Here is a 56,084-nt window from a genome sequence, read left to right on the forward strand (position 1 = left end):
AGCTGGCGACGGCCGTTGTTGGCGTGAATTTCACCGGCATCGACTCGAGTCCGCTGACGAAGTTCGCTGGGCGCAGCGGCAACTCGTCATCGGAGGCCAGCCGCATATCCGGCAGGCGCTTCAGCAGCTTCGACTGCATGATCGACAGTTCGAGCCGCGCGAGCTGGTTGCCCAGGCAGAAATGCGTGCCGAAGCCGAACGCGAGGTGGTTGTTGGGATAGCGCTCGATATGAAATTCGTCAGGGCTCTCGAAAACCGCCTCGTCGAAGTTGGCCGACTCGAACAGCAGGATCATCTTCTCGCCCTCTTTGAGATGCGCGCCGTGAAACTCGGTGTCGGCGGTGATCGTTCGAGCCATGTTCTTGACCGGCGCCGTCCAACGCAGCATCTCTTCAATTGCGTTGGGCAACAGGCTGACATCATCGACGAGGCGCCGGTGCTGGTCGGGGTGCAGCAGTAGCTGTCTAGTTCCACCGGACAGTGTGTGCCGAGTGGTCTCGTCGCCACCGATCAACAGCAGGAGAACCTCGGTGACGATTTGGTGGTCCTCGAGCTTCGAGCCCTCGACCTCGGCGTGCACCAGGACGCTCACCAGATCGTCGGTCGGCTGCTCTTTGCGCGCTGCGATCATGCCCATCATGTACTCGCTGTACGCCGCGAAGGCATCCATCGTCACCTGAACGTCGGCTTCGGCCGCCGTGCTGCTCAACGAGCTCACGAGGTCGTCGGACCACTTGAGGAACATCTCGCGTTCCTGCGGACGGACCCCGAGCATGTCGCCGATGACGGCCATCGGCAGCGGAGCCGCGATGTCCCAGACGAAATCGCACTCGCCGCGTTCGCAGACGGCGTCGATCAGGGTGTCGCACAGGGACGTGATCGAGCCCTCCAGATCCTTCACCCGTTTGCGGGTGAAGCCCGAGTTGACGAGCTTGCGCCGCAACAGATGCTGCGGGTCGTCCATCTCGATCATCATCTCGACGCCCGGCTGGTCCGGCCGGATGCCGCCGGCGTTGGAGAACAGCTCAGGCCGGCGCTCGGCCTCGATCACGGCCGCGTATGTCGCCGCGGCGGCCAGACCGTTGCGGTCCCGGAACACCGGTTCGTTCTCGCGCATCCACTTGTAGATCGACCGCGAATCGCCCGCGTAGAACGCGCCGTCGGTCAGGTCGACGTCTGGCCTCGTCATCGTCATGAGATCTCCTGAGCGTCGCCGAATGTCATTTCCACGTTCGCGGCGGAACTCGACACCAGCGCCCGCTTCGGAAGTCCGAGCGCCGCCAGTTCCTTGGCGTACGGGTGATCGCCCAGCCAGACGCGCGCACCGCCCAGCCGGTAGCGCACACCGGTCAGCGTCATCTCCCCCGGTGTCTCACGAGTGACCCCGTCGAGATGCGAGTACGTGTTGTGCACCTGCGTTCGCGACGTGAACGCCGCCGGCACCGGCCACCCCGGTTGGAATTCCATGCCGACGGCAAGCTGGCCGTCGATGCTGACATCGAAGCCGTACTGGCGTCCCTGGCGAATCGTGAAGTCCGCCATCACCTTTGGATAACCCCAGATCGTCCGGCCCGCCTCCAACGTGAACGCCTGGTCGACGGGGAGGTGATGGATGAAGGCACCCGCCGACTGGAGGGCGCGTACGCCGCTCGCATGCGACCCGGGCGGGTTGACCATTACGTTCGTGCCGTACTCGTAGTACGGGCCCAGGTCGCCGTCGACGTATTGCATCAGCATCAGGATCACCAGCGCGCGGCCTGGCAGGTAACGGCAGACCTGCAATCCGCTGTAGTCGATCATCTGCTGTGCGGCGTCAGCGTCCACGGAGAACATCGCCATGTGTTGATTCGCTGTGCGAATCTGCACCGGCATGGTGACGACGGTCCCGGCGATGGTGTGCTGCGAAGCAGTCATCCGGTCAATCTAGAACGCGTTCTAGTGGCGCGTCTAGTGTGCTTGCAGCAGATCAGACGAGCGTCGCCAGCTCCCTGATCTGCTCGGGTGAACGGCCGGCGACGACCATCATCGTCACGCCGACGGCCTCCCAGGCCGCGACCTGCTTACGGACGTAGTCGATGTCGCCGACGATCGCCGCGTCATCGACCAGTTCGTCGGGAATGACTTTGGCCGCCTCGTCCTTGCGGTCGCTGCGGAACAGCTTGGTGACGTCGTCGACCACCTCGGCGTATCCCATCCGGCGGTACACATCGGCGTGGAAGTTGGTGTCTTCGGCGCCCATGCCGCCCATGTACAGCGCCAGGTAGGGCTTCATCGCCGCCAACGCCGCGCTGCGGTCCTCGGTGATGACGATGTTGGCCGTCGCGCAGATCTCGAAGTCCTCACGACTGCGGCGCGCGCCCGGCCGGGCGAACCCCTCGTCGAGCCACTCGTTGTACATCTCACCCAGCCGCGGCGAGTAGAAGATCGGCAGCCAGCCGTCGCAGATCTCGGCGGCCAGCGCGACGTTCTTCGGCCCTTCCGCGCCCAGCATGATCGGGATGTCCGCGCGCAATGGATGGGTGATCGGCTTGAGGCTCTTGCCCAGCCCGGTGGTGCCCTCGCCGGTCAGCGGCAGGGGGTAATGCGGGCCGTCGCTGGCGACCGGTCCTTCGCGGCGAAGCACCTGGCGCACGATGTCGATGTATTCGCGGGTGCGGGCCAGCGGCTTGGGAAACTTCTGCCCGTACCAACCCTCGACGACCTGCGGCCCCGATACGCCGAGCCCCAGGATGTGGCGCCCGCCCGACAGGTGGTCCAGCGTCAGTGCCGCCATCGCGGCCGCGGTCGGGGTGCGTGCGGACAGTTGCACCACCGACGTGCCCAGCCGCAGCCGCTTGGTCTGCGACCCCCACCAGGCCAGCGGCGTGTACGCGTCGCTGCCCCACGCCTCGGCGGTGAACACGGCATCGAAGCCGGCCTCCTCCGCGGCGGCGACCAGTTCAGGCGCGTTCTCGGGCGGCTGCGCGCCCCAATAACCCAGCTGGAGTCCGAGCTTCATATCGACAGCCTTTCCTGGAGGTCCTGACCGTACCTTGAAACCAAACTTAGAACCTGTTCTACTCGATGCCGTGACCACCAGCCAAAGCAGCCCGGTGCAGATCGATCAGCATGAGCCGCCGCTTTCGGCGCCGCTGAAGCTGTCCTTCGACTACACCCGTTCAGTCGGACCACTCCTGTCCCAATTCTTCACCGCTCTGCGTGAGCGGCGCATCGTCGGCGTGCGCGGTTCAGACGGGCGAGTGCATGTGCCGCCGGCCGAATTCGACCCCGTCACCTATGAACGATTGACCGAAATCGTACCGGTGGCCAGCGTCGGTACCGTCGTGTCCTGGACCTGGCAGCCGCAGCCGTTGGAGGGCCAACCGCTGGACCGCCCGTTCGCATTCGCGTTGATCAAGCTCGACGGCGCGGACACTCCAATGCTCCACGCAGTAGATACCGGAGCCGCCGGTCCTTCGGGGATCAGCGCCGGAACACGGGTGCATGCGCATTGGGTCGACGAGCCGGTCGGGGCGATCACGGATATCGCGTACTTCGTGCTCGGTGAGGATGCCGAACCGGAAGGGCCGAAGGACGACCGCGACCCGGTGACCGTGCAGGTCGCACCGTCGATGATCGAGATCCAGCACACCGCGTCGCTGCCGGAGAGCACGTTCCTGCGCGGCCTCGAGGAGGGCAAGCTGCTCGGCGCGCGGACCGGCAAGAACGGGAAGGTCTATTTCCCTGCGCGTGAGGCGGATCCCGCCACCGGCAAGCAGCTCGACCAGTTCATCGAGCTGCCGGACAAGGGCACGGTGACGACGTTCGCGATCATCAACATCCCGTTCGCCGGCCAGCGCATCAAACCCCCGTACGTCGCGGCATACGTGCTTTTGGATGGTGCTGATATCCCGTTCCTGCATCTCATTCTCGAGATCGAGGCCGCCGACGTGCGGATGGGCATGCGGGTCGAGGCGGTGTGGAAGCCCCGCGAGGAGTGGGGCCTTGGCATCGACAACATCGACTACTTCCGTCCCACCGGTGAACCCGACGCGGACTACGACACCTACAAGCACCACCTGTAAAGGGTTTGAAATGACTGGCTCGAATGATGTTGCAGTTGTGGGCTTCGCGCACGCACCCCACGTCCGCCGCACCGAGGGCACCACCAACGGCGTGGAAATGCTGATGCCGTGCTTCGCCTCGATCTACGAAGAACTCGGGCTCAAGCAGACCGACATCGGTTTCTGGTGCTCGGGATCCTCGGATTACCTTGCGGGTCGAGCGTTTTCATTCATCTCGGCGATCGACTCGATCGGTGCAGTCCCGCCGATCAACGAGTCGCATGTCGAGATGGACGCGGCGTGGGCGCTCTACGAGGCCTACATCAAGCTGCTGACGGGCGAAGTGGACACCGCGCTGGTGTACGGCTTCGGCAAGTCGTCGGCGGGCACGCTGCGCCGTGTGCTGGCGCTGCAGACCGACCCGTATTCCGTGGCGCCGCTGTGGCCCGACGCGGTGTCGATCGCCGGCCTGCAGGCTCGGTTCGGCCTTGACGCCGGCAAGTGGACGGCCGAACAGATGGCTCAGGTCGCACTGGATACGTTCGCCGTCGCTTCGCGCACAGATTCCGAGAAACCCGCCAAGAGCATCGATGAACTGCTGGCTCGGCCGTACTTCGCCGATCCATTGCGCCGCCACGACATTGCGCCGATCACCGACGGTGCGTCCGCGATCGTGCTCGCGTCGGGCGACAAGGCGCGCGAGCTCCGTGAGAACCCGGCCTGGATAACCGGTTTCGAGCACCGCATCGAGACGCCTGTGTTGGGCGCGCGCGACCTCACGACTTCACCGTCGACCGAGGCGTCGGCCAAGGCGGCGACCGGTGGTGACACCGGATCGATCGACGTGGCGGAGATCTACGCGCCGTTCACCCATCAGCACCTCATCCTGAAGGAGGCCATCGGACTCGGGGGGTCGACGAAGGTCAACCCGTCCGGTGGCGCGCTGGCAGCCAACCCGATGTTCTCGGCGGGCCTGGAGCGCATCGGCTTTGCCGCGCAGCACATCTTCAACGGCTCAGCGCAGCGGGTGCTGGCGCACGCCACCAGCGGGCCTGCGCTGCAACAAAATCTCGTCGCCGTCCTGGAAGGGAAATAAACATGGCGGGACAGCTAGCGGCGGTGCTCGGCACCGGGCAGACGAAGTATGTCGCCAAGCGGCAAGACGTTTCGATGAGCGGCCTGGTGCGCGAGGCCATCGATCGGGCGCTGGAAGACGCGGGTGCCACCATGGCCGACATCGACGCCGTAGTGGTCGGCAAGGCACCCGACTTCTTCGAGGGCGTGATGATGCCCGAGCTGTTCCTGGCCGACGCGGTCGGCGCGACGGGTAAACCGCTGATCCGCGTGCACACCGCCGGTTCGGTGGGCGGGTCGACCGGTGTGGTGGCCGCCAGCCTCGTGCAGTCGGGCAAGTACAAGCGCGTGCTTGCGATGGCGTGGGAAAAGCAGTCCGAATCAAACGCCATGTGGGCGTTGAGCATTCCGGTTCCCTTCACCAAGCCGGTAGGCGCAGGCGCGGGTGGCTATTTCGCGCCGCACGTGCGCGCCTACATCCGGCGTTCGGGCGCGCCGACGCATATCGGCGCGATGGTAGCGGTCAAGGACCGGCTCAACGGGGCCAAGAACCCGCTCGCGCATCTGCACCAGCCCGACATCACGCTGGAGAAGGTGCTGAGCTCCCAGATGCTGTGGGATCCCATCCGTTTCGACGAGACATGTCCGTCGTCCGACGGCGCCTGCGCCCTGGTAATCGGCAATGAAGAGATCGCCGACAAGCGCGTCGCCGAAGAGCATCCCGTCGCCTGGATCCACGCCACCGCGTTGCGCACCGAGCCGCTGGCGTACTCCGGCCGCGACCAGGTCAACCCGCAGGCGGGTCGTGACGCGGCCAAGGCGTTGTGGAAGGCTGCCGGAATCACCAGCCCGATCGACGAGATCGACGTGGCCGAGATCTATGTGCCGTTCTCGTGGTTCGAGCCGATGTGGCTGGAGAACCTGGGGTTCATGCCGGAAGGCGAAGGCTGGAAACTGACCGAGGCCGGCGAAACCGCGATCGGCGGTCGACTGCCGGTGAATCCGTCCGGCGGCGTGCTGTCGTCGAATCCCATTGGCGCCTCAGGCATGATCCGGTTCGCCGAGGCGGCGATCCAGGTGATGGGCAAGGCCGGCGATCACCAGGTCGAGGGTGCCCGCAAGGCGCTGGGCCACGCCTACGGCGGCGGGTCGCAGTATTACTCCATGTGGGTCGTCAGCTCCGACAAGCCGGCGGACAAGCCGTGAAGTACACCTGCAGCGTGGCGATGAGCCCGATCGACGACCTGATCGAAATCGCCAAGACCGCCGAGGAAGTCGGCTTCGACTCGATTGCGCTGCCGGATTCGATCTTCTACATGGAGAAGCAATCGGCGGACTATCCGTACACCGCCGACGGCTCGCGCATGTGGAACGCCGATACTCCGTGGGCCGATCCGCTGATCGTCGCGGGTGCGATGGGCGCGGTGACGTCGACGCTGCAGTTCTACACCAACGTGATGAAGCTCGGCTCCCGGAATCCACTGCTGCTGGCGCGGCAGGTGGGGTCCGTTGCAAACCTGACGAAGAACCGGTTCGGGTTCGGGGTGGGAATCGGCTGGGCGCCAGAGGAATTCGAGTGGTGCGGTGTGCCGTATGCGAAGCGCGGTAAGCGCGTCGACGAGATGATCGAAGTGATCAAGCTCGTGCTTGCCGGCGGGATGGTCGAATTCCACGGCGAGTTCTACGACTTCGACAAACTGCAGATGAGCCCCGCGCCGTCGAAGCCGGTGCCGTTCTACGTCGGCGGGCACACCGAAGTCGCTCTGAAACGTGCGGCCCGGATTGGCGACGGCTGGACCAGCGCGATGATGACGGGCGATCAGCTGGCCGAAACCATCGCCAAACTCAACGAGCTGCGGGCCGAATACGGCCGCGCCGACCAGCCGTTCGAGTTCCAGGCGGTCTGCATCGACAAGTTCGGCGTCGACGGGCACCGCGAACTCGCCGAGGCCGGTGTCACGGACAACATCGTCATTCCGTGGATCTTCGACGGACTGAGCTTCGACGCGCCGCTCGAGAAGAAGAAGGATTCGCTGAAACGGTTTGCGGACACCTACATCCACTCGGGTTGGCAGCGATGACAGTCACCGATGCCGATCATCCCGCACACGTGGCCGGCAAGCGGTCGCGTGAAGCGGCGATGGCTCATGACAAGCAGGGGTGGCTCGCCAACTTCGCCGACGACGCGATCGTCGAGGACCCGATCGGACCGTCCCACTTCGACCCCGAGGGCAAGGGCCATCGCGGCATCGAGGCCATCGCGGCGTTCTACGACAAGGCAATTGCGCCGAGCGAGCTCGAGTTCAACTTCGTCGAGACGTACCAGTGCGGAAACGAGGAAGCCAACGTCGGCAGCATCGTGATCAACGCTGCCGGATACCAAGTCGTCGCTGAAGGCGTGTTCACCTACCGGGTCAACGACGAAGGCAAGATCACCGCGCTGCGGGCCTACTGGGAGCTGGACCGCGCGACCGCGAGCGCACGCAAGCTTTAGCGCGAGAACCTATCCGCCGCCGCGGTTGCCAGACCGAAGGCCAACCGCTTTGTGCGTCGCGCAGCGTCCGCGAGCGGGCCGTGCTTCGGTAGCCGAATAGCAACGGCATCACCGATATTGACCGTGCCGGCACTTCGGACATCGCAATAGACGCCGAGGCATCGCTGCGCCTTCGCGGCCACCGCCCGGGTAATGCGGCGGTCGACCTCGAATCCCGGTTGAGCCCGGCTCGGGACGACGCATCGAATCGTTGGCATCAGGACGTCGAGCGTCACGTCGCCAAGCGTGAGACGAGCGCCCGTCCAATGCGACTCCGGTAAGTCCTCATCTGGGTTTTCAAGTGCCAGAAGGACATTGGGCCGAAATCGTCGGACCTCCACGTCGCCGCCAACCTCTGCACCAATGGTCGCCAGGCTGGTTTGACTCAGCACGTGGACAGGCGCCAGGTCGACGAACATGCCGGGCGGGGTGGAGTAGCGAGCGAAGGTCGCCAGATCGGACACCCGCAACATCGAGATGTCTGGGAATTTCTCCTCGTCCGTCACCCCGAAGTCGGTGCGGAGCGATGCGATCGAGGTGTTGTCGCGCTCTTGACGGCTCAGTCGATGAAGGCTGGTGTCCTCGGCAGGCGGCAGCGCGGTCAGCTTCACGTCGCGGCCGGCGAGTTCTGACAGCTTCGCGTGCACTTCGTCGTCGCCGCTGGACAGGACCGTCCCATCCGGGAAGGTGATCTCGACATCGGGCACGTTGCCCGGACCCGCATCCGGCGGGACAGGGTCGGGGTACCGCGCGGTGGCGGTCAGCAGCTTCGATATCCGACGAGCCGAGGCGGTGACATCGCGCTCGAGATCGCGAACGGCCCACAGCCGGTCGCCATGCACCCCGCGCGCGCTGAACTCTGACTGCTCGATGCGCTCGCCGCCTAAAGACTTGACGGGATAGCGCCATAGTTCGGCGACCTGACCGATGGCCATAGCGCCACGGTACGGCGCTTCGCTACATGATCGGTCCCAAACCCGCGACGTAGCGGCGGGCGAGGTCCTGGTACGCGCCAGGGTTGGTGTTCACCCACATCTCGGCGCCGGTGCCTGCGATCGGACCTCTGACTTTGGCCGGGGCGCCGGTCACCAGCACCTCGTCGGGAATCTTCGTGCCGCCGACCACCAGTGAATGCGCGGCGATCAGGCTGCGCGCCCCGATCACCGCGCCGTCGAGCACCGTGCAGTGGTTGGCGAGCACGGCCTGGGCGCCGATGTGTACCCCGTGCACCACACAGCCGTGCGCGATTGTGGCGCCCGGCCCGACGTCCACCGGGATGCCCGGTGGTGCGTGCAGCACGCAGCAGTCCTGCACGTTCGCGCCCTCGCGAACGATGATGGGCGCGAAGTCGGCCCTGATGACCGCGTTGAACCACACCGATGCCCCAGCCTCGACGTGGACGTCCCCGACCAGCGTGGCTGTAGGGGCGATGAACGCGCCGGGGTCGATCGTCGGTGAACGGCCCTCAAATGAGTACAACGGCATCGTCTAGATATACCGCAGGTAAAACCGTTTAGATTGCGCGCGGGGAGGCAAAAACTGTAACGTGTTCTAGTTAGAGAGCACAGATTGGGAGGCTCGACGTGAGCACCGAAACCGCAGGCATTCGAGAGATCGACACCGGCGCGCTGCCGGACAGGTACGCGCGTGGCTGGCACTGCCTTGGCCCGGTGAAGGACTACCAGGACGGCAAGCCGCACGGCGTCGAGATTTTCGGCACCATGTTGGTCGTCTTCGCCGACTCCCATGGAGACATCAAGATCCTCGACGGCTACTGCCGGCACATGGGCGGCAACCTCGCGCAGGGCACCATCAAGGGTGACGAAGTCGCCTGCCCGTTCCACGACTGGCGCTGGGGCGGCGACGGCAAGTGCAAGCTGGTGCCCTACGCCAAGCGCACACCGCGGCTGGCACGCACCCGCGCCTGGCACACCGACGTCCGCGGTGGGCTGCTGTTCGTCTGGCACGACCACGAAGGCAACCCGCCGCAGCCTGAGGTGCAGGTGCCGGACATTCCCGAAGCGGCCAGCGATGAGTGGACCGAGTGGCGGTGGAACTCGATCCTGATCGAGGGCTCCAACTGCCGCGACATCATCGACAACGTGACCGACATGGCGCACTTCTTTTACATCCATTTCGGTCTGCCGACGTACTTCAAGAATGTTTTCGAGGGCCACATCGCCTCGCAGTACCTGCACAACGTCGGCAGACCCGACATCGACGACATGGGAACCACTTACGGCGAAGCGCATTTGGATTCCGAGGCGTCGTACTTCGGCCCGTCCTTCATGATCAACTGGCTGCACAACAGCTACGGCGGCTTCAAGGCCGAGTCGATCCTGATCAACTGCCACTACCCCGTGACCCAGAACTCGTTCATGCTGCAGTGGGGTGTCATCGTCGAAAAGCCAAAGGGGCTCGACGAGGAGACCACCGACAAGCTGGCGCGGGTGTTCACCGAAGGTGTCAGCAAGGGCTTCCAGCAGGACGTCGAGATCTGGAAACACAAGACGCGCATCGACAATCCGCTGCTCGTCGAGGAAGACGGCGCCGTCTATCAGATGCGCCGGTGGTATCAGCAGTTCTACGTCGACGCCGCCGACGTCACGCCAGATATGACCGACCGCTTCGAGATCGAGATCGACACCACGGCGGCCAACGAGAAATGGCACGTCGAGGTCGAGGAGAATCTCAAGCGGCAGGCCGAAGAGAAATCCGAAGGACAGTCGACTCAGGTCTCTTAAATGAGCCGGAGCGAGGAAGCACCAGACGTCGACCAGCTTGCGCGGTCGATGCTGAGGCTCTACGGCGCGCACGACGACGACCATGACCACGACGGCGACGACGCTGGATTTCGTTCGAAGGCACCGAACTTCGCCTCGGATCCAGTTCGGTTGGCCGCGGTGCGTGAAGCTACACAGCGCGACCGCGAGCGGTATCTGACGTCAGGACTGGTATCGGTCGACTGCCGGTTCTGCCATGTCGCGGTACAGGTCAAGAAACTGGGTCCTGCGCACACCTCGGTGCAATGGAACGCCGAGGCGTCGCAGCGCTGCGCATATTTCAACGAGATCCGGCAGTCGGGCGGCGATTCGGCACGCATACGCGCCTGCCCGAAGTTGGCCGACAGCATCAAACACGCTGTGGCCGAAGGGTGTTTAGAGGAAGAGTCGTCCGCCCCGCGGCCCGGCGACGGCTAGCAAGATCCGGCGATCACTGCCCTGGCGGTGGAGGTGCGTCGATCGGTGTGAGATTGAACGGCAGCCAGTACGTGCCTGCGCCATCGCCCGGGCATCCGGGGTCGGCCACGGTGAATGTCCGCTCGCCGGAGAAGCTCCCGTCAGGATTGGGAGCCAGGAAGTCCGACCGGAAGGCCGTCACGGCACCGCCGTCGTCGCAGTGGAATGGATAGTCCCCACTCGACTCCCACCGGCCGTCGGTCCAGTGATAGTCGAATAGCGCAGGGGCGTTGGGGTTTTCCGCGAGATCGGTCAGCCGCATCCAGTGGGCCACGCATCCCTTCGCGTCACACGACGTGGTGAAGCTGGCCGCTTGAACCGACGGGTCGGAGGTCTCCGGGCGTCCATTGAAGGTCTGCTGCGAATGGTCGAGGAAGGTGTTGTAGAGCCCGTAGATCGGCACAGGTTCGACACGGTCCGCGTGCGCCGCAGGCGCAGCCATGGCGGCGACACACGCCGCGAGGGTCGCCACGGACGATACCTTGATCATCATGACGGGTCCTTCCTTGGGGAATCGGCATGCCCGTTCGTCAGCCGATATTGCATAGCACACCCCGCGACCACGTTGCTGGAAAATCGCAATCTGCATCCCTTGGATGTGGCCAGTCGCCGAAAAGCGTTGTCTGGCATCCGTTATGCGGCCGTGGCTGCCATACCGGCTGCGTCACCATCCCACATCGGCGTTGAATCAGAGCACCGGACAGCTTGGAACTGCGTCCTCCAGCCGCGCGGGACCGGTGCCCTTGGTGGGGTCCGTCTTCCACGGCCAGTCGTTGGAACGGAACGGCGCCAGGCTGGGAAGCACTGCGGTCTTTCCTCGTTTGGCCATCTCGCGTTCGATGACCGCCCGGCCGCCGCCGCCGAGCAGCTCGACGTCCATCGCATAGAAGTCGCGGAAGAACACCATCCCGAGGGACCGATCGGCGACGATGCGGGCCAGCACGTCGAGCATCTTCTCTGGGGTCGTCTCGAACTCCGCCGTCTCGACGAGCAACAGCCGCTCACCCATCGTCTCTGTACCCATGAACTGAACGAGAATGCTGTAGAGGATGTTGTTCTGCCGCGTCACATACATCGTGTTGTTCACGGCGTATGTGTGCTCCCAGGCCGCGCCGAGTTCGTCTTTCCAGCCCTCGACGACGTTCATCCAGTGGCCCACCTGCGCACCTGCGGCGATTCCAATGGCCTTGACCGACAAGGGCGTTGTGCCGCGGATGAACTCCTCGAGTTGGTCGTAGGTGTAGCTTCCATTTGCCAGACAGTCGTCCATGAAGGCCAGATTGCGTTCCAGAATCGTGCGCAACACGGTTCGGTCGTCATCGGGGATATCGAGCGCGCCAATGCCTTCGAGGGCCACCTGGTTCTGTGCCCGGTACATCGCCAGCGGCGCACGCCACAGCAGATTCGCGCAGGGATCGTCCAAATAGGGTGAGACGACCTCGTAAATCGCCATGGTGCTGTGACCGATCGACTTGGCGATCTGATAGACGATCGGCACCGGGGCCGCCACTTTGGCCGGCTGTCCGGGTGGGTACAGAATCATCTGACCGCCCTGACCGCTGAACAGTGCCACGATGATGGGCACTTGCTTGCGCATGTTCTGCTTGAACGTCGCCAGGGATTCGTCGTACAAACCCATCATCGACGAGTTCAGCGCCAGGACAGCGTGCTCAGCCACCTCTCGCGCGCTGGCGGGCGGTCTCGCGTCCAGGACCGGACTCATAAACTCGGGTACGACATTGTTGGTTACTGACATGGTGATCACTTGATCCTTTCGAATGGGCAAGGAAATTGCGTCAGGGGACGTGCCAGAACTTCCAGAGGAGGCTGAATACCACCGCCCAGAACAACAGGGACGCAACGACGATGACGGCGCCTCGCATGGCTGTGCGTGATATCGGTTCACCAGGCGACGGCCACAAGAAGCGTTTGAGCAGTCGGTTGGCGTAGTACGGCATCGTCACGAAGGTGAGGATGAAGCTGGAGCACAGGTTTCCGATCAGCGTGCCCGCCCAGACCGGTAGGTGGAACGGAGACAGCACGAGCATGATCGTCATCGCCGTGGGGTAGATGCCGACCCAGACCGCGAAGGACGTCTTGATATCCGATGGCGGCGGCACCTGGTTGCCTTTGTCGTCGAACGCGAACCAGCTGCCGAACGAGTTCTCCACTGTCCGCAGCTGGAAATCGCGGAACTTCTTGCCTTCCTCGAGCAACTGCTTGCGCTCGTCTGAGGTCATCCACGCTTCCAGGTCGGCGACGTTGTCGTAGCGGTACATCGCCGTCCACTCGTCCTGCACACCCTCGACGGGCCTGAACAGTTCGGTGCCGCGGTAGCCGTCAAACTTGCTTTCGGCCAATCGAAGTCGTTCCTGCCAGGCGAGGAATTCGTCGACGTCCTTCGTCTCGACGCGGTGGGTGGCGACGACCGTTACCAGTTGGTCCGCAGGTTTGGCTGCACCACCGACAATCTGCTGGGTGGGGGGACCGTCGAAGTACTGCGCGCCGGTCGCCAACCCTTCCTGCCGAGTAGAGCTGTTCAGCCAGGCTCGCAAGTTGGCCATCGAATCGAAGCGGTAGATCACCACCCAATCAGGTTGTGTCTCCGTAGGCGCGGTGACTTCGGCGCCGACGAATCCCGGGTAGCGTGACGAGGCTTCGTTGAGCTCGTGTTGCCATGCCAGGAACTGTTTCTCGGCGCCGTGCCGTACGCGCTGACCGATGATGACCGTGACGGCGCTTTCGGTGATGTTGTCGGTATGCATGCCGGTCATCGACGGCTAGGTCGCCGGCACCAGTCGGCTGGCCGCGAGCCGACTGTAGATGCGTTCTGGAGAAAGCGGGAGCGATCGGTAGCGCACGCCGGTCGCGTTCGCGATGGCGTTGGCCAGTGCCGGCGCGACCGGGTTGATACAGCATTCCGCCATGCCTTTGGCGCGCATCGGGCCGACCGAGTCACTCGAATCGACCAAGAGCACCTCGGTGCGTGGAGCGTCGGCGTAGGTGGGAATCTTGTAGTTGCGCAGATTCGGGTTCATCATCACCCCGTTTTCGCCGACGTGGAAGTTCTCCGTCAGCGCGAAGCCGATGCCTTGCGCGACACCACCTTCCACCTGTCCCCGCACCTGCACTGGGTTGATGACGACACCGGCGTCTGTGGCCTGGACGCTGTAGAGAATGCGGACCTCGCCGGTGATCTGGTGCACGGCGATCCTGAATCCGTGGGTGTTCGACGTGACGCTGCGCGGTGATCCGTACGCCTTGCGCGCCACGGTGAATCGGTTGCCGCGTGTCTTGGCGATCTCGACGAGTTCGGACAGCGAAAGCCGCTTGTCGCCGCACACCACGCCGTCGTCATCCATCGCGCAATCGGTGACGGCGACGTTCGTATGCGCCGCCGCGACTTCCAGTATCCAGTCGCGCAGCGCGGTGGACGCTCGCTGCACGGCGTTCCCGGCCACGAACAGTCCCGCGCTGGCGAAGGCTCCGGTGTCGAACCCGGTGCGGTCAGTATCGGACTGCACAAGATGTATGCGCGCCGGCGTGGTGCCGAGCCGGGTGGCCGCGATCTGCACGTGAGCGGTGGATGTGCCTTCACCGAATTCCACTGTCCCTAAGGCGATCTCGTAAATACCGTCGTCGCGCAGTGTCGCCCAGCATTCCGAGATGTGTTCGGTCGGCGGCGCCGTCTCGTGCAGTGAACTCGCGACACCTGTGCCGACCATCCAGTCCTCGCCGAGGTCGTGGTCCCCATCATCGCGATGCAGCGCCGCGTCGACCAGATCGATGCACTTACCGAGACCGTCTTCGGTGAAGGCGACGTCGTCGGGGCGGTCGTCGATTGCGAGCAACGCGTCGCCAGGCCGGACGATGTTGCGGCGCCGCAACTCGAGCGGATCGATGTCGAGCGCGATGGCAAGCTCATCCATCGCCGACTCCACCGCGAACGCGGGCTGGGTCATGCCGTACCCGCGCAGCGCCCCGCTGGGCACGTTGTTGGTGTACACGGCGTAGCCGTCGAATTTCTTGTTGGGGCAGCGGTATATCGCGATTGCGGCACCACCGGCGAACAGGGTCTCACCGCCGTGATTCCCGTAGGCCCCGGTGTTGGAGATGTTGCGGAACTGGAAGGCGGTTAGCGTGCCGTCGGCGCGCGCACCGAGCTTTACGGTGATCTTCATCGGATGGCGTGGCGACGCCGTGGTGAATTCGTCTTCCCTGGTGAATTCCAGGCACACCGGGCGTCCGGTGTCCAGGGTGGCCAGTGCCGCGAGATCCTCGGAGATCACCTCTTGTTTGCCGCCGAACCCTCCACCGACACGCTTACAGAACACCCGCAGCTGGTCAGGTCGAAGGTCGAAGAGGTAGGCCAGTTTTACCTTGGCGATCGACGGCGATTGAGAACTGGTGCGTACGTTGAGCCTGCCGTCCTCCATCCAGGCGATCGATCCATGCGTTTCGAGATGTGCGTGCTGCACGCGAGGCGAGAAGTAGGTGCCTTCGTGGATCACGTCGGCCTCGGCGAATCCTCGTTCCACGTCGCCGATGTCGCCATGGAGCTCGAGCAGGATATTGCGGACGGGGTCGTGGACGAACGGGTCGTCGTATCCATGCAGTTGCGGAGCTCCATCGGCCATGGCCTCTTCGGGATCGAAGACGGCGCGCAACGGCTCGTATTCGACGACGACCTGGCGACAGCCCTCTTCGGCGGCACCGACCGAATCGGCGAGGACGGCAACCACCCGCTGACCGGCGAATCGCACGACGTTGTCGAGGATGTAGGTGTCGTCGGGATCGACCAGATGGTCGGTGTGGATGGCGGTGGTGTACAGCTTGCGCGGCACGTCTTCCCACGTGTAGACGCGACGAACGCCGGGCACCGCAAGAGCGGCCGACTTGTCGATGGAGACGATGCGCGCGTGCGCATGGGGTGAGTGCAGCACCTTCAGGTGCAGCATTCCGTCCATCTCGGTGTCCATGGTGAACTCCGCGCGACCAGTCACCACGTCGGTCGCCGCCGGCGCTCCCACGCTGGTGCCGACGGCTTGACCTGGAAGCGCCTCCTCGACGGCCGCGACGCCGTTGATCGCATCCTCGATGGCGCGATAACCCGTGCAGCGGCATAGGTTTCCCTTGAGCGCACGCGGCAAGTCCTGCTTCTGGTCGTCAGTGAAGGTCGCGGCGGTCATGATCATCCCCGCGGTGCAGAAGCCGCATTGGAAGCCGGGCGCATCGCGGAATTGCTGCTGCAGTGGGTGCAAGTCGTCGGGCGTGCCGAGCCCCTCGATCGTGGTGACCTCCCGGCCGTCGGCACGGAACGCCGGCGTGATGCAGCTGTGCACGGGCCGACCGTCGAGCCAAACGGTGCAGGCGCCGCAATCGCCTGCGTCGCAACCCTTTTTGACGCCATGCCAGCCAAGTGAGCGCACGAAGGTGCGCAAGCACTGCCCGGCACGCGGCTCCTCTTCGAACGCTTTCCCGTTGACGGTGTATGTCATCGCCACTCCCCCAGTTCCCGGCGGATCTCTTCGGCGTAGTGCTTCGCCAGATGACGGCGATGATCGGGCGACCCGTTGGCGTCGTCGAACCAGACCTCGTCGGGCAATGCGTCGATGCGCTGCTGCAGCTGATCGGCGTCGGGCAGTGAATCGAACGCCAGCCGGATCGGATGCGCAGTCGCTGCGGTGATCGTCAGCAGCATGTCGGCTGCGTCCGGTGATTGGGTGGCGATCATGAAGATCGTCGACCGCCCGAGTTTGGTCAGCGTGAAGCGGCGGTGGGCGTGTCGCTTACGCAGAGCGCTGACGGGAATGTGGATGCTTCGCAACACCTCGCCCGGTCCCAGGATGTTCTGGTGATTTCCCGTCACGAAATCGGTTGCGTCGACGGTGCGATCGGTTCCATCGGATGACCACAGTGTGTACTGGGCTTCGAGCGCGACGGCCATGGTGATCATCGGTCCCGCAGGCAACGACATGCAGATGTTGCCGCCGACCGTCGCCGAGTTCCACACCTTGAACGATGCCAGGAAAGCCTCGCAGCTCGTCTTGAGCACCGAGCCTGCGAGCCAGTCGCGAGGCGGGTCGAATGCGTAAAGTTCCGCCACCGTGCAGGTCGCCCCGATCGTCAGGCCGGTATCGGTGGCGCTCAGTGACGGCCAGCCAAGCGAGACGAGGTCGACCAATCGGCGGACTTGAGGTTGCTGTTCAGAGAACAACCACGTTCCGCCCGCCAGCCATGCGTCGCCGTTGCGCCACACGGCCCCGGGTCGTTCCGGTGGATGACGGACGACGTCGGAGATGGTGTTGATGTCGATGTCAGTGCCCTTCGCCGCGCTGATTCAACGATGCTTTGCTGACATCACCGATAGTGCACTGCTTCGCATCACAAAAACCCATGGACGCCACCGCCAGGAGCATGACGCCGGAGTCTCATCGCGTCGGCAGGCTAACACAGCCGTTAATTATCAGGCAATATCTAAACCGTGCGTTTCCGAACTGTCATTTGCCCATTCAAGTGCATTTCATCTGCATAGATTCGCACATTGGATGGCCGTGGCCGCCGATCTGGCTCGTTTCTCAGCAATTCCGCAGAAAGCGATCCCAGCGAACAGCCGTGGTGAATCCAGTCGGCGACAGCACCTCAATCTATGCCCGCTGTCGGCCGAACGTATGAATATCGAAGTGCTTTTTGTTGATTTGCTGAAAGCTGCACTGTCGGCGGCAGAAAGAGCTACAGTGCCGCCCGCACGGCGGTCGCCGTCAGGCTGCCTCGATCACATAGGGCACTGCGAATCTCGCGACCTCGGTGATCAGCGGTCGGAGGTTGGGCGCCTTCGGGTCTGGCAGCTGTGAGCGCGTCATGACGGACAAGATGACGCGCCTGCCGTCGGGTCCGTACACCATGCCGATGTCGTTGGTACTTCCGTAGTCGCCGGAGCCGGTCTTGTCTGCACACGTCCAACCGACAGGCAATCCCGGCCGCATGCTGGAGGTGACGTTGCCGCGCATCCAGTCTTCCAATTGCTGACGCTCAAACGGCGCCAAGACATCGGTGGTGAGCAGGTTTCGGTAACCGCGCCCAATCATGTGCGGCGTGCTCGTGTCGCGCGGGTCGCCGGGCACCGCCGAGTTCAATTCGGTTTCCCAGCGGTCGAGCCGGGTCGCGTCGTCTCCTACCTGGCGGGCGAAGTCCGCTATGGCCGGTGGGCCGCCGATCGCTTGCAGCAAGAGGTTTCCGGCGGTGTTGTCGCTCTGCTGCAGCGCGGCCCGGCATAACTCCGCCAAGGGAAGAGTTCCTCCGGCATGGGCTTGCGTCACCGGAGAGTTCGCGACCAGCTCGGCCGGGTCGATCGGCATCTCGTCGTCCAGCCGAAGCTGCCCCCACTGCGTCTTCTGCAGAACGGACGCCGCGGCGTAGGCCTTGAAAGTTGAACAGACCGCGAACAATTCGGCGTCTCGGTAATTGATGTTGCGACCCGTATCGAAATCGACGCAGTGCACTCCGATGATGGCGTTGTACGCGCGCTCCAGCTCGCCGAGGCGGTCTTGCACACGGGGATCCGATTCGGCGGAATCCGTCGGCTCAGCCACCGCTGACGGCGTGCGATACAGCGCCGCGGCGCCCATCAGGGCCACGCCGGACATGAGCAGTCGCCGTCGTGTTGTATCTGCCACAGCAGAAAGGCTACAGCCCCTTGAAGCGCTCCCTGACCTGCTCCGCGGTCAGTCCGTAGTCGGCCAGCGAGTATGTATGTTTGGGCGCGCGCGGGCCCTTCTTGCTCTCGGCGTGGGTGTCCTCCACGGCCGCACGCACCTCATCTGTGAAGTCGATGCCGAAGTGGGCATAGATCTTTTCGATTTCGCGGACCGGCTCAGCGATGAAGTCGAAGTAGTCCATATCGTAGAACTGCGCCGAATCATGTTTGGCCCGTTCGGCATTGAACAGCTCGAGGCCGCGTGACCACGTCTCCAGCGAGTCCTGGCCGATGGTCTCGCCGACGAACGTCGTCGACCAACCCTCGGTCGTATGCTGCGCAAGCGAACACATCGACGCCATGATCGTCTCAGCGGGCCGGTGGCACTGGATCACCAGCGCATCGGGATACGTCGCGAACAATGCATCGAGTGCGAACAGGTGGCTGGGGTTCTTCAGCACCCAACGCTTCTCGGCGTCGTTCAGCCCGATCAACTGAAGGTTCTTGCGGTGCCGCTGATATGGCCGCGTCCAGTCCTGGTTGGCCAGCCATCGAGCGTAGGTCGGGACATGCGCCAGCGTCTCGTATGAGACGGAGTGCAGCGACTGCCGCAACAGCTGCCAGCACTCCTCGACGTCGTCGGCGGTCATGAAGTGCAAGCCGGTGTAGTCCGGGTTCTCGTCATGCGCCTGCTGGAAACGTGCCGCGAGTTCAACGAAAACCGGGTTCTCCGACCAGGTCTCGCGTGGCGGGCGGGGTTGGGGGAACTCGGCCAGCCACAACTCGAGACCCTGATGACGCGGATCGGCGACCAGCAATCGGTGCAGTGCGGTGGTGCCCGTACGCGGCAGTCCCGTAACAAAGATCGGCTGCTCGATCGTCACGTCGGCGTGCTGCGGGTACTGCTTCCACGCGGCCTCCGACAGCAGCCGGGCCACCAACGCATTGCGCACGAAAAACCGGTTCATCTTGCTGCCGAGTTCGGTGAGCCCGGCGTCACGCCGGAACGACTCGAGCAGCACCTTGAGGGCTTCGCGGTAGTTGTCGTCGTCGGTGCCGAAATCGTCGAGCCCACAAGCCTTTGTCGCAGAGGCGTGCAGTTCGTCGACGGTGCCGACATCGGTGCGCGGGGTCATCAGGCCTTGAACTCCCCGCAGTTGACGTCGAGCGTCTGTCCGGTGATGCCGCTCGACAGGTCACTCGCCATGAACAGGATCGCCGACGCCACCTCGTCCTCGGTGGGCAGCCGCTTCAGGTCGCTGTTGACCGCGGCCGCTTTGTAGATCTCGTCGACGGTGGTGCCGTACTTGGAGGCTTGATGCTCGAAGTAACCCTGCAGCGTGCCGCCCCAGATGTAGCCGGGCAGCACCGAGTTCACCCGAATGCCTTGGGGACCAAGCTCACTGGCCAGTGACTGCGACATGGCCAGCAACGCTGATTTGGCCATCTTGTACGCGCCCTGCTTCGGGTCGGAGTGACGCACGACCATCGAGTTGACGTTGACGATCGAGCCCTTCGCCTCGGTCAACGCAGGCGTGAAGCCCTGGATCAGCCGCAGTGCGCCGAGCACGGTGAGCTCCAGCGTCTCGCGGATGTGGTCGAACGTGGTGTTCGCGAACGGCTTCATGGACGGCACCTTGAACGCGTTGTTGATCAACACGTCGACCTTGCCGTACGCCTTGAGCGTCTCCTCGACCAGGTTGTCCACCTGAGCCTCGTCGGTGATGTCGGTGCCAACCGACACCGCGCGCCTACCCAGGTCGGTGATCTGCTTGGCCACGTCGTCGAGGCGCTCGACGGTCCTGGCCGCCAGCACGAGGTCTGCACCGGCCTCGGCACACCGCCGTGCGAGCGTGGTGCCCAACGCGGGACCCACACCACTGATCACGACGACCTTGTTCTCCAGCAAGCCGGCCATGCGCTATCCCACCATCCTGTGTCCAATTTGTTCCTGGCGCAGAGCTATTCGCGCACGCCAGTCTTCGTCGGAGATCTTGTTCTGTTCGTAGAACGGCAGCGACTCCGGCACCTTGTCGAAGTCGACCACTTCCGCAGTAGGGCCGTCGGCCGCGGTGAGCTCGCGCGACACGCGCTGCCACCGGAACTGCATGTAACCCTTGGCGTGGCCGAGCGTCTCCACCCAATTGGTGACGCCGGGGTTGCGGTCGGCGACGACGATGCGGATCTTTCCGTCCGGATCTGCTTGTGCCTGGGTGCCATTCAGCGACGTCTGGTGATTGATGTAGTCCAGCGAGATGTACCACAGGCTGCCCAGCTGAAAGCCGAGATAAGGCGCGTCACTGACGGGCAGCGTGATCACCAGGGCCTGGTCCGGTGCCAGCTGGAAATGCCCGACCGATGAGTACTGCGTGGCCAGCCCGCCCGGCGTGAGCCGCGGCGCCACCAACGTGTTGACGTCAATGTTCATGTAGAACCACTGCGGGAACTGCAGCCACGTCTTGACCCGCTGCACGAGTTGCTTTCCCGCTGTGGCGTAGCGCTTTTCGATCAGCTCGCGAGTCAGCGGCGGCGGCGCAGTGCCCGCGGTGTCGAGGCGCTTGATGGCGAACGAGCCACGCTGTGCCGACCAGTCGTTGTAGACCTCCCTGATCACCAACTGCGACGGCGTTTCCGGCCGGAACCGCCACTCGAAGCTGCCGTCCGCCGCGATGTCGAGCTTTCGGTCGTCGAAAGCGGTTTCGCTGTCGGGCACCACCTCGTCGGTGTACTCGCCGCCGAGCAGCTGGAAACTCACGTCGGTGGTGGTGCCGCGCTTGCCCGTCACGACATAGTCGTGGCCAGGCAGCACCCGCGTGCCGAAATACAGCGTGTCCGGGTTGTCGAGGGCCATCTTGGTGAAGGGGCCCGTGCCGCTGTGCAGGAAGGGGTGGTCACGGTCGTAGTCGAAAGCGACCTGCGTACACGCGGCGATACAGCCCGCGAGGTATTGCAGGCCTTCCAACAGATCGGCTTCGGATTCGATGTGGGGCGCTTCGGAGACCAGCTTCTCGGCCTCCGCGATCGCGTCCATCAATGGCTGCGAGTACACGCCCTTGAAACTAGAACGTGTTCTACCAGGAGTCAATATATCGACCGCTGCGGTACATATATGGAACAGCGTGCGGTAGTCTGCCCGGGTGTCCGAGTCCGCACGCCGCGCTTCACCACCTACTCAACGGGTCGTCCGCATCCTCGATTTTCTCGCCGCGCGCCCCGAGGAGCGATTCGGGCTTTCCGACCTCGCGCGTCGGCTGGACCTGAGCAAGCCGACCTGCCTCGGCATTGTCACGTCGCTGACGGACGCCGGCTACTTGGTGCGCGACGCAGGCGACAAGACCTACCGACTGGGTCCCTCACTGATCACGCTCGGGCACAAGGCGCAGGAATCGATGCGCGTCAGCCCGGCGGCCCGCGAAGAGCTGCGCCGGCTGTCGGCACGCTTCGGGGTGACGGCCGCTCTGTCCGGGGTGATCGACGACAGGATCACGCTGCTGGATCTCGTCGCGCCGACCGGCGCTCGACCTGGCGTCGAGGTCGGCCAGAGTTATCCGTTCGCGCCGCCGGTCGGGCTGATGTTCGTGCTGTGGGACGACGAGGCCGAACGCAATTGGCTGGCGAAAGAGCCGACTATCCCGCTGCGGACCAACACCGATCGGCTCAAGCGCGTAGTCGCCGCGTGCCGCTCCGACGGTTACCTCGTCGAGCGCCAGACGCCCGGCGGGCGGCGCCTGTACTCGTTGATGGCGGGCATGTCGAGCAATCTGCCCGACGAACTGCGCGCGCTGCTCGCCGAATTGGTGTCCGATATCGGCGAGCGGGTTTACCTGCGCGGCGAAAACGGCGGCCGCAGACGCCATGACATCAGCGTGATCTCGGCACCCGTCTACGACCACTACCAACGGCAGGTCATGGTGGCGTCGATGCATATCGGAAAGGCGTTGACGGACAACGAAATCGCCGAACGGGCGCGTGCGTTGGTGGGGACGGCCGACGCAGTCACCAAACAACTCGGTGGCGTGAAGCCGGCACGCTAATAGGCGTAGGTGTTCGCGGGTTTGTCGATATGCGTCACCTTTGACACCGCCATCGTTGGGATGAAGTTCGTCGACGCCGCAGACGTTCCGGGCACGACGGTGCCCTCGACCTGCAGCCAGGTGTCCTCGGGATAGCCGGCCACCTCAGCGACCGCCGGGCCGGACAGGTGGATGCGGGCCAATTGCGCGTCCGCCGCACAGCAGACGATGACGACGCGGCCCAAATCCGTACTGGCGGGGTACTTCAGCGTGAAGCCGGTAACGGTGATCAGCCGGCCGTCGAGTGAGTTCGCGGAATCGGTGGCGGCCCGCATGAGGACGTCGGGAATCGACACCGTCGGTGCCCGTCCAGCGGGCAGCGGCGGCCACGGCCGTCGCGTCGGCTCGGCCACGTGCTGCGGCGCGGCGCCGTGCGCGCTGAGTGGCGGCGGTACCACGAAGACGGTCAGCGCGATCGGCACCAGCAGCAGCCACACCAGCCACGGCCGATGCTGATGGTCGTCGTCACCCTGCGGGTGGCGCAGATCCCGCACGATCGCGGCCACGGCCAGCGCGACGAGGACGACGGCAGCAGCGATCAACCACGGCAGCAGCGACGGCTTCACGTAGTGCAGATAGGAGCCCTTGACGACCATCACGACGACGCTCAAGCCCACGAGCAGCAGCAGCGAGTTCTGCGTGGCGCGGCTCATCGCGCGCCGCCGAGGAACACCAGGCCGACCACTGTCGCGACGACCGTCGCGACGACGAACGTCGCAGGCCCAAACCGCAAAGCGAACGGTCGGCCGAACAGGCCGGCCTGCATTGCCGACAGTTTGACGTCGACGGCCGGGCCGACGACGAGGAACACCAGCCTTGGCAGCAGCGGCAGCATCGTCAGGCTGGCGGCGACGAAGGCGTCGGCCTCCGAGCACAGTGCCAGCACAACGGCGAACAGCGCCATCGTGAGCACACCGAGGACCAGGTGGCCTGCGAGACCTTCGAAGACCCACGCGGGCACCACAACTCGCAACGTGGCTGCCGCTGCCGCGCCCAGCACCAGATACGACCCGGCGTGCAGGAAGTCGTGCCTGGCCGCCTCCGTGAAGACGACCCAGCGTGAAGCGTCTGCGTCGTGCTGCGTCGGCAGTCGTCGGGTCACCCATTCGGCACGGCCCCAGCGCAGCCACAGCAAGCCCATCGTCACCGCGGTGGCCAACGACCCCACACACCGGGCAAGCACCATCGCGGGCTGGCCGGGAAACGCGACCGCGGTCGCCACCAACACAACTGGGTTGATCGCCGGGGCGGACAGCATGAACGTCAGCGCCGCGGCGCCTGAGCGCCCTTCTCCGAAGAGCCGACGCGCCACCGGTACCGAACCGCATTCACAACCCGGCAACGCCGCGCCACCCACACCAGCGACCGCAACGGCCATCGCAGGGTTGCGGGGCAGCCACCGCGACAGCCGATCGGGGGAAACGTATGCGGCGATCAGACCGCTGACGACGACGCCGAGCACGAGAAACGGCAACGCCTGGACGAAGACGCCGCAGAACACCGTCGCGGCCACACTCAGGTCGGCGTTACCGGCGACAAAAGCACTTATCGCGCCGGCCGACAAGGCCAGCGCGATGAGCGAGGCGAGCAAGACCTCCATCGACCCGACGCGCCGTCGGCGATCGGTCGGGGCGGCGGTCACCGCCCCATCTTGCCCGCGATCAAGCGACTAGGTCGCCTGCAGTGCCTCCGAGATCGGCGTCGGCGTCACCTGGATGCCGCACTGGTTCTGCAGATCAGTGGCCGGCTGGTTGATCGCCCTCAGTTCGTTCTCCACCTGCGGGTGGTTTGCGAAGTAGGCCTGGTAGGCCTCGCGAGCCAGTTGGTCCGGCTGCTTCGCGATATCGGTCAGCTCCTGGTTCGTCTGCGGGTGCGCGGCGAGGTAGGCGGCGGTCGATGCCGACACGGAGCTCGCCGTTGTTGCGATCCCGCTTTGCACGCACGCATCGGGTGTGGCATTGGCGACCGGCAGGATTACGGCAGCCGAGCCAAATGCCAGAAGGCCTCCGGCGAACATGCCGTACAGGCCGCGTCGCACGGTCGTTGCGGACATGTACATCGAATCACTCCTTCGGTTCGCGATCATTTGTCGCGTCCCGAGGGGCCTAACCCGAATGCAGGGGGCGTTAAACACCGGGTCGACGCCGCTGCGCGGCCTCGACGGGCGTCGTTGCAGGGCAGCGCCCAGAAAATGGCCGCCGAGAATTTTTCTCCCAGCGGCTGACCGTCACACGTCGGCGAGCACGGTCAGGGCGTCGGTCGGTGACACCTCCATGCCGCAGCGGTTCTTGTAGTCGACCAGCGGCTGCTGAATGGCCCGCAGTTCGTCGGCTTCCTGCGGGTGGTCGTTGAAGTAACCGTCGAACTGGCCCATCGCGACCATCGCGGGCTGCCGGGTGATGTCGATCAGTTCCTGGTTGACGTCAGGATGTGCGGCGAAGTAGTCCGACAGTGAACCCGTCACCGAACTCACCGTCTTCGCAAGCGTGCTCGCATTGCAGTCGTCCGCGGCGGGGTCGGCGCTTGCAGAGGGCATGAGCAGGGCCGCGCATGAGGCGGCGCCGATCACGGCTGTGGCACACACTCCGGTACGAAATTTCACAGGGGCTCCTTGGGTCGTGACGGTTCCCTGTGCTTTTCGCAGATATGCGCGAAGCGTTACTTCGCTGGTGCGGCGTCCTGCTCCCGCTTGATCTCCAGCGCGATGTCGATCAGCTGGTCCTCCTGGCCGCCGATCAGCTTGCGCTGACCTGCGCGGTGCAGTAGCTGATGCGCCGGCACTCCGTACCGCTCGGACTGGCGGATCGCGTGCTTGAGGAAGCTGGAGTACACGCCGGAATAGCCCATGATCAGCGCATTGCGGTCGAGCAGGCATTCGGCGGGCATGGCAGGCGCGACGACCTCCTCGGCGGCATCCGCGATGTCGAAGAAGTCGATACCGGTCTTCACGCCGATCTTGTCGAACACGCCGATCAACGCCTCCACGGGTGCGTTACCCGCACCCGCCCCGAACCGCCGGCACGATCCGTCGATTTGCTTGGCGCCCGCGCGCACAGCCTCGACGCTGTTGGCGACACCGAGGCCAAGGTTCTCGTGCCCATGAAAACCAACCTGAGCATCCGATCCCAATTCGGCCACCAACGCGGCGACCCGGTCGCGCACGCCCTCGAGCACGAGCGCGCCCGCAGAGTCGACGACGTACACGCACTGGCAGCCCGCATCGGCCATGATCCGTGCCTGAGCGGCCAGCTTCTCCGGCGGAATGGTGTGGCTCATCATCAGGAACCCGACCGTCTCCAAGCCGAGCTCACGGGCCAGCCCGAAGTGCTGGATCGACACGTCGGCCTCGGTGCAGTGCGTCGCGATCCGGCAGATCGAGCCACCGTTGTTCTGGGCTTCCTTGATGTCCTCCTTGGTGCCCACCCCGGGCAGCATCAGGAAGGCGATCTTGGCTTCTTTGGCGGTTTCGGCCGCGAGCTTGATCAGCTCCTGCTCAGGGGTCTTGGAGAAGCCGTAGTTGAAGCTCGACCCGCCGAGCCCGTCGCCGTGGGTGACCTCGATGACCGGCACCCCGGCGGTGTCCAGCGCCGCGACGATCGCGTGGACTTCGTCCTTGGTGAACTGATGACGCTTGTGATGGCTGCCGTCACGCAATGAGGTGTCGGTGATTCGGATGTCCCACACCGGGTTGAAGAAGATGTCGGTGCTCATGCCTGCGCCCCTTCCGCTACGAGGCTTTGCTTGGCGATTTCCTCGCCCACTTTGGCCGCCGCGGCGGTCATGATGTCCAGGTTGCCCGCATACGGCGGCAAGTAGTCACCGGCACCCTCGACCTCGACAAACGTGGTCACCACGGCCTGCCCGCCGGAGTTCATCGACGGGTCGTCGAACTGCGGCTCGTTGAGCAACCGGTAGCCGGGCACATAGGTCTGCACCTCGGCGACGACGTCGCTGATCGACTGCGCGATCGCATCGCGGTCGGCGTCCTCGGGGATCGCGCAGAAGATGGTGTCGCGCATGATCATCGGCGGATCGGCCGGGTTCAGGATGATGATGGCCTTGCCGCGCTTGGCGCCGCCGATCGTCTCCACACCCTTGCTCGTGGTCTTGGTGAACTCGTCGATGTTGGCGCGGGTGCCAGGGCCCGCCGACGCGGACGCGACCGAGGCGACGATCTCCGCGTAGGGCACCCCTCCTTTATCGACAAGCGCGCGATTGACGGCGTAGACGATCGGGATGGTGGCCTGCCCGCCGCAGGTGATCATGTTGACGTTCGGGGCGTCCAGGTGCTCGCGCAGGTTGGCGGGCGGTATCACAGCGGGGCCGACCGCCGCCGGCGTCAGGTCGATAGCGCGGATGCCGGCCTCGGCGTAGCGCGGTGCGGCGTCCCTGTGGACGTATGCGCTCGTCGCCTCGAACACCATGTCGGGCTTTTCATCGAGACCGAGCAGCCAGTCCACCCCCTCGTGGCTGGTTTCGAGGCCGAGTTTGCGCGCACGCGCCAGGCCTTCGGACTCGGGATCGATGCCGACCATCCAGCGCGGCTCCAACCACTCCGAGCGCAACAGCTTGTACAGCAGGTCGGTGCTGATATTTCCCGACCCGACGATCGCCACCGAGGCTTTCTGAGGCATTTGCGTTCCTTGCTTTTCGGAGCTATTCGAGACTGCTATTCGAAACTCAGTCGTACAGAACCTAACCCGGCGAAGTCCGCAACGAAATTGCTGCCAGGAGGTGCATCTATCGCACGCGTGCACGACCCCGGCAACACGATGTCACCGGCCTTGAGACGCACCCCAAAGCCTTCGACCTTGCGGGCAAGCCAGGCCACCGCGGTGACCGGATTACCGAGCACCGCGTCGGAGCGTCCCTTCGCCACGACCTCACCGTTGTTGGTCAGCACCGCGTCGATGTTGCGGATGTCGATGTCCTTCGGCGACACCCGCGCCTCGCCGAGCACCCAGCCGGCCGACGACGCATTGTCGGCGATGGTGTCGCACAACTTGATCTTCCAATCGGTGATGCGGGTGTCGATCAGCTCGATGGAAGGGGCGAACGCGGCCGTGGCCGCCAGCACGTCGTCTTCGGTGCAGCCGGCGCCGGGCAGATCGTCGGCCAGAATGAAACCGACCTCGACCTCGACGCGGGGGTACAGATATCTCTCCGACTTGACCGGGCGATCCTCAAACACCTGCATCTCGTCGAGCAGGTGTCCGTAGTCGGGTTCGTCCACGTTCATCATCTTCTGCATGGCCTCAGACGACAGGCCAACCTTGTGTCCCACCACGCGGGCACCCTCGGCGACCCGCTGCCGGATGTTGATCAGCTGGATCTCGTAGGCATCGACGACGTCGATGTCAGGATTTCCGTCGGTCAACGGAGAGATCGGGACGCGACTGCGCTCGGCCTGAGCGAGGTCAGCCGCCAGCTGTTCACGCACCTGGTCGCTAAGCATCGATGCGAAGTCCCCTCGTTTCGTCGACCGGCGCGGTTGTGGGTCGGCCGGGCAATTCTATAACGTGTTCTACATGACGGGTCAGGAGTATGACGTCGTCGTGGTGGGAAGCGGCGCCGCCGGCATGGTCGCCGCCCTCACCGCGGCCCACCAGGGACTATCCACAGTAGTCGTCGAGAAAGCTCCGCACTATGGAGGTTCCACTGCGCGGTCAGGCGGCGGCGTCTGGATCCCGAACAACGAGGTTCTCAAGCGCGACGGCGTCACCGATACTCCAGAGGACGCCCGCAAATACCTGCACACGATCATCGGCGACGTCGTCGAGCCCGAGCGGATCGACACCTATCTGGACCGCGGCCCGGAGATGTTGTCGTTCGTGCTGAAGAACTCGCCGCTGAAGATGTGCTGGGTTCCCGGATACTCCGACTACTACCCGGAAACGCCAGGCGGGCGCCCCGGCGGCCGTTCGATCGAGCCGAAACCGTTCAATGCCCGCAAGCTAGGGGCCGACCTGCCCGGCCTTGAGCCGCCCTACGGCAAGGTGCCGCTCAATGTTGTTGTCATGCAACAGGATTACGTTCGGCTTAACCAGCTCAAGCGCCATCCGCGTGGCGTTCTGCGCAGCCTGAAAGTCGGCGTCCGCACGGTGTGGGCAAAGGCCACGGGCAAGAACCTCGTCGGCATGGGCCGTGCGTTGATCGCGCCGTTGCGGATCGGGCTGCAGAAAGCGGGTGTGCCCGTACGACTCAACACGGCGTTGACCGACCTGTACATCGAGGACGGAGTCGTCCGCGGAATCTATGTGCGCGACACCAACGCTCCGGAAAGCGCCGAACCGGAACTGATCCGGGCTCGTCGCGGCGTGATCTTGGGTTCCGGCGGGTTCGAACACAACGAGCAGATGCGGGTGAAGTACCAGCGCGCGCCGATCACCACCGAATGGACGGTAGGCGCCAAGGCCAACACCGGCGACGGCATCCTCGCGGCGGAGAAGTTGGGCGCAGCGCTCGACATCATGGAAGACGCGTGGTGGGGCCCGACGGTGCCACTGGTCGGTGCGCCGTGGTTTGCGCTGTCGGAGCGCAACTCCCCCGGTTCCATCATCGTGAACATGGCCGGCAAGCGATTCATGAACGAATCGATGCCGTACGTCGAGGCGTGCCATCACATGTACGGCGGCCAGTTCGGACAGGGTCCCGGCCCCGGCGAGAACATTCCGGCGTGGCTGGTGTTCGACCAGCAGTACCGGGACCGCTACATTTTCGCGGGACTGCAACCGGGACAACGCATTCCGAACAAGTGGCTCGAGTCCGGTGTTATCGTCAAGGCCGACACGTTAGAGGAGCTCGCCAGCAAGGCCGGACTTCCCATCGAAGAGCTGACCGCAACGGTCGATCGGTTCAACGGCTTCGCCCGATCGGGCACCGACGAGGACTTTCACCGCGGCGAGAGCGCTTACGACCGCTACTACGGCGACCCGACCAACAAGCCGAACCCGAATCTCGGCGAGCTCGGCCATCCGCCGTACTACGCAGCCAAGATGGTGCCCGGCGACCTGGGCACCAAGGGCGGAATCCGTACCGACGTGAATGGGCGCGCACTGCGCGACGACGGTTCGATAATCGAAGGCCTGTACGCGGCGGGCAACGTCAGCGCGCCGGTGATGGGACACACCTACCCCGGGCCGGGCGGCACGATCGGCCCGGCGATGACGTTCGGATACCTGGCGGCGCTTCACATTGCGGGGACGAACTAATGCCAATCAATGTGGACGAAGCGCTTGGCGCCGAGCTTCCCGCTGCCGAATTCTCTTGGACCAGTAGCGATATCCAGCTCTACCACCTCGGGCTGGGTGCGGGCATGGATCCGATGGATCCGCGGGAGCTGCGGTATTTGGTGGACGACGCGCCGCAGGTGCTGCCGACGTTCGGCAATGTCGCGCAGAGCTTTCACATGACCGAAGCCCCGACGGTGAAGTTTCCGGGCATCGACATCGAACTGTCTCGGGTGCTTCATGCGAGCGAAGCCGTGACGGTGCCCGGCCCGATTCCACCGTCGGGCACCGCTAGGGCAGTGACACGCTTTACCGACATCTGGGACAAGGGCAAAGCCGCGGTGATCTGGTCAGAGACGTCGGTCACGACGCCTGACGGCACACTGTTGTGGACGCAGAAGCGGTCCATCTTCGCTCGAGGCGAAGGCGGCTTCGGCGGTGAGCGTGGTCCGTCGACGTCGTCGGAGCCGCCGCAGCGCGCCCCTGACTTCGAAGTGGCCATTCCGGTTTCGCCGCAGCAGGCGCTGCTCTACCGGATGTGCGGCGACCGCAACCCCTTGCATTCCGATCCCGAATTCGCCGCCGCGGCAGGCTTTCCGAAGCCAATCCTGCACGGGCTGTGCACCTACGGCATGACGTGTAAGGCGATGGTCGACACTCTGCTCGACGGTGACACCGCTCGGGTCGGAAGCTACGGCGCGCGGTTCGCGGGGGTCGTGTATCCCGGTGAGACGCTGAAGGTGAGCATCTGGAAAGACGGTGACGCCTTCTCCGCCATAGTTACCGCCCCCGAGCGCGAGGATGCGGTGGCGCTAGCGGGCGTCGAGTTCGTTCCCGCCTAGCCCGCCAATCACTGCGCCTCGGGTTCTAGACCCTTGCTGTGGCGACGGATTCCATCGTCAGACACCCCATTTGCCCTTGCGTAAACCATTGACACTTTCCCCCGCTTCCTGGCGTGACGGCGCATGCGTCAAAATTCGCTGGCGCGAAAGCTTTTGCGCTTCAACCAGTCAGCCATCGCGATGGCGTCCATTGGTTTCGGCCTGAGACAATGCTTTTGCGACGTTCTGCGGCCTGCTAACTTCGCTATGAAGTGATCATCCCCGTCGGGGGATACCGCCAGTGAGAAGACTCAGGAGCGCGCGACCTTGAAGATCACCAGGACCACCACTGTATTGGCAACAGCAGCCGCAGCCGCCGGGCTTATCAGTTCGCCGCTCGCGTCCGCAGAGGATGTGACGACGCAACCCCTCGGAAGCCAGGCAAAGCTGGTTGACGGAAATGTTGTCCAGGCTTGGACAATCACGAACCTCCGTACCAGCTCTGACACGATCCCCTACCCGGTAGCCGGCACCCTTTGGGAGGCGACCGCCACGGACGAGGCTATCGAGGGCGGAGCCACCCCGATCGTGTCGAACCTCAACGCCCGCGCAGGCAGTGGACAGACGTACCGGGCGCTATTCCAAGTGCCGACGGCCGAGGGGGTCAACCCCGCCACCCTGGCTCAGGGCGAAAAGACAACGGGCAAGGTGTATTTCGACGTCACCGGTGACGTCCCTGACAGCGTCGTCTACAACGCAGGCGGACAAGACCTGCTCCTCTGGGTGCAGCCGCCGCCGGCGCCTCGCACCGCGACCCGGCCGACTCAATACCCGTCGTCCGGCCAGGGCACAGCCGCCCCGGCAGCCACACCTGCGACGCCCGTTCCGGCCGCTCCCGGCACGACACCTGCTCCCGCCGCGACCGCCACGACTCCTGTGCCGGGCGCACCAATGCCCGCGGCCACACAGACGGTGCCGGGCGCACCGCTGCCGACGGGGAGCCAGGGCACACCGCTTCCAGCAGGCAGCCAGGGAACGCCGCTTCCGGCCGACGTCCAAGGAGCACCCGCGGCCGCGGGCAGTCAGGGCACACCCGCCGGCGCGGAGGGTGCGCCGGTGCCGGCGAGCACCGGTGGGGCACCACAGCCGGCAGGCAGCCAGGGGACGCCGGCGACTCCGGTGACGACCGTGCCGCGAGCGCCTGCCGGGTGACGCTCGTCAGCTCACGAGTGGGACGACCACCACGCGTAGAGCTGGTCGAAAGTTGGCCCCTGCGGCCCTGATTGGACGGCGCTGACTACCAGTCGGGCTTCGTCGGTCCACGCCACGGTCGGTCTGCCGGACTGGACGCCACAGAACAGCACGCCGCTGACCTTGTCGGGGGTCGCGTTACGGCGCCACGGGCCGGGCGACTGGATATTGCCGGGGCAGTCGACTCTCGTCGATGCTGCGACGATGTCATTGAAGGCGGTATCGAGCGCCGCCTTGTCCGAGCCCAACGTGTACGTGGCCGACAGCGGGCCGCCCGCATCCGAGTTTGCTTCGCAACTAACCTGTGCCAGCGCGCTTTTCGGCGTGGCGACCGCTTTGCACGCGGTCGACGAGTAACCGGCGGGAACCATCCGCAACAGTCGATCGGCTTCGGGATTGGGCGGAGTCGACGCGGCGGATGTGGTGGTAGCCCCGCTACTCGTGCTGCTTTCGGAGGTGGGACGCATCAGCCAGAAGATGGCGCTGCCCACGACGAGCACACCGAGCAGCGCAATAGAGCCCAGCACAATGACGGGTTTACGTTCGCGATGTACCGGCCGCGGGTTGACGATCAGGGGTGCGTCGAACTTGTCGGCCCATGAGCCGTGCTCAGATTCCCACGAGTCGTCGACGGCGGGTGCCGACGCAGAGATCTGCAGCGGACCGGTGTCTGCGTCGTCGGGCTCGGGCTCGTCCCACGGGTCCGGCGATGGAGGCACGGTCATGCCCGTACCTCGGTGTGGATCCCGATCACGCGCCAACCCCCATGTACACAGCGGCAGTTCACCATCGCAGCCCAGCCGTCGGCCGGGCTGCGGTACTGAGGGTAATAGGCGGTGCGGACGGGTGCGCCCGCGTGTCGGGATATGGCTCCGTTTAACGCGTTCGGACCGACCGAAGCCGTGGGCGCGGTCCGGCGAGGTCGTGCAGAGCCATGTCGATCCACGACCTGCCCGACGGGCACATCCGCAAATGTTTGTAGATGTTGTCGTGCAGCTCAGGTGCCTCCACAGTGAACTGGCGGGTGAAATCGCCGCTGTCCGGATCGGCGACCACCAACCGAGCGAGAATGGTCTCCCCACAACCCGCCGGACACGAGACGCTGAGTTCGCCTGGCGGACTGAAGACGATGACCGCCTCGGGATGCACCAAGGGAATGGCAGGCTCACATCCGCGGCTAGCGGCGTGCATGAGTGCATCCACTTTTGCCGAGGCCAGCAGTACGCGCAGCGGTCCGACCCAGCCACAAGAGCACCTCCCCCGCGCCCTGTGGCGGGGCCGGATCGCTACGACGACTCCTGCGCCTCCGTCTCCATGGTTTCCCATCGAGCTAATCACCATTCCTGGATGTGGATCAGCGACTCAGAGAACTCCGAACCAGCCCTTCAGCAAGCTGTTGTTGCTTGGGCCAATAACGGCACGGATCAACGCCCGCAACGGATCCTGGCCCGGCGGACCACCAATGCCGAAGAACCCCTGCGGACCGAAGATCGCACGCAGTAACGCCCGCAGCGGATCCTGACCAGGAGGCCCACCGATACCGAAAATGCCCTGGTTACCCGGACCGAACACCGCACGCAGCAACGCTCGCAACGGATCCTGACCAGGAGGGCCACCGATACCGAAGAAGCCGCGGTTGCCGTTGAACATCAGACCCTGACTGCCAGGCCCGAAGATCGCTCGGATCAAGGCACGCAACGGATCCTGCCCCGGCGGACCACCAATACCGAAGAACCCCTGCGGCCCAAAGATCGCACGCAGCAACGCCCGCAGCGGATCCTGACCAGGAGGCCCACCGATATTGAAGAACAGTCCTTGGCTGCCCGGCCCAAAGATCGACCTTATGAAGGCCCGTAACGGATCCTGCCCGGGCGGGCCACCGATACCGAAGAACCCCTGCGGACCGAAGATCGACCGGATCAATGCCCGCAACGGATCCTGACCGGGAGGACCACCGATACCGAAGATGCCCTGGTTGTTGCCCGGAGCGGAGAGACTGGGCAACGGAGCGCCGAGTTGTGTGTTCGGCCCCGAGCTCTGCGGCACCAGTGCGTCGACCACATTGTTCGCAACCGCGATTGGTGCAGAAATCAGATCCGCAGGATCAGACGTGGGACCACCGCCGTTGGGCTGCTTGACTTTTGGACCGTTCCCGGGGTTTCCAACCGGGCTGCCGTTCAACGTCACTATTGGACTCTGGTTGCTCGTCGGCCCCTTGGGTGTGGAACTGTTGCCATTCGACGCGGAGTTGCCACCGTTGCCGTTAGTTCCGCCGTTCCCATTGCCGTTGCCGTTTCCACCCGGTCCGTTCGTCAACTGGATCTGCGGAGACAGGGTGGGCACGTGGTAGAACATCGCTGCGGTGAACGCCAAGCCCGCGACGAAGAGCGCAGCCGCGAGTGCACGAATCATGAGGAACGGCGTCCGCGGACGTGAGCGCCGATGCGTTGGCGGCGTCTTCTTTAACCGCCCATTAGCGCCCGTACGTATTTCGAAACCATGACCGGTCATCTGCCGACCTCCTCTGAAATCTGCAAAGCTTTCGGTCTTCCAAAGTTCGGAAAAAAGCTGTGTCACTCAGGCCGATGTCGGCACCGCCTTTCGTCTTGCAGCGAGCGGCGGCGCCAGTGAGGTCAGCGCGTTGAGCGCGGGTGCATGCTGGCGGATCTGAAGGACGTCGAAAGCCTCCGGGCCCGTCCCCAAGCCCGCGAGTTCGCTTTTCCTGGTCACCGGCACCACCTCCCCCGGTGGACCTGACGCGGCGCATGTGGCGCCGATCACGCCAGCGTAGGACTTTGCTAAAAGTACTGTCAAGGGAGGGAACGGATGGTTGAGCGAATTCCATTCGACTATCAAAGATAGCGGAAATTGACGTATTCGGTACTTTTGCTACGGATCTCGCACCAGCTTGTGGGTAGCCTCAGTCGATTCTCGAGGCCGATGCCACGATGTAGGAGCTCAGACATAAATGCAGTTCAAGATCGCTTTTGCGCGTGCAATCATTTTTGTTTTCGGCGGCACAAATATTTGAATCGCTGCTTTCTATCGCCGCCAGCGATATCGCATGCGTCAATTATCTACGAAATCCGAAGCATCCTTCGGAGAGGCATCCAGCAACTGTCACGGCAAATATGACAAAAGATCTCAGGCCGTTGCTGAAAGGACCGCAATCAGCCGAGAATGAGGCCGGAGGTCGGAACCCCGGTGCCGGCGGTGACGAGTACGTGTTCGACGTTGTCGACCTGATTGACCGAGGTCCCGCGCAGCTGGCGTACGCCTTCTGCGATGCCGTTCATGCCGTGGATGTACGCCTCGCCCAATTGACCACCATGCGTATTGATCGGCAGTCTGCCGCCGATCTCGATCGCACCGTCGGCGATATAGTCTTTGGCCTCACCTTGGCCGCAGAACCCCAACTCCTCCAACTGGATCAGCGTGAAGGGGGTGAAGTGGTCATAGAGAATAGCTGTCTGAATATCGGTCGGCTTCAGCCCCGACTGCTCCCAGAGCTGCCTACCGACCAAGCCCATTTCGGGCAGACCCAGCTCCGGTCGGTAGTAGCTGACCATCGAGTACTGATCCGGGCTCGAGCCCTGTGACGCGGCCTCGACGATCGCTGGCCGGTGCTTGAGATCCTTGGCCCGTTCTGCCGACGTCACCACCAACGCCACGCCGCCGTCGGTCTCCTGGCAGCAGTCGAGCAGCCGCAGCGGATCGGCGATCCACCGCGAATTCTGGTGGTCCTCAATGGTGATCGGCTTCTCGTAGAAGTACGCCTTCGGGTTCTTGGCCGCGTGCTTGCGATCGGCAACCGAAACCACACCGAAGTCCTTGCTCGTCGCACCGGACAAATGCATGTAGCGCCTGGCGATCATCGCCACCTGCGCCGCCGGCGTCGACAGGCCATGCGGATACGAGAACGAGTTGTCCACACCCGTCGAATCGGCGTTTTCCACCAACCGCATCTGCACCTGACCGAATCGCGTTCCCGAGCGTTCGTTGAAAGCCCGGTACGCGACAACACAATCCGCCACACCAGTCGCTACCGCGATCGCGGCCTGCTGGACGGTGGCGCAGGCGGCGCCGCCACCGTGATGAATCTTGGAGAAGAACTTCAATTCGCCGATGCCGGCGGCGCGAGCGATGGCGACCTCGGTGTTCGAGTCCATCGTGAACGTCACCATGCCGTCGACGTCAGCCGGGGTGAGTCCGGCGTCGCCTAACGCGTCCAGCACTGCCTCGGTGGCCAGCCGAAGCTCACTACGACCGGAGTTCTTCGAGAAGTCGGTAGCGCCGATGCCGACGATCGCCGCCTTTCCGGAAAGGTCACCGGGCATCAGGCGTTTCCTCCGATGGTCAACGTTGCGGTGGCGATGACGTGGTCGCCTAGGCTGTTGCTGCCAACGACTTTCAGCGTGATCACACCATCCTCGATGGCAGTCACTTCACCCCTGAACGTGACGGTGTCGTAGGCGTACCACGGCACACCGAGCCGCAGAGATATCGACTTGATGATCGCGCTGGGTCCGGCCCAGTCGGTGATGTAGCGCTGTACCAGGCCCGTGTCGGTCAGGATGTTGACGAAGATGTCTTTCGACCCCTTGGCCTGCGCCTTATCGCGGTCGTGGTGGACGTCCTGATAGTCACGCGTAGCGATCGCGGTCGAAACGATGAACGTCGGGTCGCCATACAGGGAAAGTTCGGGCAGCTTGGTGCCCACCTCGATGGCTGGCGCGCTCACAGGTCCGGCTCCCACGCGTACAGCGTCCACGCCGGACCCGAATCGCCTTCGGGAAAGTCGATATACGTTGTGCGAACGGGCATTCCGATCTCCACCTTGGCCGGGTCCACGTTGCGGAGCTCACCGAGCATCCGCACTCCCTCTTCGAGTTCGACGAGAGCGATGACGAAAGGCAGGCTGCGACCCGGCACCTTCGGGGCGTGATGCACGACGAAGCTGAACACCGTGCCCTTGCCACTGGCCACGACGTACTCGATCGGCGCGCCTTTGTCCTGCCAGATCGCGGGCACCGGCGGATGCTGCAAACTGCCGTCGGGCCGCTTCTGGATGCGCAGCTCGTGCGCGTTGACGCCGTCCCAGAAGAACTTTGTGTCCCGCGACGACGCCGGCCGCATCATGGAGTCCGCATCGAGATCGTCGGGCACTTGCGTGCCCGCTTCGCTGTCGGCCGGTTTGAACTTCATGATGCGCCACATCATTTCGGCGACGTCCTCGTCTCCGACCTGCCAGGTGATCTTCTGGGTGATGAAGAAGCCTTCGCCCAGCGCGGTCCGCTTGGGACCGACGACGTCGGTCAGCTCAGCCGCGACACTGACCTCCTCGCCTGGCCGCAGATATCGGTGATAGGTCTGCTCGCAGTTGGTGGCGACCACGCCGATATAGCCTGCGTCGTCGAACAACTGGAGAATTTTCCCCAGGGGGTCGTCGTCCGGCCGGACGCCGCCGAGACCCATCATCGTCCACACCTGGATCATCGCCGGCGGCGCGACGGTACCGGGATGACCGGCGGCCTTGGCGGCGGCGTCCTCAACGTAGATCGGATTCTTGTCGCCCATCGCGTCGAGCCAGTGGTCGATCATCGGCTGATTCACCGGGTGCCGACCGACCCGCGGCTTGCTCTTGCCTTCGGCCTTGACCCTTTCGGCGGCCGCCCGGATATCGTCGACGGCGCTCACCGCGGCACCCTCGGCACCTTGAGGCCTGACGCAGCAATCATTTCTCGCATCACCTCGTTCACACCGCCGCCGAACGTGATCACCAGATTCCGCTTGGTTTGACTGTCCAGCCACTTCAGCAGCTCGGCGGTGTCTGCTTCGGCCGGGTTACCGTACTTTCCGACGATCTCTTCCGCCAACCGACCCGCGTACTGGATCCGTTCGGTACCAAACACTTTGGTCGCGGCCGCGTCGGCGACGTCAATGGTTTCGCCCGACGCCGCAACTTGCCAGTTGAGCAGTTCGTTGATCCGCCACATGGCCTTGAGTTCACCAAGCGAGCGCTTGACGTCGTCGTGGTCCAGCGGGATGTCACCGTTGCCACCCGGCTTCGATGCCCAGGCATGGATCCGGTCGTACAGCGCGGCGAAACGGCCTGCGGGGCCCAACATCACGCGCTCGTTGTTGAGCTGAGTGGTGATCAGGCGCCAGCCGCCGTTCTCCTCACCGACAAGCATGTCGGCGGGGACGCGGACGTCGCTGTAGTACGTGGCATTCGTGTGGTGCGCGCCGTCGGACAGGATCATCGGCGTCCAGGAGTAGCCGGGATCCTTCGTGTCGACGATGAGAATCGAAATGCCCTTGTGCTTCACCGCTTCCGGATCGGTGCGGCACGCCAGCCAGACGTAGTCGGCGTCATGTCCTCCGGTGGTGAAGACCTTCTGCCCGTTGACGATGTACTCGTCGCCCTGCCGGACCGCGGTGGTCCGCAACGACGCGAGGTCCGTACCGGCCTCGGGCTCGGTGTAGCCGATGGCGAAATGCACGTCGCCAGCCAGGATCGCCGGCAGGAACTTCTTCTTCTGCGCGTCGCTGCCGAACACTTGCAATGTCGGTCCGACAGTTTGCAAGGTAACGGCGGGCAAGGGCACGTCAGCGCGGTGAGCCTCGTTGACGAAGATCGACTGTTCGATCGGGCCGTAACCAAGGCCGCCGAACTCCTTGGGCCAGCCGACGCCGAGCTTGCCGTCAGAACCCATCCGCTTTATCACCGCGCGGTAGGCCTTGCCGTGCCGATCGGCCTCCATCTCCTTGTATTCCTCTCCGGAGATGAGGTTCGAAAAGTATTGCCGCAGTTCGGCCTGCAGCTGCCGCTGCTCAGGGGTCAGTTCGACGAACATTGCGCTCCCACCAGGTCGAGACGATGCGACGGCCCGCCCACCAGCCTGGTCAGGTCCTTGATGGTGGAGTAGTAGCGGTCCATCGGGTAGTCGATGTCCATGCCCATGCCACCGTGCAAGTGGTGGCAGATCTGCATCACCGGCGGCGCCTGTGATGCCAGCCAGTAACCGAGGACGTCGAGGTCGTCGTCCGCGTCGCGCCCCTCGGAAAGCCGCCACACCACGGACGTCGCCGCCAATGTCAGTGTGCGCGAAGCGATGTAGACCTCGGCCAGCTGCGCGGCGACGGTCTGGAACGTCGACAGCGGCTTGCCGAACTGATGCCGATTCGCGACATAGTCGGCAGTCAGTCTCAACGCGCCGGCGACAAGGCCTGAGGCATATGCGCCAATCGCGGCCAACGCCAACTGATTCACGCGGTGGGGGCTCGCGCCCTCCAGCACCCCATCCACTTCGGCGTCGGTGAACGTCACCGTGTGTTCGTCACCGCTGTTGGAGGTGGGCGTCTTGGTCAGCGCCACCCCCTCGGCCTTCGGGGAAACCACCACGACGGCGCTATCCGCGGTCACGACGATCCACTCCGCCTGCTCGGCATACGGCACAAAGACTTTCGTCCCGTTGAGCTTTCCGTTGGCGAACGTCGTCGCGGGCCGGTCCGGCAGTGGGGCGCCTTGTTCATTGAGGGCGGCCGTCACCACGGAACCTTTTGCGACTCCAGCCAGATAACGGTCCTGCTGCGCGTCGGAGGCCAGGTCCACCAGTACGGCTGTACCAAGACCTAGGGTGGCGAGAGCGGGGCTGACTGTGCCGTGCCTGCCGATTTCGGTCAGCGCCGTCGCGATCTCCGCCAGGCCAAGGCCGTCGCCGCCGAGGCGCTCCGGCGCCGCCAGCGCCGTGACACCTCCTGCGACCAACGCATCCCAGCTGTTGTCCCGATCCAGCACCGAGGTAACGACATCGGCAACGGCTTGCTGCTCCGGGTTTGGACTGAAATCCACCCGACTCCTCCTTGAGTCTTGAGCGATCAGTGAGCGACGGGGCACTTACCGGTGTAGTCCACCTGCCAGTGTTTGATGCCGTTCAGCCAACCCGATTTCAGCCGCTCCGGCTCACTGATCGGCTTGAGGTCGGGCATGTTGTCGGCGATCGCGTTGAAGATCAGGTTGATGGTCATCTTGGCGAGGTTGGCGCCGATGCAGTAGTGGGCGCCGGTGCCACCGAAGCCGACGTGCGGATTGGGGTTGCGCAGGATGTTGAACGAGTGCGGATCCTCGAATACGTCTTCGTCGAAGTTGGCCGACCGGTAGGACATCACCACCCGCTGACCCTTCTTGATCTGTGCGCCGCCCAACTCGACATCCTCGAGCGCAGTGCGCTGGAACGCCGACACCGGCGTGGCCCAGCGGACGATCTCGTCAGCCGCGGTCTCGGGACGTTCCTTCTTGTAAAGCTCCCACTGATCGGGATTCTGAGAGAACGCGACCATGCCGTGGGTGATGGAGTTACGGGTCGTCTCGTTGCCGGCCACCGCCAGCATCACGACGAAGAACCCGAACTCGTCGTCGGAAAGCTTCTCGCCCTCGATGTCGGCTTCGATCAGCTGCGTGACGATGTCGTCGGTGGGGTTCTTCGCCCGCTCCTCGGCCATCTGCATGGCGTACTGAATGAGCTCCACCGACGACATGGCCGGGTCGATGTGGGCGTACTCCGGGTCCTCACCGGCGGTCATCTCGTTGGACCAGCGGAAGAGCTTGTCGCGGTCGTCCTGCGGCACGCCGAGCAGACCGGCGATGGCCTGAAGCGGCAGCTCGCAGGAAACCTGCTCGACGAAGTCGCCCGACTCTTGCGATGCGGCTGTCTCGGCAATCTTCTGTGCACGGAGCCGCAACTCCTCCTCCAGCCGCCCGACGGCGCGAGGGGTGAAACCACGGGAGATGATCTTGCGAAGGCGCGTGTGCTGGGGTGCGTCCATGTTGAGCAGAACATTGCGCTGCAAGTCGATGGCGTCGCGCGTCATGGCCTGCGGCCACACCGGGATGGCGCCGTCCGGCGAGCTGCCGAAGATGTCGTTGCGCTTCGACACCTCTTTGACGTCGGCGTGCTTGGTCACCAGCCAGTAGCCCTTGTCGCCGAAACCACCGGTTCCGCCCGGCACGTCGACCCAGTGGACCGGCTCGGACTTGCGCAGCGCCGCCAGCTGCTCGACCGGTAACCCCTTCAGGTTGACTTCGGGATCGAGGAAGTCGAAGTCGGCCGGGATATCGGGGGTTGACATAGGTGCGCGCTCCTCAATTGCAACGTGTTCTAGTGCCAGTAAAACATGCTCCTACCGCAGATAAAAGGCGTGCTGGTGACGGCGCTTGTCAGAGTAATGAAACGTGTTCTAGCCTGGCGGAATGGGTAACCCTGTCATCGTTGAAGCCACCCGCAGCCCGATCGGCAAGCGAAATGGGTGGTTGTCCGGCCTACATGCGACCGAGTTGCTAGGCGCCACACAGAAGGCACTCGTCGAGAAGGCCGGCATCGACGCCGGCGACGTCGAGCAGGTCATCGGCGGCTGCGTGACGCAGTTCGGCGAGCAGTCCAACAACATCACCCGAGTGAGCTGGCTGGTCGCCGGGCTGCCGGAGCATGTCGGAGCGGCGACGGTGGACTGCCAGTGTGGCAGCAGCCAGCAGGCCAACGGGCTGATCGCCGGGCTCATCGCGGCGGGTGCCATCGACATCGGCATCGCCTGCGGCATCGAGGCGATGAGCCGCGTCGGGCTCGGCGCCAACGCAGGTCCCGATCGCGGCATCCTGCGGCCCGCGTCGTGGGACATCGACCTGCCCGACCAGTTCACCGCGGCCGAGCGGATCGCCAAGCGGCGCGGCATCACCCGCGAGGACATCGACCAGTTCGGCTTCGAGTCGCAGGCCAAAGCCAAGCAGGCGTGGGCCGAGGGCCGCTTCGACAGGGAGATCAGCCCGATCGTGGCGCCGGTCCTCGACGAGAACAAGCAGCCGACGTCCGAGCGTGCCCCCGTCACCCGCGACCAGGGCCTTCGCGACACGACGCTCGAAACCCTGGCATCGCTGAAGCCGGTGATCGAGGGCGGAATCCACACGGCCGGCACGTCGTCGCAGATTTCCGACGGTGCGGCCGCGGTGCTGTGGATGGACGAAGACAAGGCACGCGCGCTGGGTCTGCGGCCGCGGGCTCGGATCATCAGCCAGGCGCTGGTCGGTGCTGAGCCGTACTACCACCTCGACGGACCGGTGCAGTCGACGGCGAAGGTGCTCGAGAAGGCCGGCATGAAGATGGGCGACATCGACATCGTCGAGATCAACGAGGCCTTCGCGTCGGTCGTGCTGTCATGGGCCCGCGTGCACGAACCCGACATGGAACGTGTCAACGTCAACGGCGGCGCGATCGCCCTGGGTCACCCCGTTGGAAGCACCGGCAGCAGGCTGATCACCACCGCGCTCCACGAGCTGGAGCGCACCGATCAGACCACCGCGCTGATCACGATGTGCGCCGGCGGCGCGTTGTCGACCGGCACGATCATCGAGCGGATCTAGTGCCCGCTTCGGACGCCGAACGCATCGCGGCCGCGCAGGCCTACATCGATGCACTAGTGAGCCACGACGCCGACAAGGTGCCGTTCGCGCCCGGCTGCACCCGCATCGAAGTAGGCCTGAAAACCGGCTTCTCGGGAAATCACCTGCGCCGCAGCCTGAATCGCGGACTGCAGTATCGGGTTATCCGCGACACAGGGGTTCCCGAATTCACCGTCGACGGCGATTCGGTGCGGGCTCGATTCGATCTGTTCACCAAACCCTCGCTCGCAGGGCGCCGTGTCGGTGCCCACATCGACGAGATGTTCCTCATTCCCGCCGACGACGGCCAGATTCACCACATCCGCGCAACCATTCGCCCCTTCGTGACCAAGTCATAGGATCGGCTCATGCCGAAATCACGTCCGAAGTACATGGACAGTGCCATGGGCGACTTCGCCATCAAGTGGATGTCGCGAATCAACACGTTCTTCTACAAGCGCAACAACGGCCAAGGCCTCGGAAGCACGTTTCAGAACATTCCCGTCGCGCTGCTGACGACGACAGGGCGCAAGAGCGGCGAGCCGCGGGTCAGCCCGCTCTACTTCCTGCGCGACGGCGATCGCGTCGTGGCGGCCGCGTCACGGGGCGGCAGCGACAAGAACCCACAGTGGTATCTCAATCTCAAGGCCAATCCCAAGGTGCAGGTGCAGATCAAGGGCGAGATCCTCGACCTGATCGCCCGTGACGCCAATGAGGAAGAGCGGCAACGGTATTGGCCGCAGCTGGTCCAGATGTATCCGACCTACGAGGACTACCAATCCTGGACCGATCGGGTGATTCCGCTTGTGGTCTGCGAGCCGTGAGCTCGCCGTATGACTTGAACTTCTACTTCGATCCCGTATGCCCGTTTGCCTGGATGACGAGCAAGTGGGTTCGTATGGTCGCCGAACAGCGCGACTACAGCGTCGACTGGCGGTTCATCTCGCTGCGGATTCTCAACGCGCACATCGACTACGCGTCGCACTTCCCGCCCGAGTACGAAGCCGGTCATACCGCGGGCTTGCGCCTGCTCCGGGTCGCCGCGCGGGTGCGCACGGAACACGGCCGCGAAGCTGTCGGCCCGCTCTACAACACGATCGGCACCCGTATCTTCGACACTTCTCGCGACGTTGATCCGCTGTCGGCGTCGGGTCAAGGATCGCGGGACATGCTTGAACCCTTGTTGCGCGACGCCGGATTATCGGCCGACCTGGCGGACGCGCTCGATGACACGAGCCTCGACGACGAGATCCGCGCGGAAACCGAGGAGGCGCTGGCGCTGACGGGGCGCGACGTCGGCACACCGATCCTGCACTTTCAGCCGCCCGACGGCACGGCGTTCTTCGGCCCGGTGATCAGCCGGCTGCCGAGTCCCGACGAGGCCGTCGAACTGTGGGACCACGTCATCGGTCTCGCGAGCTTCCCCGGTTTCGCGGAACTCAAGCGCAGCCTCCGGGAACGGCCGCAACTGGTCAGTTTCGGTGTCGACACCGGATCGGTTGGCAAACAAGAGGATTGGCACGGCGGCAGCCGTCGCCTCAAGAGTTAGTTTGCGACCGACGCGAGACGGCAAGACTGTCAGCTATGACGCAACGGCGATGGTTCCGCAACTCGCGCTTTCTCGCGCTGTTGCTGAAGTACTTCGCGCGTGCCCACATCTGGGTCTACCAGCGCACCAACGGACGATTGGGCGCCAAGCTGCTGTGGTTTCCCTCCGCGCTGATCACCACCACCGGCCGCAAGAGCGGGCTATCGCGAACCACGCCCACGCTGTATCTGCGTGACGGTGACCGCGTTGTGCTTCCGGCCTCGTTCGGCGGACGCGCCGAGCACCCCGGCTGGTATCGCAACCTCAAGGCGAATCCAAAGGTGGCCGTGCAGATTCGCGGCGAACACCTCGATCTGGTCGCGCGGGATGCGACCGACCGCGAGCGCGACCGTTACTGGCCTTCGCTGATCCGCATCTATCCGCCGTACAAGGGATATCGCGAAGCCACCGACCGGGTCATCCCGTTGGTGGTCTGCGAGCCGCTACAACAGTAGACAGATCTGAGTACGAGAAGGCTGCGGCTTAGGCCCCGTACACAGGCACGGCTGGACGCGCCTTGCCGAGCAGATCGTTGACGACCGGACCGAGCTCGGCCGGATCCCACCGTGCGCACTTGTCGACCTGCGGCCCGTGTGCCCAGCCCTCGGCGACGCGGATGATCCCGCCCTCGACCTCGAACACCTTGCCGGTGACATCCTTGGACTCCACGCTGCCGAGCCAAACCACCAGCGGCGAAACGTTTTCCGGCGCCATCGCGTCAAAGTCTTTGTCCTGGGTTGCCATCATCTCGGCGAAGACGGTCTCGGTCATCCGCGTGCGTGCAGACGGCGCGATGGCGTTAACGGTCACGCCGTAACGGCCCATTTCTGCCGCCGCGACCAACGTCAACGCGGCGATGCCGGCCTTGGCGGCGCTGTAATTCGCCTGTCCCACACTGCCTTGCAGGCCGGCACCCGAGCTGGTGTTGATGATGCGGGCGTCCGGGGTGCTGCCCGCCTTGGACTGGGCCCGCCAGTAAGCGGCAGCGTGCCGCATGGTGGCGAAGTGGCCCTTGAGGTGGACGGCGACGACGGCGTCGAACTCTTCCTCGCTGGTGTTGGCGAACATCCGGTCGCGGACGATGCCTGCGTTGTTGACGAGAACGTCCAGCCCGCCGAACGCATCGACCGCGGTCTGGATCAGGCCTTCGGCTTGCTGCCAGTCGGCCACATTGGCGCCACTGGTAACGGCTTCGCCCCCTGCGGCGGTGATCTCGTCGACGACGCCCTGCGCGGCGCTGCCACCACCGGCGGGCGAGCCGTCGAGCCCTACACCGATGTCGTTGACCACCACGCGGGCGCCTTCGGCCGCGAACGCCAGTGCGTGCGCGCGCCCGATGCCGCCACCCGCACCCGTCACGATGACCACCCGGCCGTCGAGCAAACCCATGCTGTCGTCTCCCTTACTTGATTGCGTTCGTTGTGTCCAGATAGTGAGGCGGCTCGCCGCCGCCGTGTACCTCTAACGTCGCGCCGCTGATGTAGGACGCCGCCTCTGATGCCAAAAATGCGGCGGCCCAGCCGATATCGCCAGGTTTGGCCAATCGGCCAAGTGGCACCTTGGCCGAAATCGCCGCGATCGACTCGGCGTCGCCATAAAACAATTCCGACTGTTCGGTTTCGACCATGCCCACGACAATCGAGTTCACCCGCACCTTGGGTGCCCATTCGACGGCCAGCGTGCTGGTGAGGCTGTCGACACCCGCCTTGGCTGCACCGTATGCCGCGGTGCCAGGTGTGGGCCGGCGGCCGCTGACGCTTGAGATGTTGATGATCGACCCGCCATTGGCCTTCTGCATGTGGGCATTGGCGTGCTGCGAGACCGATAGCGGCCCAAACAAGTTGAGCTCGATGATCTTTCGGCTGAACTTCGCCGACGCGTCCGCGGTGAGCACGTACGGCGACCCACCCGCGTTGTTCACCACCACATCGATCCGCCCATGACGGTCGACGACGGCGTCCACCATTGCGGCTACGGCGTCGTCGTCGCGCACGTCGCACGGCAGGAACTCGTACGGCAGTCCGTCGACGGGACGCCGCGCACACGTCACCACCGTCGCCCCCTGGTCGGCGAACACCGCGCTGATGCCGGCGCCGACTCCGCGGACGCCGCCCGTCACGAGAACGACCTTGTCCTTGAGTCCGAGGTGTATGTCTGGGGCGTCGGTCACTGTGCTAGCGTACCAAGCAAGTGCTTGCTTTCCTACCGTCCCCAGGAAGTGCCATGACCATTACCTCCACCACAGTCGAGCCGGGCATCGTCTCGGTAACGGTCGACTATCCGCCGGTCAACGCCATCCCGTCGCAAGGCTGGTTCGAACTCGCCGAGGCGATCACCAAGGCCGGCGAGGACTACGCGACCCACGTCGTGATCCTTCGCGCGGAGGGCCGCGGCTTCAATGCCGGCGTCGACATCAAGGAGATGCAGCGCACCGAGGGCTTCACCGCACTCATCGACGCCAACCGCGGATGCTTCGCTGCCTTCCGGGCGGTCTACGAATGCGCGGTACCCGTCGTCGCAGCGGTCAACGGCTTCTGCGTCGGCGGCGGCATCGGGTTGGTCGGCAACGCCGACGTCATCGTCGCCTCCGACGATGCGACATTCGGTCTGCCCGAAGTCGAGCGTGGCGCGCTCGGTGCGGCGACGCACCTGTCGCGGCTGGTGCCGCAGCACATGATGCGGCGGCTGTTCTTCACCGCCGCCACCGTCGACGCGGCCACGCTGCATCACTTCGGTTCGGTGCATGAGGTGGTGCCGCGGGGTGAGCTGGACGAGGCGGCGTTGCGGGTGGCCCGCGATATCGCCGCGAAGGACACGCGGGTGATCCGGGCGGCCAAGGAAGCGCTGAACCTCATCGACGTGCAGCGGGTCAACTCGAGTTACCGCATGGAGCAAGGCTTTACCTTCGAGCTGAATCTCGCCGGCGTCGCCGACGAGCATCGCGACGCATTCGCCGGTACCACTAAGGGCAAGAACGCATGAGCGATAAGCGGACCACCCTCGATCAAGCCGTCTCGGCGATCGAAAGCGGCATGACCATCGGCATCGGCGGCTGGGGCTCGCGGCGCAAGCCCATGGCGTTCGTGCGGGCGCTGCTGCGCACCGACGTCAAGGATCTGACTGTCGTCAGCTACGGCGGGCCGGATATCGGGCTGCTGTGCTCGGCGGGCAAGGTGCGGCGCGTGTATTACGGCTTCGTGTCGCTGGATTCGCCGCCGTTCTACGACCCGTGGTTCGCCAAGGCGCGTACGTCCGGCGCGATCGAAGCGCGTGAGATGGACGAGGGCATGCTGCGCTGCGGCTTGCAGGCCGCGGCGCAGCGGCTGCCGTTCCTGCCGATCCGCGCCGGGCTGGGCAGCTCGGTCGTCGATTTCTGGGAAGGTGAGCTTTCGACAGTCACGTCGCCCTACCCGACCGGCGACGGCTACGAGACGCTCGTCGCGATGCCGGCTCTGCGACTGGACGCTGCGTTTGTGCACATGAATCTCGGTGACGCGCAAGGCAATGCGGCCTACACCGGAATCGATCCGTACTTCGACGATCTGTACTTGATGGCCGCCGAGCGACGCTACTTGTCGGTGGAACAGGTGGTGCCGACCGACGAGCTGGTCAAAGCGGTGCCACCGCAGGCGCTGCTGATCAACCGGATGATGGTGGACTCCGTCGTCGAGGCACCCAATGGCGCGCACTTCACCACGGCCGCACCCGATTACGGCCGCGACGAGAAGTTCCAGCGCCACTACGCCGAGGCCGCCGGCTCCGACGAGACGTGGCAGCAGTTCGTGCAGACGTATCTGTCCGGGAGCGAGGCCGATTACCAGGCAGCGGTCCGCAAGTTCGCTTCGGAGGTGTCCAAGTGATTTCCGTCAGCCGTCCGGAGGTGTGTGCGGTCGCCTGCGCGGAATTGTTCCGCGACGCGGGCGAGATCATGGTCAGCCCGATGGCGACGATGGTGTCGATCGGGGCCCGGCTCGCGCGGCTGACCTTCTCGCCCGACATCCTGTTGACCGACGGAGAGGCGCAGCTGCTCGCCGACACTCCGGCGATCGGCGCCCCTGGCGCGGTCGAAGGCTGGATGCCGTTCGGCCGGGTTTTCGAGACGCTGGCGTGGGGCAGGCGTCATGTGGTCATGGGCGCCAACCAGATTGACCGCTACGGCAATCAGAACCTGTCGGCGTTCGGACCGCTGCAACATCCCACGCGGCAGATGTTCGGCGTGCGCGGCGCGCCTGGCAATACGATCAACCACGCGACGAGTTATTGGGTGGGTAACCACTCCAAACGAGTGTTCGGCGATTCGGTCGACGTGGTGTCGGGCATCGGCTGGGACAAGGTGGATCCCGACAACCCTGCGTACCGGTTCGTCAACGTGTACCGCGTCGTGACGAATCTCGGCGTCTTCGACTTCAATGGGCCGGACCACCAGATGCGTGCGGTGTCGCTGCATCCGGGTATCACCCCCGAAGATGTCCAGGACAACACGTCGTTCGAGGTGCACGATCTGGACAAGGCCGAGCACACCCGCCTGCCGAGTGAGCAGGAGCTGAAGCTGATCCGCGAGGTGATCGACCCGAAGTCACTGCGGGACAAGGAAGTACGAGTATGACCAGGCTGCGCACACCGCTGACCGAACTGGTCGGCATCGAACATCCGGTGGTGCAGACCGGGATGGGCTGGGTAGCGGGTGCGCGGCTGGTGGCGGCGACGGCCAACGCCGGCGGGCTGGGCATTCTGGCCTCGGCGACGATGACCCTGGACGAATTGCAGACCGCCGTCACCAAGGTCAAGTCCACGACCGACAAGCCGTTCGGCATCAACATCCGCGCCGACGCCGGCGACGCCAACGATCGCATCGACCTACTGATCCGCGAGGGCGTCAAGGTCGCGTCGTTTGCGTTGGCGCCGAAACCGGAGCTGATCGCGCGGCTGAAAGAGGCTGGCGTGGTGGTGATTCCGTCTGTCGGCCTGGCCAAGCACGCCAAGAAGGTGGCCGGCTGGGGCGCCGACGCGGTGATCGTGCAGGGTGGCGAGGGTGGCGGCCACACCGGCCCGATCGCCACGACGCTGTTACTGCCGTCGGTGCTCGATGCGGTCGACATCCCGGTCGTGGCGGCGGGCGGTTTCTTCGACGGTCGCGGATTGGCGGCGGCACTGTCGTATGGCGCTGCCGGCGTCGCGATGGGCACGCGGTTTTTGTTGACGTCGGATTCGACGGTGCCGGATACGGTCAAGAAGCGGTACCTGGAGGCGGGGCTGGACGGCACCGTGGTGTCCACGCGCGTCGATGGGATGCCGCACCGAGTACTGCGAACGGGGTTGGTAGAGAAGCTCGAGAGCGGTTCGCGGCTGCGTGGTTTCACCGCGGCGGTGCGCAATGCGCAGAAATTCAAGAAGATGTCCGGCATGACGTGGCGGTCGATGATCCGCGACGGGCTGGAAATGCGGCACGGCAAGGAACTGACGTGGTCGCAGGTCGTGATGGCGGCCAACACCCCGATGCTGTTGAAGGCCGGGCTGGTGGAAGGCAACACCGCCGCGGGCGTGCTGGCGTCGGGACAGGTCGCGGGAATCCTCGACGATCTGCCGTCATGTGCGGAGCTGATCGAGTCGATCGTCAGCGACGCCGTCAAGCACCTGCAGGCGGCGGCGGCGCTGGTCGAATAGTCAGTGCCCAGCTAGCGGCGACAGAGTCGTCAGTGGCGACAATGTCGCCGCAACGCGGGCACCGAACAGTAGTAGTCAGACGACAGCCACGCCCGCCGCTGGGTCAGCTCTACGGCCCCGATTTCGACCACGCCGCGCGACCGCGGTTGTGCCCTTCTCTCTGGGCGACTTTGTCGCCGCAAGGCGGGCACCGAAATACTCCCTATCCCAGACCGGCGCTTACCTGCTAAAGCATATGGCTAAAGTGGGTGCTAATGAAGCTATACTCTTCATATGTCTGCAGTGAAGACTAAAGCTTCATCACACTCCCGGGCGACGCTGATCGGCGACATCGTCGGGTCCCGTCGCACTGCCGACCGACGTGCGCAACACCAGGCGTTGAACAAGGCGCTGCGCGAAATAGCAGGCGATGCGATCGACGCGCCCGCTTTCACGGTCGGCGACGAATTTCAGGGCAGCTATCCGGCGGTCGGCCAGGCGATCGATGCCGCGCTGGCGCTGAGTCTGGCCATGGCGCCGGGTGTCGACATCCGGTTCGGCATCGGCTGGGGCGCGGTGATGATGCTCGACGCCGCTGCCGGCATTCAGGACGGCCCGGGGTGGTGGGCGGCGCGTGCGGCCATCGAGTGGACGGCGTCGGCGCAGAGGCAACCCGGGCTGGCGCTTGTACGCACGGCGTTTCGGGCCGACGGCGAAAGCCGCCGTGATGTCGACGCTATCAACGCCGCCCTGATATGTCGGGACCATCTGATTGGATCACTCGATGACCGATCGATACGAATACTGAAGGGCCTGTTGAACAACCACAGCAAGAAGGACATCGCGGCCGCCGAGGGCATCAGCGCCTCGGCGGTGTCGCAGCGCGCAGGCCGCGACGGCTTGGATTTGATTGTGCAGGCATCGCAATACCTTCGGGGCGTCCCGTGAGTGGGCTGGCCGTGATGTTGATCGCGACCGGTGTGGCCGACGTCTTCCGTCGACGCACCGATCGCGTGTGGCTTCCTGCCACGGTCGCGCCGGTCGTGGTCGTCGTTTGCGCCGTGCTAGCGGGACTATGGCGTCTCGGCGATATCGCGCTGCTCGTGATCGCCGCGGTCGCGAGCGTCGGGTGGGTGCTGCTGTGTGCCCGTGCGGAACGGTCCGGGCAGCGTGAACTGACGCCGCTCGCGGTGTTCGGCGCCGCGGCCGGCCTGCTGATCATCTTGTCGGGCTGGGGATCTCACGTCTCCGGACTCGTCGCGCGCTGGCCGTCTTGGGTGGACATCGATGTCGAGCCGGACCGGCTGCTGATGGTCGTCGCGGTCGTGTTGCTGCAACTGGTCACCGGAAACCAGTTGGTGCGCTTGGTGCTTGGCTCGGTCGGCGCTGTCAAGCCCGCGGGTGAGCCGCAGCCGTCCGACAAGCTCAAAGGCGGGCGGCTGCTCGGCCCGATGGAGCGGCTGCTGATTCTCGGGCTTGGCCTGGCCGGTCAGCTCACCACGGCCACCGCCGTCGTCGCCGCCAAGAGCATCATCCGATTCCCGGAAATCAATGCGCAGAAGGCCCGTGAAAACGGCGGCATCGGCATCGACGAAGTGACGGAGTACTTCCTCGTCGGCAGCTTCGCCAGCTGGATGCTCGCGTTAGGCGGCCTCGCACTAGCGCACTAGGCGCTGTCAGAGCCGCTCGATGATGGTGACGTTGGCCGTGCCGCCGCCTTCGCACATCGTCTGCAAGCCGTAGCGGCCTCCGGTGCGCTCGAGCGTGTTGAGCATGGTGGCGAACAGCTTGGCTCCCGTCGCGCCCAGCGGATGACCCAACGCGATCGCGCCGCCGTTCGGGTTCACCTTTTCCGGGTCGGCCTTGATCTCCTTCAACCATGCCTGGACGACAGGCGCGAACGCCTCGTTGATCTCGACGGTGTCGATGTCCTCGATCGACAGGCCGGTCTTCTCCAGCGCGTAACGCGTAGCGGGGATCGGGCCGGTCAGCATGAACACGGGGTCCGCGCCGCGCGCGCTGATGTGATGGATACGCGCCCGCGGGGTCAGGTTGTGCTCCTTGACCGCCTGCTCGGAGGCCAGCAGCACCGCGCTTGCGCCATCGGAGATCTGGCTGGCCATCGCCGCGGTCAACCGGCCACCCTCGACCAGTGTCGGCAGCGTCGCCATCTTCTCCAGCGACGTGTCTCGCGGGCCTTCGTCGGTCCGGAAACCGTCGACGTCGATGATCTCGTTCTCGAAATTCCCGCCACGAATCGCCGCCTGCGCCCGCTGGTGACTGGTCAGCGCGAACTGCTCCATCTCCTCCCGCGAGATGTTCCACTTCTCGGCGATCAACTCCGAACCGCGGAACTGCGAGATCTCCTGATCGCCATAGCGATGCAGCCAGCTCTTCGACTCGTTGGTGGGCGAAGTGAACCCGAACTGCTCGCCGACGATCATCGCCGAGGAGATGGGTATCTGGCTCATGTTCTGCATGCCGCCGGCCACAATCAGATCGGCCGTGCCCGACATGATCGCCTGTGCGCCAAACGAAATCGCCTGCTGGCTGGAACCACACTGCCGATCGACGGTGACGCCCGGCACCTCTTCGGGATATCCCGCCGCCAGCCACGACAACCGGGCGATGTTGCCTGCCTGCGGTCCGATCGCGTCGACGCATCCGGCGATGACGTCGTCGACCGCGCCGGGATCGACGTCGACACGTTCGAACAGTCCCCGCCACGCCGCCGCGCCCAGGTCGACGGGATGCACACCGGCAAGCGAACCATTGCGCTTGCCGATCGCGGTGCGTACAGCGTCGATGACGTACGCCTCAGGCATATTTGCTCTCCTTGGGTGTGGCGACGGTGATGCCGCCGAGGACTATCGAAAGGTATTGGCGGCCAACCTCTTCGGCCGTCAGTGGTCCGCCTGGCTGATACCAGCGGACCGAAACCCATGTGGTGTCGCGAATGAACCGGTACACCAGGTCGACGTCGATGTCGGGCCGGAAGTCGCCCTCCTCGATGCCCTGGTTGAGCAGGTCCAGCCACATCTTGCGTTGCTCTTTGTTGCGCGTCTCGACGAAGCCGAACTGCGGCAGTGACGACAGCCGCTTTGCCTCATCCTGGTAGATGACGACCTGGGCATGACGGTCTTCGATCGCCTCGAACGACGCCATGAACAAACCCTTGAGCCGTTCGAGAGGATTGGGTTCGGTGTCGACGATCTCCTGGTAGCGACCGAACAACCAGTCCAGGAAATCCCGAAGCACCTCCTCGACCATCTGCTCTTTGCTCTTGAAATGGTGATACAGGCTGCCCGACAGAATGCCTGCCGAATCGGCGATGTCGCGCACGGTCGTCGCGCGCAGCCCGCGCTCGGCGAACATCGTCGCGGCGAGCCTCAGCAGCTCGTCGCGGCGACTCGGAAGCGCGCTGTCCATCCGACCAGGATAGCAACCAAGCGCTTGCTAGGTAAGCCCGGGCGGGTCAGCCGGAGGATGACCAGTACTCCGAGCACTGCTCGTCCCGCGACGCGCCGTCGTAGGGGGCACGCCATCGCGACAGGTTGAACTCGTAGAAGGGCCCCCGGTGGTCATCGCGGTACATCGCGCACACCCGCATCGACTCGGGCAGGCGGCCCAGCGCCGGCTCGATGTCCGCGGACAGCCGAAACAGGTAGGCGGTGTCCAGCAGCTTGGTCTGCTCGTACCGGTCGATGTTGCGTTCGGCGATCAGCCGCTCGGGATTCGTCGCGGCCAGGCCGAGCAGCGCCACCGCACCGGCGAGCAGGATCGCCCGCGGCAACCACTGCCCCGTCATCCGAATGCCTGCGACAGCGACCAGGATGAATACCGCGCCGAGCCACAGTTCGATGGTGATCACCATGAGGCGCTCGGTGCTGAAACCGTAGGCCTGCTGGTACAGCCACATCCGGTGGATCGCCGAGATCACCACCACAACCGAAGTCGCACAAAGGGTTCCGACGAGGATACGCAGCAGTCGACGAGACGATGCGGCCTCGCGTCCTGCCACCCGGATGACGCCGCTCAGCACCAGAAGAGTCAGCGAGGAGACCCCAAGCAGCTGCCAGAAGCCCTGCCGTGCGTACTCGGCGTAGGTCAGCCCGTCGGTCTGCAGGACGTGCGCGTGCCCGCCGAACAACACCGTGGCCTGAATCGCGACGAACCCGATGAACAGCACGTCCAGCACCGCCAGCGGCACCGCCCACTCCCAGTTCGGCAGGGAACGCATGGGACGTGGCGCCAGTGCATCGAGCTTGGGGGCGAAGCGCACCAGGTAGCCGCCGAACAGCACGAAGCACACCACGATCCCGAACACGAGTGCGTGGACATACCCCTCGATGGGGTTCCACTCGGGTGTCAGGACTTCGATCATCCGCGCGAAGGCCGGGTCGGCCGACGCGAACAAGCCGCCGAAGACCAGCACGAGCACCAGGGTGACGGCTCCCACGACGCCCATCCGGACCGTATTGGGCCGCCCGCTCCACGCGAGTCCGCCTTCCGGCACCGCTCGACGCGCCCACCCGAACGCCCTGGCGGGCAGGCACCACGGCAGAAAAGGCCCGGCGACGACGGCCGTCCACGTCCGGCCGCCCGCCAGCGTGCTCCAGCCAACGAGCCAGGCAGCCAGAATGCACACCACCCCAAGCCATTCCGCGGCGAGTAGTGCTGGCACGGCCAGAAGCGCCAGCGTGACCGTGATCCCGAGCCATTCATCACGGGTCGGACGACGCTCGGCAAGGCCGTAGACGACGCCGAACACCATGACACCGACCAGGAGGTACCCCACGCTCAGTACGGAGACCCGCCACAACTCGGCGCCCACGACTCCTACGACCAACGCTGCCACCAGCAATCGGCGCGGCGCCGCGGCCAGCGCGTCGAGCGGCCAGATGCGGCGCGGCCAGACGGTCCACCCGGGCTCGCCATACCGCGGCAATTTCGGCCCCAGCATCGGCGGTGGCGGTGGTTGTGGTGGCGGGTACAGCCCCGGGTACATCATGGTCGGCGGCGTGCTCATCGTGGTTGCTCCTCCGCGACCGCCGGTGCAGGGATCGTGACCCCGATCCGGCAACCAGTCCTGGCTTCCATCACTTCGATGGCGCCACCATGCAGTTCGACCGCCCAGCGGGCGATCGCGAGTCCGAGTCCGGTACCCCCGGCCGACGTCGCGCCCCTGGTGAATCGCTGGAAAACGCGTTCGCGTTCGGCGGGCGGTATTCCGGGGCCCTCGTCGCACACCTCGAGCCGCAGCCCCGTCGGTTGCGCCGTGCTCGCAAGCACGGAGACCCGGGCGCCCGACGGACTGTGCCGAATGGCGTTGTCCACCAGGTTGACGACCACCTGCCGCAGGCGGGCCTGATCGGCGACGGCAACCAGATCCGGTGGCGACACCCGCACGGTCACCTGCACACCATCGCCGGCCGCCGCGACGTGTCCGACGGCCTCCTCGAGGAACTTCTCGACGCCGAAAGTGCTGGGCTGCAACGGGATAGCTCCGCCCTCGAGCCGGGACAGGTCGAGCAGGTTGGTCACCAGCTCGCCGAGCCGCTCGGTCTGGGACAGCGCCATCCGCATGGTCGTGTCGTCGGGCTCCGCGATCCCATCGACGACGTTCTCGAGCAGCGCGCGCAATGCCGTGATGGGAGTGCGGAGTTCGTGCGAGACGTTGGCGATGAGTCCCCGTCGATACTCGTCGGCCGCCCCGAGATCGGCTGCCATCTGGTTGTAGGCCACCGCCAGCTGTCCGATCTCGTCCCTGGAGGTGGCGCGGACGCGCACGCTGTAATCACCGCGAGCCATGGCGCGCGCCGCGGCCGTCATCTGGCGCAGCGGCGACGTCATGCCGTGGGCGAGGAACTGAGTGAGCGCGAGTGAGGTGGCCAGCGCTGCGAGCAATGCCCAGCGGAACTGCCAGCTCGCGCCGATCCAGAAGGTGAACGCGGCCAGGGTGATCGCGCTGCCGACGAGCAGGCCCATCTTGACCTTGAACGAGCTGAAGGGGTCCAGTGGCCGCGGCAGCCGGTCCCACACGGCGGCGAGCCTGTTCAACGCGGTAGCTCCAGCGCGTACCCGACGCCGTGCACGGTGCGGATGAGTTCCGGGCCGAGCTTGCGACGCAACGCCTTCACGTGGGTGTCGACGGTCCGGCTCTCCACCCCGGAACCCCACCCCCACACGTGTTCGAGCAAGGCGTCGCGGGAGACCGCCGTGCGCGGCCGGCCGGCCAAGAACACGAGCAGATCGAATTCGGTTCGCGTCAAGTGGATTTCGTCGCCGCCCTTGTGAACTCTGCGGCCTTGCAGATCGATACGATGGTCACCGATCGACAGGGGTTGGGCCGGACCGGTGCGGTCCATGCGGCGCAGCAGCACCCTTACGCGCGCGACGAGTTCGCGCATGCTGAACGGCTTGGTGAGGTAGTCGTCGGCACCGATTCCGAGCCCGATC

60 protein-coding genes (2 of these 60 only partly in view) are annotated in these 56,084 nt (G+C 64.7%); 22 read left to right on the forward strand and 38 right to left on the reverse strand.

From position 1 onward, the window contains the following. The 3 genes in view from ACWW36_RS06185 to ACWW36_RS06195 are tightly spaced (at most 52 nt apart) and all read right to left on the reverse strand, a layout consistent with a single transcriptional unit that may run on beyond the window. Window positions 1-1,195 carry the 5' portion of a cytochrome P450 gene (locus tag ACWW36_RS06185; protein ID WP_456140711.1) on the reverse strand. Its footprint begins 2 nt before the window's first position, so only the first 1,195 of its 1,197 coding nucleotides appear in the window; its start codon is at window positions 1,193-1,195; its stop codon straddles the left edge of the window (only 1 of its three bases is visible, at window position 1). Continuing rightward, complete coding sequence (locus ACWW36_RS06190) at window positions 1,192-1,914, reverse strand: acetoacetate decarboxylase family protein (RefSeq protein ID WP_456140712.1); 723 nt, start codon at window positions 1,912-1,914, stop codon at window positions 1,192-1,194. The genes ACWW36_RS06185 and ACWW36_RS06190 overlap by 4 nt, the downstream gene beginning before the upstream one ends. 52 nt (window positions 1,915-1,966) lie before the next feature. After that, a complete protein-coding gene (locus tag ACWW36_RS06195; RefSeq protein ID WP_456140713.1) occupies window positions 1,967-2,998 on the reverse strand; it encodes an LLM class F420-dependent oxidoreductase in 1,032 nt (343 codons plus the stop codon). A 70-nt stretch (window positions 2,999-3,068) separates the two neighbouring features. Here ACWW36_RS06195 and ACWW36_RS06200 point away from each other — a divergent pair, with 70 nt between their 5' ends. From ACWW36_RS06200 to ACWW36_RS06220, 5 genes are read left to right on the forward strand one after another with little or no spacing between them, the layout of a single operon-like run. Beyond that, window positions 3,069-4,064, forward strand: coding sequence for a Zn-ribbon domain-containing OB-fold protein (locus tag ACWW36_RS06200; RefSeq protein WP_456140714.1), 996 nt, complete (start codon window positions 3,069-3,071; stop codon window positions 4,062-4,064). A 10-nt stretch (window positions 4,065-4,074) separates the two neighbouring features. Beyond that, window positions 4,075-5,139, forward strand: a complete 1,065-nt coding sequence (locus ACWW36_RS06205; protein ID WP_456140715.1) for a thiolase domain-containing protein — start codon at window positions 4,075-4,077, stop codon at window positions 5,137-5,139. A gap of 2 nt (window positions 5,140-5,141) precedes the next feature. Beyond that, entirely contained in the window at window positions 5,142-6,323 is a 1,182-nt protein-coding gene (locus ACWW36_RS06210) for a thiolase domain-containing protein (RefSeq protein ID WP_456140716.1), read from the forward strand. Beyond that, window positions 6,320-7,198, forward strand: coding sequence for a TIGR03619 family F420-dependent LLM class oxidoreductase (locus tag ACWW36_RS06215; protein WP_456140717.1), 879 nt, complete (start codon window positions 6,320-6,322; stop codon window positions 7,196-7,198). Before ACWW36_RS06210 ends, ACWW36_RS06215 begins: the two co-directional genes overlap by 4 nt. Next, window positions 7,195-7,611, forward strand: coding sequence for a nuclear transport factor 2 family protein (locus ACWW36_RS06220; protein ID WP_456140718.1), 417 nt, complete (start codon window positions 7,195-7,197; stop codon window positions 7,609-7,611). Before ACWW36_RS06215 ends, ACWW36_RS06220 begins: the two co-directional genes overlap by 4 nt. On the opposite strand, the gene ACWW36_RS06225 is transcribed toward ACWW36_RS06220, so the two are convergent. Both ACWW36_RS06225 and ACWW36_RS06230 read right to left on the reverse strand, forming a co-directional pair. After that, on the reverse strand, window positions 7,608-8,585 hold the full coding sequence (locus tag ACWW36_RS06225; RefSeq protein ID WP_456140719.1) for an MOSC domain-containing protein: 978 nt from the start codon (window positions 8,583-8,585) through the stop codon (window positions 7,608-7,610). The two genes, ACWW36_RS06220 and ACWW36_RS06225, sit on opposite strands and share 4 nt — an antisense overlap. Window positions 8,586-8,607: 22 nt before the next feature. Beyond that, the gene (locus tag ACWW36_RS06230; RefSeq protein ID WP_456140720.1) at window positions 8,608-9,135 is read right to left on the reverse strand and encodes a gamma carbonic anhydrase family protein; all 528 of its coding nucleotides are present in this window, start codon (window positions 9,133-9,135) and stop codon (window positions 8,608-8,610) included. Between the two features lie 98 nt (window positions 9,136-9,233). On the opposite strand from ACWW36_RS06230, the gene ACWW36_RS06235 reads away from it, so the two are divergent. Further along, on the forward strand, window positions 9,234-10,394 hold the full coding sequence (locus tag ACWW36_RS06235) for a Rieske 2Fe-2S domain-containing protein (RefSeq protein ID WP_456140721.1): 1,161 nt from the start codon (window positions 9,234-9,236) through the stop codon (window positions 10,392-10,394). Further along, entirely contained in the window at window positions 10,395-10,850 is a 456-nt protein-coding gene (locus ACWW36_RS06240) for a hypothetical protein (protein WP_456140722.1), read from the forward strand. Between the two features lie 13 nt (window positions 10,851-10,863). Here the strand turns inward: ACWW36_RS06240 and ACWW36_RS06245 are convergent, their stop codons facing one another. From ACWW36_RS06245 to ACWW36_RS06285, 9 genes are all read right to left on the reverse strand, one after another. After that, window positions 10,864-11,382, reverse strand: a complete 519-nt coding sequence (locus ACWW36_RS06245; protein ID WP_456140723.1) for an MBOE_33420 family protein — start codon at window positions 11,380-11,382, stop codon at window positions 10,864-10,866. A gap of 195 nt (window positions 11,383-11,577) precedes the next feature. After that, on the reverse strand, window positions 11,578-12,567 hold the full coding sequence (locus ACWW36_RS06250) for a hypothetical protein (protein WP_456140724.1): 990 nt from the start codon (window positions 12,565-12,567) through the stop codon (window positions 11,578-11,580). A 118-nt stretch (window positions 12,568-12,685) separates the two neighbouring features. Further along, window positions 12,686-13,654, reverse strand: a complete 969-nt coding sequence (locus tag ACWW36_RS06255; RefSeq protein ID WP_456142378.1) for an antibiotic biosynthesis monooxygenase — start codon at window positions 13,652-13,654, stop codon at window positions 12,686-12,688. A 15-nt stretch (window positions 13,655-13,669) separates the two neighbouring features. Then, entirely contained in the window at window positions 13,670-16,387 is a 2,718-nt protein-coding gene (locus ACWW36_RS06260) for a molybdopterin-dependent oxidoreductase (protein ID WP_456140725.1), read from the reverse strand. Beyond that, window positions 16,384-17,205, reverse strand: coding sequence for an FAD binding domain-containing protein (locus ACWW36_RS06265; RefSeq protein WP_456142379.1), 822 nt, complete (start codon window positions 17,203-17,205; stop codon window positions 16,384-16,386). The genes ACWW36_RS06260 and ACWW36_RS06265 overlap by 4 nt, the downstream gene beginning before the upstream one ends. A gap of 445 nt (window positions 17,206-17,650) precedes the next feature. Further along, on the reverse strand, window positions 17,651-18,565 hold the full coding sequence (gene bla / locus ACWW36_RS06270) for a class A beta-lactamase (RefSeq protein ID WP_456140726.1): 915 nt from the start codon (window positions 18,563-18,565) through the stop codon (window positions 17,651-17,653). A 10-nt stretch (window positions 18,566-18,575) separates the two neighbouring features. Beyond that, entirely contained in the window at window positions 18,576-19,721 is a 1,146-nt protein-coding gene (locus ACWW36_RS06275) for a sulfotransferase family protein (protein ID WP_456140727.1), read from the reverse strand. Then, the gene (locus ACWW36_RS06280; protein ID WP_456140728.1) at window positions 19,721-20,503 is read right to left on the reverse strand and encodes an SDR family oxidoreductase; all 783 of its coding nucleotides are present in this window, start codon (window positions 20,501-20,503) and stop codon (window positions 19,721-19,723) included. The genes ACWW36_RS06275 and ACWW36_RS06280 overlap by 1 nt, the downstream gene beginning before the upstream one ends. Before the next feature lie 3 nt (window positions 20,504-20,506). After that, window positions 20,507-21,634 carry a hypothetical protein gene (locus ACWW36_RS06285; RefSeq protein WP_456140729.1) on the reverse strand — a complete coding sequence of 376 codons (1,128 nt, stop codon included), beginning with the start codon at window positions 21,632-21,634 and terminating at the stop codon, window positions 20,507-20,509. Between the two features lie 88 nt (window positions 21,635-21,722). On the opposite strand from ACWW36_RS06285, the gene ACWW36_RS06290 reads away from it, so the two are divergent. Then, entirely contained in the window at window positions 21,723-22,619 is an 897-nt protein-coding gene (locus tag ACWW36_RS06290) for an IclR family transcriptional regulator (protein WP_456140730.1), read from the forward strand. Here the strand turns inward: ACWW36_RS06290 and ACWW36_RS06295 are convergent. The 7 genes from ACWW36_RS06295 to ACWW36_RS06325 form a co-directional block, all read right to left on the reverse strand. Continuing rightward, entirely contained in the window at window positions 22,616-23,311 is a 696-nt protein-coding gene (locus ACWW36_RS06295; RefSeq protein ID WP_456140731.1) for a TIGR03943 family putative permease subunit, read from the reverse strand. The two genes, ACWW36_RS06290 and ACWW36_RS06295, sit on opposite strands and share 4 nt — an antisense overlap. Continuing rightward, on the reverse strand, window positions 23,308-24,258 hold the full coding sequence (locus ACWW36_RS06300) for a permease (RefSeq protein WP_456142380.1): 951 nt from the start codon (window positions 24,256-24,258) through the stop codon (window positions 23,308-23,310). The genes ACWW36_RS06295 and ACWW36_RS06300 overlap by 4 nt, the downstream gene beginning before the upstream one ends. A gap of 69 nt (window positions 24,259-24,327) precedes the next feature. Beyond that, complete coding sequence (locus tag ACWW36_RS06305) at window positions 24,328-24,717, reverse strand: hemophore-related protein (RefSeq protein WP_456140732.1); 390 nt, start codon at window positions 24,715-24,717, stop codon at window positions 24,328-24,330. A 168-nt stretch (window positions 24,718-24,885) separates the two neighbouring features. Beyond that, window positions 24,886-25,260, reverse strand: a complete 375-nt coding sequence (locus tag ACWW36_RS06310; RefSeq protein ID WP_456140733.1) for a heme-binding protein — start codon at window positions 25,258-25,260, stop codon at window positions 24,886-24,888. Window positions 25,261-25,316: 56 nt separating this feature from the next. After that, window positions 25,317-26,369, reverse strand: coding sequence for a 4-hydroxy-2-oxovalerate aldolase (gene dmpG, locus ACWW36_RS06315; RefSeq protein ID WP_456140734.1), 1,053 nt, complete (start codon window positions 26,367-26,369; stop codon window positions 25,317-25,319). Continuing rightward, a complete protein-coding gene (locus ACWW36_RS06320) occupies window positions 26,366-27,292 on the reverse strand; it encodes an acetaldehyde dehydrogenase (acetylating) (RefSeq protein ID WP_456140735.1) in 927 nt (308 codons plus the stop codon). The genes dmpG and ACWW36_RS06320 overlap by 4 nt, the downstream gene beginning before the upstream one ends. Before the next feature lie 35 nt (window positions 27,293-27,327). Further along, complete coding sequence (locus tag ACWW36_RS06325) at window positions 27,328-28,113, reverse strand: 2-keto-4-pentenoate hydratase (protein ID WP_456140736.1); 786 nt, start codon at window positions 28,111-28,113, stop codon at window positions 27,328-27,330. Window positions 28,114-28,186: 73 nt separating this feature from the next. Between ACWW36_RS06325 and kstD the strand changes: the two genes are divergently transcribed. The 3 genes from kstD (at window position 28,187) to ACWW36_RS06340 (ending at window position 31,920) form a co-directional block, all read left to right on the forward strand. Then, entirely contained in the window at window positions 28,187-29,869 is a 1,683-nt protein-coding gene (gene kstD / locus ACWW36_RS06330) for a 3-oxosteroid 1-dehydrogenase (protein ID WP_456140737.1), read from the forward strand. Continuing rightward, window positions 29,869-30,729, forward strand: coding sequence for a MaoC/PaaZ C-terminal domain-containing protein (locus tag ACWW36_RS06335; protein ID WP_456140738.1), 861 nt, complete (start codon window positions 29,869-29,871; stop codon window positions 30,727-30,729). The genes kstD and ACWW36_RS06335 overlap by 1 nt, the downstream gene beginning before the upstream one ends. A 393-nt stretch (window positions 30,730-31,122) precedes the next feature. After that, window positions 31,123-31,920 (forward strand): DUF1942 domain-containing protein, encoded by a 798-nt coding sequence (locus tag ACWW36_RS06340; RefSeq protein ID WP_456140739.1) that lies wholly within the window; start codon window positions 31,123-31,125, stop codon window positions 31,918-31,920. A gap of 11 nt (window positions 31,921-31,931) precedes the next feature. On the opposite strand, the gene ACWW36_RS06345 is transcribed toward ACWW36_RS06340, so the two are convergent. The 10 genes from ACWW36_RS06345 to ACWW36_RS06390 all read right to left on the reverse strand — a co-directional run bounded on the left by ACWW36_RS06345 (window position 31,932) and on the right by ACWW36_RS06390 (window position 41,091). Then, the gene (locus ACWW36_RS06345; protein WP_456140740.1) at window positions 31,932-32,684 is read right to left on the reverse strand and encodes a hypothetical protein; all 753 of its coding nucleotides are present in this window, start codon (window positions 32,682-32,684) and stop codon (window positions 31,932-31,934) included. Between the two features lie 151 nt (window positions 32,685-32,835). Beyond that, on the reverse strand, window positions 32,836-33,150 hold the full coding sequence (locus ACWW36_RS06350) for a hypothetical protein (RefSeq protein ID WP_456140741.1): 315 nt from the start codon (window positions 33,148-33,150) through the stop codon (window positions 32,836-32,838). Window positions 33,151-33,321: 171 nt separating this feature from the next. Then, entirely contained in the window at window positions 33,322-34,371 is a 1,050-nt protein-coding gene (locus ACWW36_RS06355; protein WP_456140742.1) for a hypothetical protein, read from the reverse strand. A 165-nt stretch (window positions 34,372-34,536) separates the two neighbouring features. Continuing rightward, entirely contained in the window at window positions 34,537-34,689 is a 153-nt protein-coding gene (locus tag ACWW36_RS06360; protein WP_456140743.1) for a hypothetical protein, read from the reverse strand. Between the two features lie 440 nt (window positions 34,690-35,129). Further along, a complete protein-coding gene (locus ACWW36_RS06365; protein WP_456140744.1) occupies window positions 35,130-36,296 on the reverse strand; it encodes a lipid-transfer protein in 1,167 nt (388 codons plus the stop codon). Next, window positions 36,296-36,700: a MaoC family dehydratase gene (locus ACWW36_RS06370; protein ID WP_456140745.1), complete on the reverse strand. Its 405-nt coding sequence runs from the start codon at window positions 36,698-36,700 to the stop codon at window positions 36,296-36,298. Before ACWW36_RS06370 ends, ACWW36_RS06365 begins: the two co-directional genes overlap by 1 nt. Further along, window positions 36,697-37,656 carry a bifunctional MaoC family dehydratase N-terminal/OB-fold nucleic acid binding domain-containing protein gene (locus ACWW36_RS06375; protein ID WP_456140746.1) on the reverse strand — a complete coding sequence of 320 codons (960 nt, stop codon included), beginning with the start codon at window positions 37,654-37,656 and terminating at the stop codon, window positions 36,697-36,699. The genes ACWW36_RS06370 and ACWW36_RS06375 overlap by 4 nt, the downstream gene beginning before the upstream one ends. Beyond that, the gene (gene fadE29, locus ACWW36_RS06380; RefSeq protein WP_456140747.1) at window positions 37,653-38,816 is read right to left on the reverse strand and encodes an acyl-CoA dehydrogenase FadE29; all 1,164 of its coding nucleotides are present in this window, start codon (window positions 38,814-38,816) and stop codon (window positions 37,653-37,655) included. Before fadE29 ends, ACWW36_RS06375 begins: the two co-directional genes overlap by 4 nt. Further along, the gene (locus ACWW36_RS06385) at window positions 38,801-39,814 is read right to left on the reverse strand and encodes an acyl-CoA dehydrogenase family protein (protein WP_456140748.1); all 1,014 of its coding nucleotides are present in this window, start codon (window positions 39,812-39,814) and stop codon (window positions 38,801-38,803) included. The genes fadE29 and ACWW36_RS06385 overlap by 16 nt, the downstream gene beginning before the upstream one ends. Before the next feature lie 26 nt (window positions 39,815-39,840). Continuing rightward, window positions 39,841-41,091, reverse strand: a complete 1,251-nt coding sequence (locus ACWW36_RS06390; protein WP_456140749.1) for a cytochrome P450 — start codon at window positions 41,089-41,091, stop codon at window positions 39,841-39,843. A gap of 121 nt (window positions 41,092-41,212) precedes the next feature. On the opposite strand from ACWW36_RS06390, the gene ACWW36_RS06395 reads away from it, so the two are divergent. The 5 genes from ACWW36_RS06395 to ACWW36_RS06415 are packed head-to-tail and all read left to right on the forward strand — an operon-like array spanning window position 41,213 to window position 44,437. Further along, window positions 41,213-42,376 (forward strand): steroid 3-ketoacyl-CoA thiolase, encoded by a 1,164-nt coding sequence (locus ACWW36_RS06395; RefSeq protein ID WP_456140750.1) that lies wholly within the window; start codon window positions 41,213-41,215, stop codon window positions 42,374-42,376. Then, window positions 42,376-42,753, forward strand: coding sequence for a hypothetical protein (locus ACWW36_RS06400; RefSeq protein WP_456140751.1), 378 nt, complete (start codon window positions 42,376-42,378; stop codon window positions 42,751-42,753). Before ACWW36_RS06395 ends, ACWW36_RS06400 begins: the two co-directional genes overlap by 1 nt. A gap of 9 nt (window positions 42,754-42,762) precedes the next feature. Continuing rightward, window positions 42,763-43,218 carry a nitroreductase family deazaflavin-dependent oxidoreductase gene (locus ACWW36_RS06405; RefSeq protein WP_456140752.1) on the forward strand — a complete coding sequence of 152 codons (456 nt, stop codon included), beginning with the start codon at window positions 42,763-42,765 and terminating at the stop codon, window positions 43,216-43,218. Window positions 43,219-43,271: 53 nt separating this feature from the next. Beyond that, a complete protein-coding gene (locus tag ACWW36_RS06410; RefSeq protein ID WP_456142381.1) occupies window positions 43,272-43,943 on the forward strand; it encodes a mycothiol-dependent nitroreductase Rv2466c family protein in 672 nt (223 codons plus the stop codon). A 35-nt stretch (window positions 43,944-43,978) separates the two neighbouring features. After that, window positions 43,979-44,437 carry a nitroreductase family deazaflavin-dependent oxidoreductase gene (locus ACWW36_RS06415; RefSeq protein ID WP_456140753.1) on the forward strand — a complete coding sequence of 153 codons (459 nt, stop codon included), beginning with the start codon at window positions 43,979-43,981 and terminating at the stop codon, window positions 44,435-44,437. A gap of 28 nt (window positions 44,438-44,465) precedes the next feature. Here the strand turns inward: ACWW36_RS06415 and ACWW36_RS06420 are convergent, their stop codons facing one another. Continuing rightward, window positions 44,466-45,371, reverse strand: coding sequence for an SDR family oxidoreductase (locus tag ACWW36_RS06420; protein ID WP_456140754.1), 906 nt, complete (start codon window positions 45,369-45,371; stop codon window positions 44,466-44,468). A gap of 13 nt (window positions 45,372-45,384) precedes the next feature. Beyond that, on the reverse strand, window positions 45,385-46,152 hold the full coding sequence (locus ACWW36_RS06425) for an SDR family oxidoreductase (protein WP_456140755.1): 768 nt from the start codon (window positions 46,150-46,152) through the stop codon (window positions 45,385-45,387). Between the two features lie 53 nt (window positions 46,153-46,205). Here ACWW36_RS06425 and echA20 point away from each other — a divergent pair, with 53 nt between their 5' ends. The 6 genes from echA20 (at window position 46,206) to ACWW36_RS06455 (ending at window position 51,295) form a co-directional block, all read left to right on the forward strand. Continuing rightward, the gene (gene echA20 / locus ACWW36_RS06430) at window positions 46,206-46,964 is read left to right on the forward strand and encodes a (7aS)-7a-methyl-1,5-dioxo-2,3,5,6,7,7a-hexahydro-1H-indene-carboxyl-CoA hydrolase (protein ID WP_456140756.1); all 759 of its coding nucleotides are present in this window, start codon (window positions 46,206-46,208) and stop codon (window positions 46,962-46,964) included. Then, on the forward strand, window positions 46,961-47,842 hold the full coding sequence (gene ipdA, locus ACWW36_RS06435) for a cholesterol ring-cleaving hydrolase subunit IpdA (protein ID WP_456140757.1): 882 nt from the start codon (window positions 46,961-46,963) through the stop codon (window positions 47,840-47,842). Before echA20 ends, ipdA begins: the two co-directional genes overlap by 4 nt. Then, window positions 47,839-48,588, forward strand: a complete 750-nt coding sequence (gene ipdB / locus ACWW36_RS06440; RefSeq protein WP_456140758.1) for a cholesterol ring-cleaving hydrolase subunit IpdB — start codon at window positions 47,839-47,841, stop codon at window positions 48,586-48,588. Before ipdA ends, ipdB begins: the two co-directional genes overlap by 4 nt. Further along, a complete protein-coding gene (gene ipdC / locus ACWW36_RS06445) occupies window positions 48,585-49,646 on the forward strand; it encodes a (3aS,4S,5R,7aS)-5-hydroxy-7a-methyl-1-oxo-octahydro-1H-indene-4-carboxyl-CoA dehydrogenase (protein WP_456140759.1) in 1,062 nt (353 codons plus the stop codon). The genes ipdB and ipdC overlap by 4 nt, the downstream gene beginning before the upstream one ends. A gap of 273 nt (window positions 49,647-49,919) precedes the next feature. Beyond that, window positions 49,920-50,573 carry a SatD family protein gene (locus tag ACWW36_RS06450; RefSeq protein WP_456140760.1) on the forward strand — a complete coding sequence of 218 codons (654 nt, stop codon included), beginning with the start codon at window positions 49,920-49,922 and terminating at the stop codon, window positions 50,571-50,573. Then, entirely contained in the window at window positions 50,570-51,295 is a 726-nt protein-coding gene (locus tag ACWW36_RS06455; protein ID WP_456140761.1) for a hypothetical protein, read from the forward strand. The genes ACWW36_RS06450 and ACWW36_RS06455 overlap by 4 nt, the downstream gene beginning before the upstream one ends. Before the next feature lie 6 nt (window positions 51,296-51,301). Here ACWW36_RS06455 and fadA6 read toward each other — a convergent pair whose 3' ends face one another. From fadA6 to ACWW36_RS06480, 5 genes are all read right to left on the reverse strand, one after another. Continuing rightward, complete coding sequence (gene fadA6, locus ACWW36_RS06460) at window positions 51,302-52,450, reverse strand: steroid 3-ketoacyl-CoA thiolase FadA6 (RefSeq protein ID WP_456140762.1); 1,149 nt, start codon at window positions 52,448-52,450, stop codon at window positions 51,302-51,304. After that, on the reverse strand, window positions 52,443-53,054 hold the full coding sequence (kstR2, locus tag ACWW36_RS06465) for a TetR family transcriptional regulator KstR2 (RefSeq protein ID WP_456140763.1): 612 nt from the start codon (window positions 53,052-53,054) through the stop codon (window positions 52,443-52,445). The genes fadA6 and kstR2 overlap by 8 nt, the downstream gene beginning before the upstream one ends. Window positions 53,055-53,100: 46 nt before the next feature. After that, window positions 53,101-54,654 (reverse strand): DUF4153 domain-containing protein, encoded by a 1,554-nt coding sequence (locus tag ACWW36_RS06470; protein ID WP_456140764.1) that lies wholly within the window; start codon window positions 54,652-54,654, stop codon window positions 53,101-53,103. Continuing rightward, a complete protein-coding gene (locus tag ACWW36_RS06475; protein ID WP_456142382.1) occupies window positions 54,651-55,613 on the reverse strand; it encodes a HAMP domain-containing sensor histidine kinase in 963 nt (320 codons plus the stop codon). The genes ACWW36_RS06470 and ACWW36_RS06475 overlap by 4 nt, the downstream gene beginning before the upstream one ends. A gap of 68 nt (window positions 55,614-55,681) precedes the next feature. Beyond that, window positions 55,682-56,084, reverse strand: the 3' portion of a protein-coding gene (locus ACWW36_RS06480; RefSeq protein WP_456140765.1) for a response regulator transcription factor. The gene runs 263 nt beyond the window's last position; only the last 403 of its 666 coding nucleotides appear in the window; its start codon lies off the right edge, out of view; its stop codon occupies window positions 55,682-55,684.

It is taken from the genome of Mycobacterium sp. MMS18-G62, assembly GCF_053877835.1.

Coding starts and splice junctions, on each gene's coding strand:
- ACWW36_RS06190 (WP_456140712.1), bottom strand. CDS start 1,914: ATGACTGCTTCGCAGCACACCATCGCCGGGACCGTCGTCACCATGCCG.
- ACWW36_RS06230 (WP_456140720.1), bottom strand. CDS start 9,135: ATGCCGTTGTACTCATTTGAGGGCCGTTCACCGACGATCGACCCCGGC.
- ACWW36_RS06295 (WP_456140731.1), bottom strand. CDS start 23,311: ATGAGCCGCGCCACGCAGAACTCGCTGCTGCTGCTCGTGGGCTTGAGC.
- ACWW36_RS06240 (WP_456140722.1), top strand. CDS start 10,395: ATGAGCCGGAGCGAGGAAGCACCAGACGTCGACCAGCTTGCGCGGTCG.
- ACWW36_RS06300 (WP_456142380.1), bottom strand. CDS start 24,258: ATGGAGGTCTTGCTCGCCTCGCTCATCGCGCTGGCCTTGTCGGCCGGC.
- ACWW36_RS06205 (WP_456140715.1), top strand. CDS start 4,075: ATGACTGGCTCGAATGATGTTGCAGTTGTGGGCTTCGCGCACGCACCC.
- ACWW36_RS06275 (WP_456140727.1), bottom strand. CDS start 19,721: ATGACCCCGCGCACCGATGTCGGCACCGTCGACGAACTGCACGCCTCT.
- ACWW36_RS06390 (WP_456140749.1), bottom strand. CDS start 41,091: ATGTCAACCCCCGATATCCCGGCCGACTTCGACTTCCTCGATCCCGAA.
- ACWW36_RS06325 (WP_456140736.1), bottom strand. CDS start 28,113: ATGCTTAGCGACCAGGTGCGTGAACAGCTGGCGGCTGACCTCGCTCAG.
- kstD (WP_456140737.1), top strand. CDS start 28,187: ATGACGGGTCAGGAGTATGACGTCGTCGTGGTGGGAAGCGGCGCCGCC.
- ACWW36_RS06305 (WP_456140732.1), bottom strand. CDS start 24,717: ATGTACATGTCCGCAACGACCGTGCGACGCGGCCTGTACGGCATGTTC.
- ACWW36_RS06320 (WP_456140735.1), bottom strand. CDS start 27,292: ATGCCTCAGAAAGCCTCGGTGGCGATCGTCGGGTCGGGAAATATCAGC.
- ACWW36_RS06405 (WP_456140752.1), top strand. CDS start 42,763: ATGCCGAAATCACGTCCGAAGTACATGGACAGTGCCATGGGCGACTTC.
- ACWW36_RS06280 (WP_456140728.1), bottom strand. CDS start 20,503: ATGGCCGGCTTGCTGGAGAACAAGGTCGTCGTGATCAGTGGTGTGGGT.
- ACWW36_RS06225 (WP_456140719.1), bottom strand. CDS start 8,585: ATGGCCATCGGTCAGGTCGCCGAACTATGGCGCTATCCCGTCAAGTCT.
- ACWW36_RS06210 (WP_456140716.1), top strand. CDS start 5,142: ATGGCGGGACAGCTAGCGGCGGTGCTCGGCACCGGGCAGACGAAGTAT.
- ACWW36_RS06220 (WP_456140718.1), top strand. CDS start 7,195: ATGACAGTCACCGATGCCGATCATCCCGCACACGTGGCCGGCAAGCGG.
- ACWW36_RS06410 (WP_456142381.1), top strand. CDS start 43,272: ATGACGAGCAAGTGGGTTCGTATGGTCGCCGAACAGCGCGACTACAGC.
- ACWW36_RS06365 (WP_456140744.1), bottom strand. CDS start 36,296: ATGCCCGGTGACCTTTCCGGAAAGGCGGCGATCGTCGGCATCGGCGCT.
- echA20 (WP_456140756.1), top strand. CDS start 46,206: ATGACCATTACCTCCACCACAGTCGAGCCGGGCATCGTCTCGGTAACG.
- ACWW36_RS06245 (WP_456140723.1), bottom strand. CDS start 11,382: ATGATGATCAAGGTATCGTCCGTGGCGACCCTCGCGGCGTGTGTCGCC.
- fadE29 (WP_456140747.1), bottom strand. CDS start 38,816: ATGTTCGTCGAACTGACCCCTGAGCAGCGGCAGCTGCAGGCCGAACTG.
- ACWW36_RS06260 (WP_456140725.1), bottom strand. CDS start 16,387: ATGACATACACCGTCAACGGGAAAGCGTTCGAAGAGGAGCCGCGTGCC.
- ACWW36_RS06450 (WP_456140760.1), top strand. CDS start 49,920: ATGTCTGCAGTGAAGACTAAAGCTTCATCACACTCCCGGGCGACGCTG.
- ACWW36_RS06195 (WP_456140713.1), bottom strand. CDS start 2,998: ATGAAGCTCGGACTCCAGCTGGGTTATTGGGGCGCGCAGCCGCCCGAG.
- ACWW36_RS06345 (WP_456140740.1), bottom strand. CDS start 32,684: ATGACCGTGCCTCCATCGCCGGACCCGTGGGACGAGCCCGAGCCCGAC.
- ACWW36_RS06420 (WP_456140754.1), bottom strand. CDS start 45,371: ATGGGTTTGCTCGACGGCCGGGTGGTCATCGTGACGGGTGCGGGTGGC.
- ipdC (WP_456140759.1), top strand. CDS start 48,585: ATGACCAGGCTGCGCACACCGCTGACCGAACTGGTCGGCATCGAACAT.
- fadA6 (WP_456140762.1), bottom strand. CDS start 52,450: ATGCCTGAGGCGTACGTCATCGACGCTGTACGCACCGCGATCGGCAAG.
- kstR2 (WP_456140763.1), bottom strand. CDS start 53,054: ATGGACAGCGCGCTTCCGAGTCGCCGCGACGAGCTGCTGAGGCTCGCC.
- ACWW36_RS06475 (WP_456142382.1), bottom strand. CDS start 55,613: ATGGGCCTGCTCGTCGGCAGCGCGATCACCCTGGCCGCGTTCACCTTC.
- ipdA (WP_456140757.1), top strand. CDS start 46,961: ATGAGCGATAAGCGGACCACCCTCGATCAAGCCGTCTCGGCGATCGAA.
- ACWW36_RS06395 (WP_456140750.1), top strand. CDS start 41,213: ATGGGTAACCCTGTCATCGTTGAAGCCACCCGCAGCCCGATCGGCAAG.
- ACWW36_RS06335 (WP_456140738.1), top strand. CDS start 29,869: ATGCCAATCAATGTGGACGAAGCGCTTGGCGCCGAGCTTCCCGCTGCC.
- ACWW36_RS06470 (WP_456140764.1), bottom strand. CDS start 54,654: ATGAGCACGCCGCCGACCATGATGTACCCGGGGCTGTACCCGCCACCA.
- ACWW36_RS06355 (WP_456140742.1), bottom strand. CDS start 34,371: ATGATTCGTGCACTCGCGGCTGCGCTCTTCGTCGCGGGCTTGGCGTTC.
- ACWW36_RS06350 (WP_456140741.1), bottom strand. CDS start 33,150: ATGCACGCCGCTAGCCGCGGATGTGAGCCTGCCATTCCCTTGGTGCAT.
- ACWW36_RS06415 (WP_456140753.1), top strand. CDS start 43,979: ATGACGCAACGGCGATGGTTCCGCAACTCGCGCTTTCTCGCGCTGTTG.
- dmpG (WP_456140734.1), bottom strand. CDS start 26,369: ATGAGCACCGACATCTTCTTCAACCCGGTGTGGGACATCCGAATCACC.
- ACWW36_RS06255 (WP_456142378.1), bottom strand. CDS start 13,654: ATGCATACCGACAACATCACCGAAAGCGCCGTCACGGTCATCATCGGT.